The organism is Streptomyces sp. NPDC001480 (assembly GCF_042894725.1).
Taxonomy (GTDB): Bacteria; Actinomycetota; Actinomycetes; order Streptomycetales; family Streptomycetaceae; genus Streptomyces.
This window is the reverse complement of the sequence record NZ_JBIAVX010000024.1, coordinates 56422-104274: the sequence shown is the minus strand read 5'-3', so window position 1 is coordinate 104274 and position 47853 is coordinate 56422. Positions and strand designations below refer to the sequence as shown.

The 47853-nt window shown below is 70.8% G+C and carries 41 protein-coding genes and 1 pseudogene (1 of these 42 only partly in view); 23 read left to right on the top strand and 19 right to left on the bottom strand.

The features are described from left to right. Positions 1–144: 144 nt before the first annotated feature. Positions 145–2253: an ABC transporter family substrate-binding protein gene (locus ACFY01_RS40635; protein WP_390740815.1), complete on the bottom strand. Its 2109-nt coding sequence runs from the start codon at positions 2251–2253 to the stop codon at positions 145–147. A 290-nt stretch (positions 2254–2543) separates the two neighbouring features. On the opposite strand from ACFY01_RS40635, the gene ACFY01_RS40630 reads away from it, so the two are divergent. From ACFY01_RS40630 to ACFY01_RS40615, 4 genes are read left to right on the top strand one after another with little or no spacing between them, the layout of a single operon-like run. Next, the gene (locus ACFY01_RS40630; protein ID WP_390740814.1) at positions 2544–2834 is read left to right on the top strand and encodes a hypothetical protein; all 291 of its coding nucleotides are present in this window, start codon (positions 2544–2546) and stop codon (positions 2832–2834) included. Between the two features lie 20 nt (positions 2835–2854). Continuing rightward, positions 2855–3676 carry a hypothetical protein gene (locus tag ACFY01_RS40625; protein ID WP_390740813.1) on the top strand — a complete coding sequence of 274 codons (822 nt, stop codon included), beginning with the start codon at positions 2855–2857 and terminating at the stop codon, positions 3674–3676. Positions 3677–3692: 16 nt separating this feature from the next. Beyond that, the gene (locus ACFY01_RS40620; RefSeq protein WP_390740812.1) at positions 3693–5630 is read left to right on the top strand and encodes a fumarate reductase/succinate dehydrogenase flavoprotein subunit; all 1938 of its coding nucleotides are present in this window, start codon (positions 3693–3695) and stop codon (positions 5628–5630) included. After that, a complete protein-coding gene (locus ACFY01_RS40615; protein ID WP_390740811.1) occupies positions 5627–6397 on the top strand; it encodes a succinate dehydrogenase/fumarate reductase iron-sulfur subunit in 771 nt (256 codons plus the stop codon). Before ACFY01_RS40620 ends, ACFY01_RS40615 begins: the two co-directional genes overlap by 4 nt. On the opposite strand, the gene ACFY01_RS40610 is transcribed toward ACFY01_RS40615, so the two are convergent. The 3 genes from ACFY01_RS40610 to ACFY01_RS40600 all read right to left on the bottom strand — a co-directional run bounded on the left by ACFY01_RS40610 (position 6378) and on the right by ACFY01_RS40600 (position 8934). Further along, on the bottom strand, positions 6378–6692 hold the full coding sequence (locus ACFY01_RS40610) for a hypothetical protein (protein WP_390740810.1): 315 nt from the start codon (positions 6690–6692) through the stop codon (positions 6378–6380). The two genes, ACFY01_RS40615 and ACFY01_RS40610, sit on opposite strands and share 20 nt — an antisense overlap. A gap of 21 nt (positions 6693–6713) precedes the next feature. Further along, on the bottom strand, positions 6714–7646 hold the full coding sequence (locus tag ACFY01_RS40605) for a class I SAM-dependent methyltransferase (RefSeq protein WP_390740809.1): 933 nt from the start codon (positions 7644–7646) through the stop codon (positions 6714–6716). 121 nt (positions 7647–7767) lie between these two features. Further along, positions 7768–8934 carry a hypothetical protein gene (locus tag ACFY01_RS40600; RefSeq protein ID WP_390740808.1) on the bottom strand — a complete coding sequence of 389 codons (1167 nt, stop codon included), beginning with the start codon at positions 8932–8934 and terminating at the stop codon, positions 7768–7770. An 80-nt stretch (positions 8935–9014) separates the two neighbouring features. On the opposite strand from ACFY01_RS40600, the gene ACFY01_RS40595 reads away from it, so the two are divergent. Continuing rightward, a complete protein-coding gene (locus tag ACFY01_RS40595) occupies positions 9015–10517 on the top strand; it encodes a hypothetical protein (RefSeq protein ID WP_390740807.1) in 1503 nt (500 codons plus the stop codon). A 278-nt stretch (positions 10518–10795) separates the two neighbouring features. Here ACFY01_RS40595 and ACFY01_RS40590 read toward each other — a convergent pair whose 3' ends face one another. From ACFY01_RS40590 to ACFY01_RS40565, 6 genes are all read right to left on the bottom strand, one after another. After that, positions 10796–13411, bottom strand: a complete 2616-nt coding sequence (locus ACFY01_RS40590; RefSeq protein WP_390740806.1) for a SpoIIE family protein phosphatase — start codon at positions 13409–13411, stop codon at positions 10796–10798. Positions 13412–13673: 262 nt separating this feature from the next. Beyond that, on the bottom strand, positions 13674–14081 hold the full coding sequence (locus ACFY01_RS40585; RefSeq protein ID WP_390740805.1) for an ATP-binding protein: 408 nt from the start codon (positions 14079–14081) through the stop codon (positions 13674–13676). 109 nt (positions 14082–14190) lie between these two features. Continuing rightward, on the bottom strand, positions 14191–14598 hold the full coding sequence (locus ACFY01_RS40580; RefSeq protein ID WP_390740804.1) for a (deoxy)nucleoside triphosphate pyrophosphohydrolase: 408 nt from the start codon (positions 14596–14598) through the stop codon (positions 14191–14193). A gap of 29 nt (positions 14599–14627) precedes the next feature. Continuing rightward, positions 14628–14825, bottom strand: coding sequence for an SPOR domain-containing protein (locus tag ACFY01_RS40575; protein ID WP_390740803.1), 198 nt, complete (start codon positions 14823–14825; stop codon positions 14628–14630). 330 nt (positions 14826–15155) lie between these two features. Then, positions 15156–15908 (bottom strand): GntR family transcriptional regulator, encoded by a 753-nt coding sequence (locus tag ACFY01_RS40570; RefSeq protein ID WP_390740802.1) that lies wholly within the window; start codon positions 15906–15908, stop codon positions 15156–15158. Positions 15909–16066: 158 nt separating this feature from the next. Next, on the bottom strand, positions 16067–17248 hold the full coding sequence (locus tag ACFY01_RS40565) for a DUF4190 domain-containing protein (protein ID WP_390740801.1): 1182 nt from the start codon (positions 17246–17248) through the stop codon (positions 16067–16069). An 89-nt stretch (positions 17249–17337) separates the two neighbouring features. Here ACFY01_RS40565 and ACFY01_RS40560 point away from each other — a divergent pair, with 89 nt between their 5' ends. From ACFY01_RS40560 to ACFY01_RS40515, 10 genes are all read left to right on the top strand, one after another. Beyond that, the gene (locus ACFY01_RS40560; protein ID WP_390740800.1) at positions 17338–18543 is read left to right on the top strand and encodes a serpin family protein; all 1206 of its coding nucleotides are present in this window, start codon (positions 17338–17340) and stop codon (positions 18541–18543) included. 130 nt (positions 18544–18673) lie between these two features. After that, positions 18674–21277, top strand: a complete 2604-nt coding sequence (locus ACFY01_RS40555) for a glycosyl hydrolase family 65 protein (RefSeq protein WP_390740799.1) — start codon at positions 18674–18676, stop codon at positions 21275–21277. A gap of 36 nt (positions 21278–21313) precedes the next feature. Next, positions 21314–23044, top strand: a complete 1731-nt coding sequence (locus ACFY01_RS40550) for a trypsin-like peptidase domain-containing protein (RefSeq protein WP_390740798.1) — start codon at positions 21314–21316, stop codon at positions 23042–23044. 20 nt (positions 23045–23064) lie between these two features. Further along, positions 23065–25221, top strand: a complete 2157-nt coding sequence (locus ACFY01_RS40545) for a tetratricopeptide repeat protein (RefSeq protein ID WP_390740797.1) — start codon at positions 23065–23067, stop codon at positions 25219–25221. An 84-nt stretch (positions 25222–25305) separates the two neighbouring features. After that, positions 25306–26742, top strand: a complete 1437-nt coding sequence (locus tag ACFY01_RS40540) for a VWA domain-containing protein (RefSeq protein ID WP_390740796.1) — start codon at positions 25306–25308, stop codon at positions 26740–26742. Continuing rightward, positions 26739–27587 carry a hypothetical protein gene (locus ACFY01_RS40535; protein ID WP_390740795.1) on the top strand — a complete coding sequence of 283 codons (849 nt, stop codon included), beginning with the start codon at positions 26739–26741 and terminating at the stop codon, positions 27585–27587. The genes ACFY01_RS40540 and ACFY01_RS40535 overlap by 4 nt, the downstream gene beginning before the upstream one ends. Then, a complete protein-coding gene (locus tag ACFY01_RS40530; protein ID WP_390740794.1) occupies positions 27584–28816 on the top strand; it encodes an extracellular solute-binding protein in 1233 nt (410 codons plus the stop codon). The genes ACFY01_RS40535 and ACFY01_RS40530 overlap by 4 nt, the downstream gene beginning before the upstream one ends. 28 nt (positions 28817–28844) lie before the next feature. Further along, the gene (locus tag ACFY01_RS40525; RefSeq protein WP_390740793.1) at positions 28845–29174 is read left to right on the top strand and encodes a CU044_2847 family protein; all 330 of its coding nucleotides are present in this window, start codon (positions 28845–28847) and stop codon (positions 29172–29174) included. A gap of 352 nt (positions 29175–29526) precedes the next feature. Next, on the top strand, positions 29527–30012 hold the full coding sequence (locus tag ACFY01_RS40520; protein ID WP_390740792.1) for a hypothetical protein: 486 nt from the start codon (positions 29527–29529) through the stop codon (positions 30010–30012). 362 nt (positions 30013–30374) lie between these two features. Then, on the top strand, positions 30375–32627 hold the full coding sequence (locus tag ACFY01_RS40515) for a hypothetical protein (RefSeq protein ID WP_390740791.1): 2253 nt from the start codon (positions 30375–30377) through the stop codon (positions 32625–32627). Positions 32628–32716: 89 nt separating this feature from the next. Here ACFY01_RS40515 and ACFY01_RS40510 read toward each other — a convergent pair whose 3' ends face one another. The 3 genes and pseudogenes from ACFY01_RS40510 to ACFY01_RS40500 form a co-directional block, all read right to left on the bottom strand. Next, positions 32717–33253: an NUDIX domain-containing protein gene (locus tag ACFY01_RS40510; protein WP_390740790.1), complete on the bottom strand. Its 537-nt coding sequence runs from the start codon at positions 33251–33253 to the stop codon at positions 32717–32719. Between the two features lies 1 nt (position 33254). After that, a pseudogene (locus ACFY01_RS40505) lies at positions 33255–33668 on the bottom strand (tetratricopeptide repeat protein); the annotation flags it as partial. 339 nt (positions 33669–34007) lie between these two features. Continuing rightward, positions 34008–35594 (bottom strand): endonuclease NucS domain-containing protein, encoded by a 1587-nt coding sequence (locus tag ACFY01_RS40500; protein WP_390740821.1) that lies wholly within the window; start codon positions 35592–35594, stop codon positions 34008–34010. A 756-nt stretch (positions 35595–36350) separates the two neighbouring features. Here ACFY01_RS40500 and ACFY01_RS40495 point away from each other — a divergent pair. Together ACFY01_RS40495 and ACFY01_RS40490 are read left to right on the top strand one after the other, a co-directional pair. After that, positions 36351–36620 (top strand): type II toxin-antitoxin system Phd/YefM family antitoxin, encoded by a 270-nt coding sequence (locus ACFY01_RS40495; protein ID WP_100828042.1) that lies wholly within the window; start codon positions 36351–36353, stop codon positions 36618–36620. Continuing rightward, positions 36613–36876, top strand: coding sequence for a type II toxin-antitoxin system RelE/ParE family toxin (locus tag ACFY01_RS40490; RefSeq protein ID WP_390740789.1), 264 nt, complete (start codon positions 36613–36615; stop codon positions 36874–36876). Before ACFY01_RS40495 ends, ACFY01_RS40490 begins: the two co-directional genes overlap by 8 nt. A gap of 134 nt (positions 36877–37010) precedes the next feature. On the opposite strand, the gene ychF is transcribed toward ACFY01_RS40490, so the two are convergent. Continuing rightward, positions 37011–38099, bottom strand: a complete 1089-nt coding sequence (gene ychF / locus ACFY01_RS40485) for a redox-regulated ATPase YchF (RefSeq protein WP_390740788.1) — start codon at positions 38097–38099, stop codon at positions 37011–37013. A 190-nt stretch (positions 38100–38289) separates the two neighbouring features. On the opposite strand from ychF, the gene ACFY01_RS40480 reads away from it, so the two are divergent. Continuing rightward, the gene (locus ACFY01_RS40480; protein ID WP_390740787.1) at positions 38290–38904 is read left to right on the top strand and encodes a DUF6542 domain-containing protein; all 615 of its coding nucleotides are present in this window, start codon (positions 38290–38292) and stop codon (positions 38902–38904) included. 9 nt (positions 38905–38913) lie between these two features. On the opposite strand, the gene ppgK is transcribed toward ACFY01_RS40480, so the two are convergent. Both ppgK and ACFY01_RS40470 read right to left on the bottom strand, forming a co-directional pair. Further along, the gene (gene ppgK / locus ACFY01_RS40475; protein WP_390740786.1) at positions 38914–39684 is read right to left on the bottom strand and encodes a polyphosphate--glucose phosphotransferase; all 771 of its coding nucleotides are present in this window, start codon (positions 39682–39684) and stop codon (positions 38914–38916) included. Between the two features lie 51 nt (positions 39685–39735). Beyond that, positions 39736–40752, bottom strand: coding sequence for a 4-hydroxy-3-methylbut-2-enyl diphosphate reductase (locus tag ACFY01_RS40470; RefSeq protein WP_390740785.1), 1017 nt, complete (start codon positions 40750–40752; stop codon positions 39736–39738). Positions 40753–40824: 72 nt separating this feature from the next. Here ACFY01_RS40470 and xseA point away from each other — a divergent pair, with 72 nt between their 5' ends. The 3 genes from xseA (at position 40825) to ACFY01_RS40455 (ending at position 42990) form a co-directional block, all read left to right on the top strand. Beyond that, positions 40825–42045, top strand: coding sequence for an exodeoxyribonuclease VII large subunit (gene xseA, locus ACFY01_RS40465; protein ID WP_390740784.1), 1221 nt, complete (start codon positions 40825–40827; stop codon positions 42043–42045). Continuing rightward, positions 42042–42266 carry an exodeoxyribonuclease VII small subunit gene (locus ACFY01_RS40460; RefSeq protein WP_390740783.1) on the top strand — a complete coding sequence of 75 codons (225 nt, stop codon included), beginning with the start codon at positions 42042–42044 and terminating at the stop codon, positions 42264–42266. Before xseA ends, ACFY01_RS40460 begins: the two co-directional genes overlap by 4 nt. 133 nt (positions 42267–42399) lie before the next feature. Further along, positions 42400–42990, top strand: a complete 591-nt coding sequence (locus ACFY01_RS40455; RefSeq protein ID WP_390740782.1) for a malonic semialdehyde reductase — start codon at positions 42400–42402, stop codon at positions 42988–42990. A 76-nt stretch (positions 42991–43066) separates the two neighbouring features. Here ACFY01_RS40455 and ACFY01_RS40450 read toward each other — a convergent pair whose 3' ends face one another. Next, positions 43067–43591 carry a DUF4245 domain-containing protein gene (locus ACFY01_RS40450; RefSeq protein ID WP_390740781.1) on the bottom strand — a complete coding sequence of 175 codons (525 nt, stop codon included), beginning with the start codon at positions 43589–43591 and terminating at the stop codon, positions 43067–43069. A 127-nt stretch (positions 43592–43718) separates the two neighbouring features. On the opposite strand from ACFY01_RS40450, the gene glpX reads away from it, so the two are divergent. After that, on the top strand, positions 43719–44753 hold the full coding sequence (gene glpX / locus ACFY01_RS40445; protein ID WP_390740780.1) for a class II fructose-bisphosphatase: 1035 nt from the start codon (positions 43719–43721) through the stop codon (positions 44751–44753). Between the two features lie 70 nt (positions 44754–44823). On the opposite strand, the gene ACFY01_RS40440 is transcribed toward glpX, so the two are convergent. Both ACFY01_RS40440 and ACFY01_RS40435 read right to left on the bottom strand, forming a co-directional pair. Beyond that, positions 44824–45195, bottom strand: a complete 372-nt coding sequence (locus ACFY01_RS40440; RefSeq protein ID WP_390740779.1) for a WhiB family transcriptional regulator — start codon at positions 45193–45195, stop codon at positions 44824–44826. 174 nt (positions 45196–45369) lie between these two features. Further along, complete coding sequence (locus ACFY01_RS40435) at positions 45370–46089, bottom strand: DUF1707 domain-containing protein (protein ID WP_390740778.1); 720 nt, start codon at positions 46087–46089, stop codon at positions 45370–45372. Between the two features lie 167 nt (positions 46090–46256). Between ACFY01_RS40435 and ACFY01_RS40430 the strand changes: the two genes are divergently transcribed. Beyond that, on the top strand, positions 46257–47853 hold the 5' portion of the coding sequence (locus tag ACFY01_RS40430) for a fumarate hydratase (RefSeq protein ID WP_390740777.1). It continues 95 nt past the right edge of the window; 1597 of the gene's 1692 nt are visible here — the first part of the coding sequence; it begins with the start codon at positions 46257–46259; the stop codon falls past the right edge of the window.

Here is a 47853-nt window from a genome sequence, read left to right as displayed (position 1 = left end):
TCACCGGCTACGGCAGCAAGGCCCCCGGAGAACCCGCCAGCCACCGCCGTCCCCCAGTCATCGTCACCCTGAACCACAGGTGGCACGACCACTAATGCAACGGCATTGCCCTTAAGGCACTGGGGGAGGCACGACTGCCCGCAGCTAGGGCGTTGGCGATGCCTTGGGGCCGGAGGCCTTCGCGCCCTTCTTCAAAAAGCCCATGTCCTCGTAGACCGGGGTCTGGAAGCCGAAGGCGCCCGTGTTCGCCAGGGTGGCGCGGGTGCCGACGAGCTGGGGGCGCTGGTAGAGCGGGATCGAGCCGGCGGCGGCCCAGATGTGCGCGTCCGCCTTGCGGATCAGGTCCCGGGACTCGTCCTCGTCCAGCGTGGTGGCGGCCTGGTCGAAGAGCTGGTCGATCTGGTCGGTGCCGACGCGGGTGTAGTTCTGCTCGACGTTCAGGGAGCCGTCGGCGGCCGGGACCGGCTTGGCGTAGATCGGGCGGGCGTCGGTGGCGGGGAAGGCGGAGGACGGCCAGGAGTACAGGGCGAGGTCGTACTGGCCGGCGGCGATGTGGTCCTTGAAGTAGCTGTCGTCCGGGACCTTGGTGATGTCGGTGCGGATGCCGACCTTCTGGAGCATGTTCGTGATCCGGTCGGCGACCGCGCGCAGGGCCTCGGAGCCGGGGCCGGAGGGGAGTACGAAGCGCAGGACGAGCGCCTTGCCGTCCTTGGCGAGCGCCCCGGTCGCGGCGCCCCCGGGGGCGGCGGTGCCGCGGGGGGCGTACGCGCCGGGGGCACCGCCCTGCTTGCCGGTGTGCTGCCGGCCGTCCTTCGCGAGGTGCTTGCCGCCCTCGTCGGTCTTCGTGTGGTCCTGGTGGTCCCTGGCGTCCTTGTTGTCCTCGCCGACGATGTACGCGCCGTCGTCGCCGCCCTCCGACTCGTCCCCCTTCTCCTTCTCGGGGCCGGCCGCCTTCTCGGGCTTCTTCTGCTCCTTTACCGGACCGCCGAGCACCCACCCGGCGTCCGCGAGCAGCGCCTGCGCCTCGGCGGTGTCCTGGCCGCCCAGGGCGCCGCTGTTGTCGGCGTAGTCGGGCTGCCCGGACAGCGCGAGGTGGCTGCCGACCGGGACGGCGGGCAGGCCGAGCGGGGTGAGGACGACCTTGGCGAGCTCCGTGCGGTCCAGGGCGTGGGCGACGGCGCGGCGGACCCGCTCGTCGGCGAGGGGGCCCTCGGAGCCGTTGAGGGCGAGCTGGGTGTAGGCGGGCTCGAGGGACTTGCGGACCTGGAAGCCGCGCAGCTGCTGCTGCCGGCGCAGATAGGTGGTGAGGGACTCGCGGAGCTTCTTGGCGGCGGTGCGCCCGGCCCCCTGGAGGGGTGTGCCGGCGCCCTTCTCGCGGGTGGCGAGGTTGATGCGCTGGGCCTCGCCGGTGTCGACCTCGGCGAGGTCCACCGTGCCGTCGGCGAGCGCGGCGGCCCGCTTGTCGCGGGGCACGGCGTGCAGCACGATCTCGGACAGCTTGGCGGTGTGGCCCCACCAGCGGGGGTTGCGGGAGAGGACGACGTCCTTCTGCGCGGTGTCGACCTTCTTGACCTTGAAGGGGCCGGCGGTGATGTCGAGCTTGCGGCGGGCGCCGTCGTTGAAGGCGTCGGGGGTGCCCATGACGTCCTTCGGGTACAGCGGGGAGAACAGCGACTTCCAGTCGGCGTAGGGGCGGCTGAAGGTGACCCGGACCTCCAGGTCGTTGGCGCCGCGTTCGACCTTGGCGATGCGGTCGTAGCCGGCGTTGCGGGCGGTCCAGTAGGCGGTGTCCTTGCCGGACAGGGCGCGCCACTGGGCGGCGAAGTCGGCGGCGCCGATCTCCCGGCCGTCGCTCCACACGGCCTGCTGGTTCAGCCGGTACAGGACGACCTGGCGGGGCTCGGTCTCGATGACCTTGGCCTCCTCCAGGTAGTCGGGGTTGCGCACCGGGCGGCCGGTGGCGTCGAGGCGGAACATCGACGGCAGGACGGCCTGGGCGACCCGGGTGGTGGCGTCGTCGGCGTCGGCCTGGAAGGTGTTCAGCGTCTCCGGTACGTCGTCCACGGCCCAGCGGAGGGTGCCGCCGTCGGCGATCCGGGCCCGGGTGGCGGAGGCGATGTCCTGCGCGGCCAGCGGGGCGCTCGTGTCGTCGTCGGATCCGCAGCCGCCGAGAAGGGGCATCGCGAGTGCGCCGGCGGTGAGGAAGGCGACCGAGCGCATGACCGCGCGCAGTCCGACGCCGTCGTGGGACATCTCTGCTACCTCCGGGGAAGCCGCGGGCGTTATGATCACTTTTGGCGGTATATGGAGCTGATCAGATCTATCTCATCCACTGAAGGGGAAAGGATCCGGCAACAGAGCGCGACACGGCGGCAACGGACGGCAAACCCACCCGTGCGGCGCAACACACCACGAGATGCACCCGTACGCCCCCGGCCAATCGATGCACATCTCTTCACAGGGGCAGGTGTGGCGCGCAACACTCGCAGGCGCATGAACGTTGCCGCCCAGGGCCCGAGGGCCCGTGGAAGTGAGGGCAAGTCATGTCCGTGCACGATGAATTGACATCAGTCCAGCACTGCCTCGACGACCTCTACCGGTCGCTGGGACGGCTGGAGAAGCAGCTCGGCAGCGGCGGTCTGGAGATGCGCCGGGTCCGGACGGACGCCGGCCACCTGCGCGAGAGCGTGGCGCTGCTGCGGGACGCGGCCGCCGCCCCGGCCGCCGGCAAGCGGCCCGACCTCGTCACCATCTCCGACGCCCCCTACGACATGAGCCTGTGGACGGACTCGGACGACGAGGGACTCGGCGCCCGCGACCGGCACGCCCCCTGACACCCGACCGGAGTCCTGCCTTGGCCACTGGTACGGAACCCAGACCCGACAGCGGCGGTGTACGCAACCGTACGCGCGCCGCGATCGCCGCACCGCACCTGCGGACCGACCGCTGGTGGCTGGCGCCTGCCGTCACCGCGGCCGGTCTGTTCGCGTTCGTCGTCTACTCGACCTGGCGGGCCTTCGCGAACGCGGACTACTACGCGGCGCCGTACGTCTCGCCCTTCTACTCGCCCTGTCTGGCGGAGAACTGCCGGACGATGCACGGGGGCCCGAACGCCGACCTCTTCGGCAGCTGGTGGGCGATCTCCCCCGCGATCATCATCCTGATCTTCCCGCTCGGCTTCCGGCTGACCTGCTACTACTACCGCAAGGCGTACTACCGCAGCTTCTGGGCGTCCCCGCCGGCCTGCGCGGTGGCCGAGCCGCACCGGACGTACACCGGCGAGACCCGCTTCCCGCTGATCCTCCAGAACGTCCACCGGTACTTCTTCTACGCCGCGCTGCTGGTCGCCGGGGTGCTCACCTACGACACCGTGCTGTCCTTCCGCGACGAGCACTACCGCTGGGGCCACATGGGCCTCGGCACCCTGGTGTTCCTGGCCAACATCGTGCTGATCTGGGCGTACACGATCTCCTGCCACTCCTGCCGGCACATCGTCGGCGGCAAGCTCAAGCACTTCTCCAAACACCCCGTGCGCTACCGGATGTGGCAGTTCGCGGGGCGGCTCAACGCCCGCCACATGCAGCTGGCCTGGGCGTCCCTGGTGAGCGTGGCGCTCGCCGACTTCTACGTGTACCTGGTCGCGTCCGGCGTCTTCGACGATCCGCGCTTCTTCTAGTGAGTGGGGCTTTGTGATGTCCGTGGTCGACCGTCAGGAGTGGGACGTCGTCGTGGTCGGCGCGGGCGGCGCCGGGCTGCGGGCCGCCATCGAGGCGCGTGAGCGGGGGGCCCGTACGGCGGTGATCTGCAAGTCGCTGTTCGGCAAGGCGCACACGGTGATGGCCGAGGGCGGCATCGCGGCGGCCATGGCCAACGTCAACGAGCACGACAACTGGCAGGTCCACTTCCGGGACACCATGCGCGGCGGCAAGTTCCTCAACCAGTGGCGGATGGCCGAGCTGCACGCCCAGGAGGCGCCGGACCGGGTGTGGGAGCTGGAGACCTGGGGCGCGCTGTTCGACCGGACCAAGGACGGCCGGATCTCGCAGCGCAACTTCGGCGGCCACGAGTACCCGCGTCTCGCGCACGTCGGCGACCGTACGGGCCTGGAGCTGATCCGTACGCTCCAGCAGAAGATCGTCGCACTCCAGCAGGAGGACCACCGCGAGACCGGGGACCACGAGTCCCGGCTGAGGGTGTTCCAGGAGTGCACGGTCACCCGGGTCCTGAAGCAGGACGACCGGGTGTCCGGGGTCTTCGGCTACGAGCGGGAGTCCGGGCGTTTCTTCGTCCTGGAGGCACCCGCCGTGGTGATCGCCACCGGCGGCATCGGCAAGTCCTTCAAGGTGACGTCGAACTCGTGGGAGTACACCGGCGACGGGCACGCCCTGGCGCTGCTCGCCGGGGCGCCGCTGCTGAACATGGAGTTCGTGCAGTTCCACCCGACGGGCATGGTCTGGCCGCCGTCGGTGAAGGGCATTCTGGTCACCGAGTCCGTGCGGGGCGACGGCGGGGTGCTCAGGAACTCCGAGGGCAAGCGGTTCATGTTCGACTACGTCCCGGACGTCTTCAAGGAGAAGTACGCCGAGTCCGAGGACGAGGGCGACCGCTGGTACGAGGACCCGGACAACAACCGGCGCCCCCCGGAGCTGCTCCCCCGCGACGAGGTCGCCCGGGCGATCAACTCCGAGGTGAAGGCGGGCCGAGGCTCCCCGCACGGCGGGGTGTTCCTGGACGTGTCGACGCGGATGCCGGCGGAGGTCATCAAGCGCCGGCTGCCGTCCATGTACCACCAGTTCAAGGAGCTGGCCGACGTCGACATCACGGCCGAGGCGATGGAGGTCGGGCCGACCTGCCACTACGTGATGGGCGGCATCGCGGTCGACTCCGAAACGGCGGCGGCGCGCGGGGTGCCGGGGCTGTTCGCGGCCGGTGAGGTCGCGGGCGGCATGCACGGCTCCAACCGGCTCGGCGGCAACTCGCTCTCCGACCTGCTCGTGTTCGGACGCCGGGCCGGCTGGCACGCGGCCGAGTACGCGGCGGGTCTCGCGACGGCCCGGCCGCAGGTGGACGACCCCCAGGTCGACGCGGCGGCGGCGGAGGCGCTGCGGCCGTTCTCCGCCGAGGCGGAGGGCGGGGAACCGGCCGGGCCGCCGGAGAACCCGTACGCCCTCCACCAGGAACTCCAGCAGACCATGAACGACCTGGTCGGCATCATCCGCCGCGAGGGCGAGATGGAGCAGGCGCTGAAGAAGCTCGGGGAGCTGCGGGTACGGGCGCGGCGGGCCGGGGTCGAGGGACACCGGCAGTTCAACCCCGGCTGGCACCTCGCCCTGGACCTTCGGAACATGCTGCTGGTCAGCGAGTGCGTGGCCCGGGCGGCCCTGGAGCGCACCGAGTCGCGCGGCGGGCACACTCGTGAGGACCATCCGTCGATGGACCGCGCCTGGCGGCGGCTCAACCTGTTGTGCCGGCTCACCGATCCCACGGGTGGACTGGCGGCGACGGACCCGGTCCGCGGCCAGATCACGCTCTCCCAGGAGACCACCGATCCCATCCGTCCCGACCTGCTCGCCCTCTTCGAGAAGGAGGAGCTGGTCAAGTACCTCGCCGAAGAGGAGCTGTACGAGTGAGCAGCTACGAGGCCCGCTTCAAGGTGTGGCGGGGTGACGCCGGGGGCGGCGGCCTGGAGGACTTCGAGGTCGAGGTCAACGACGGCGAGGTGGTGCTCGACATCATCCACCGCCTCCAGGCCACCCAGGCGCCGGACCTGGCGGTGCGCTGGAACTGCAAGGCGGGCAAGTGCGGTTCGTGCTCCGCGGAGATCAACGGGCGGCCCCGGCTGATGTGCATGACGCGCATGTCGGTGTTCGACCGCGAGGAGACGATCACCGTGACCCCGCTGCGGGCCTTCCCGGTGATCAGGGACCTCGTCACGGACGTCGGCTTCAACTACCAGAAGGCCAGGGAGGTCCCCGCCTTCGTGCCGCCGGCCGGTCTCGCCCCCGGCGAGTACCGCATGATGCAGGAGGACGTGGACCGGTCGCAGGAGTTCCGCAAGTGCATCGAGTGCTTCCTGTGCCAGGACACCTGCCATGTCGTCCGCGACCACGAGGAGAACAAGACGGCGTTCGCCGGTCCGCGCTTCCTGATGCGGGTGGCCGAGCTGGACATGCATCCCCTGGACGCGGCGGCCGAGACCGGCCTGGACCGCAAGAGCACGGCCCAGGACGAGCACGGACTCGGCTACTGCAACATCACCAAGTGCTGCACGGAGGTCTGCCCCGAGGGCATCAGGATCACGGACAACGCGCTGATCCCGCTGAAGGAACGCGCCGTCGACCGCAAGTACGACCCGCTGGTGTGGCTGGGGTCGAAGATCAGGAGGCGGACCTCTTAGCGCCGCGGCCGGGACGCTGGGCCAGGATCTGGAGCCCGAGCCCGGCCATGAACATGAGCCAGCCGATGACCGGCAGCGGGCTCAGCCCCGCCTCGGCGAGGGGCCCGAGGAACATGAACAGGGCCATGCCGACGGCGCCGAGCAGCGCCCCGTGTCCCCACAGCCGCGGGCGCAGGACCCGCCGCCGGGCCCCGGGCATCATCCAGCCCGTCGCGACGGCCGCGCCCCCGGCCGCCGTCAGCAGCAGCACGGCCAGGACGGCCGCCACCACCAGGTACATGTGCATGACGGTCATGGTCCCACGGGGGTCGCGGCCTCAGGCCTCCGCCCGCAGATAACCCGAGTGCGCCACCCGGCCGAGGAGCCGCAGCCTGGTGTCCGTGGTCATGTGCTTCTCGAAGGCCTCCTGGACGCCCGGCCACTTGGGGTGCCCGAAGTCGTCCAGGACGACGATGCCGCCGGGCGCGACGATCTCCTCGGCCCACTCCAGGTCCGCCGCGACACCGGCGGCGGAGTGGTCGCCGTCGACGATGATCACGCCGTAGGAGCGGTCGGAGAGCAGGGCGCGCACCCCGGCGTCCTCGGAGAAGCCCTGCTGGATCCGGGTGGCGGCACCGGCCGCGCCCGCCAGTGCCAGGTTGGTGCGCACCGCGGCTCCTCGCACGGGGGTGCCCGACGCGTCGTCCGCCATGGTGGTGCCGGGCTGCAACTGCGTTCCGGCGAGCGGGTCGACGATCGTCAGCCGCGGGTCACGGCCGGCCCGTTCCATCATCCGGATCAGGGCCGCGCCGAACATACCGTACAGGGTGCCGATCTCCAGGATGTCGTCGTTCGGTGGCTCGAGCAGCGGTACGGCGGACAGCTTGCCGACGATGTTCATGGTGCCACCGGCGATCCGGCCGACCCCCAGCGCCTCCATCGCGACGAGCAGCCGAAACGCCTGGGCGACGTTCCGTTCGGCGCCGTCCCTGTCCCCGGTGACCTGGGTGAGCTGCTCGATCGCGCGGTCGAGGTGCGCGGTGGACGGCAGCCGTGACACGCCGCGCCCGGTCGCGTCGAAGAGCAGTTCCAGGGGCCGCCGGCGGTCGCGCAGCGTCTTGATCTCCTTCCGCAGGTCGTCCGGGGAGATGTCCTCGACGGCTCTGCGTACCTGGCGCTCGATGCGCTGGTCGATGAGGTCGGCCACCGGTCGCAGGGCGCGGCGGACGGCCTTACTGGTCAGTGCCTTGCCGGTCAGTGCGGATCGCATCAGTTGAACCTTCACAGGGACGGGAGATGTGGACGCTAGGCGGCCCGCAGCGCCCGCACAACCAACGGACGCGCCCGTCGAGGAGAAGCACACATGACGACCCTGCGAAGAAACCCCGACCTCAGCCGACCCAGCCTTCCCGGTACGCCGCCCAGTCCTCCTCCGACGCCGCGAAGTCCACGTACAGGGCGACCCCGAACCGGGCACGGTCCGCGTCGGTGCGGGACAGGCCCAGGCGGACGCCCCGCACGGCGGCCGGTACGGTCTCGGCCCAGCCCCAGTGGCCGAAGCGGTTCTCGTAGTAGAAGGGCAGCCCCATGAGGAGGTCGGTGCTGGGCGGGGTGACCTCCAGGGCCAGGGAGGTCTGCTGGGCGACGTAACCGCCGTACAGGCTCTGCGCCGGCTGCATGGTGTCGTACGACATCACGGCGATCTGGTCGACGCGGCGGGCCACCTGGCCGAAGTACGCCTGGGACCACCACTTGGGGTGGTTGGTGAGCGTGCCCCACAGGGAGTGGAAGGCGGGCAGCGGGTCGATCTGGTGGGCGGCGACGGAGAGCAGGGCGTGGTGCTCGCCGGTGACGCGGCGCAGGTCGTCGAGGAGGCCGAGGTAGTCGCGGTCGCCGGAGTGCAGCGGTTCCAGGTCGAAGTGGGCGCCCTGGAATCCGGCGGCGAGGATCTCGCGGGTGGAGCGGACGACGGCGGCGCGGGTCGCCGCGCGCTCCAGCCGCAGGCCGTCCGGGGACTCGCCGGCCAGTACGTCGCCCAGCCAGGCCTGCACGCGGACCCCGGGCAGTTCCCGGTGGACGGCGGCTATCAGCCAACCCGCCCTTGGGTAGTCCGATGTGGGGAGGGTGCCGTCGTGTTCCAGGGGGCCGGAATGGACGTACAGGTCGCGGATACCGGTGCCTCGCAGGCGGCGGGCGAGGGTTTTGACGTCCCGGTCCTTCTTTCTGCCGTCCACCCAGGCGTGGCCCAGCCAGATGGCGTCCTTGCCGCGGGTGTACGTGCCGTCGGCGGGGTCGCCGGTGTAGTTGGCGCGGAGGGCGATCTCGGCGGTGAGGAGGGGGAGGAGGAGCAGGAGGGTCAGGGTGAGGGCGGTTCGCTTGAGCCGGCGGCGCCGCCGTGTTCTGACCGCGGTTACGGCCTCGGCTTCGCCTTCGGCCTTTTCGTTCCCACTCGCACCACGCGTGCTGCTTTCGTCGTCGGGTGCGGGTGGCCCCGGTGGGGGGTGCGCGCCGTCGGCGGGCGCGGGTCGCGTCCGTTCCTTTTCCGGTTCCTCGTCCATCCCCGTCCTCCCCGTAGTCCCGTTCCGCCGGCCGCCCGTCCCGGTCGCGGCGCCCGTTGCCTCCCCATACGCTCCGAAATGTGACACCAATCTTGATCCGGGGCCGGTCGCGGCACGCCACGTCGCGCACAGCCGTGCGGGTGGCGCACGCCGTGCTGGGCGGTGCGGCCGGGGTCGTGTGGCTGGTGTCGCCGGGGATGACGATCAGCGCCCAAGATCCGGTTCCCGTGGCCCGCGCCGGGCCGGTCGCGGGTGCCGCCGTGGCGGAGCGGGACGAGACGTCCCCCGCCGACCTCGTGCTGCCGCTCGTGGTGGTGGGCGCGGTGGGGGTGCTGGCCGGGTACGGGTACGTGCGGCGCACCCGGCGGGCCCGGAGCCGTACGACGCCCGGGGTGGTGTCCGTCCGGCCGCCGGCGCCCACGGTGGCCGACTTCGAGCGGCAGGCACGGGCCGCGCTGGTCGTCGCGGACGACAGCGTCCGCACCAGCCGTGAGGAACTCGGTTTCGCCGAGGCCCTGTTCGGGGCGGAGGCGGTGGAGCCGTTCGCGCGGGCGGTGCGGGCGGCGGAGACGGAGCTGGCGGCCGCGTTCGCGATACACCGGCGGTACGAGCGGGGCGTGCCGGAGGACGAGGTGGCCCGGCGGCAGGCGCTGGTGGGGGTGGTGGGGCGGTGCGCGGAGGCCGGGCGGCGGCTGGACGCCGAGGCGCCCGCGTTCGACGGGCTGCGGGCGCTGGAGCGGGGGGTGGACGCGGCCCTGGAGGTCGCGGAGGGGCGGTTCCGGGAACTGGCGGGGCGGACGGGCGGGGTGGCCGCGACGCTGGACGAGCTGGGCGAGCGGTTCACCGCGTCGGCGGTGGAGCCGGTCACCGGGTACGTCGAACAGGCCAAGGACCGGCTGGTGTTCGCCACCGGTCACCTCAACGCGTGCCGTCAGGCGGCCGACAGGGACGACCTGGAGCGTGCGGCGCGACATCTCCGGGCCGCCGAGGGGGCCATCGCCCAGGCCGGGGTCCTGATCACCGGGGTGGAGCGGCTCGCGGCCGGGGTGCGGGAGGCTGCGGGGCTGGTGCCGGCGGCGCTGACCGGTGCGGAGGCGGAGATCGCGGCGGCGCGGCGGGCCGAGGCGACCGAGGTGCCCGCCGGGGAACTCCGGGCGCGGATCGCCCGGGCCGACGGTGTGATGGCAACCGTACGGGAGCAGCTGACCGGGGGGCCGTACGACCCCCTGGGCGCCCTTCGGCACATCGCCCGGGCCGTCGAGCCGCTGGGGGTCGGCCGGGCCGGGGCGGTCACGGCGGGGGCGCTGCTGGTCGCCCGCGGTGCCGTCGACGCCGCGGAGGACTTCGTCGGCACGCATCGGGAGGCCGTGAGTGCCGAGCCCCGCACGCTGCTGGCCGAGGCCACCCGGCTCCTGTCCGTCGGTGTCCCCGGTTACGCCCAGGCCGACCGGCTCGCCCGCGACGCCCGCGACCTGGCCGAACGCGACGTCCGCGCCCACGGAACCCCGTACCCCGACACCGGCCCCCCTGCCAGCTTCGGAGGCCCGGAGACCCGAGGCCGCCGGACCCTGCCGGGGGCTTGAGCGGGGTGTCGAGGCCGAGGTTCGCGCCGGCGGCCCCACTGGGGGCTCCGCCCCAGACCCCCGGCCTATGCCCACCCACCACCCGTGCGGGTCAGCTGGGAGGCGCGGGTCCCGTTTATCAGCCCGTCCGGCGCTTGAGGACGAGGCCGTTCAGGCCGAAGCGGGGGTCTGGGGGCGGCAGCCCCCAACGGGGTCGAAGGGGCGGAGCCCCTGGGGACGGGAAGGGTAGGGGCGGCGGGGGCGAAGAACCCCCGGCCCCAGCGCACGGCGCCGACCGCTCAGAACAGGCTCAGCAAGGCCTCCGCCGGGTCCGTCAGGCCGGTTCCGCCGTCGGGTAGGGGAAGTTCGAACCAGACCGTCTTGCCCCGGGGGGTCCGGCGGGAGCCCCACGCGGCGCTGAGGAGGCCGACGAGCTGCAGGCCGCGACCGCCCTCGTCGGTGTCGCGAGCGCGGCGGCGGCGGGGCTGGACCAGGCCGGAGTCCCAGACCTCGCAGACCAGGGTGCGGTCCAGCAGCATACGGAGGCGTATTTCGCCCTCGCCGTAGCGCAGCGCGTTGGTCACCAGCTCGCTGACCAGCAGCTCCGTGGTGTCGACCAGGGGTTCGAGATCCCAGCTGAGCAGCTGCCCGCGCGCGTACTCGCGGGCGCGGCCGACGCTGCGCGGCTCGCGGGGCAGTGTCCAGTCGCCGACGGACTCGGCCGGCAGTCCCTGGACGCGGGCCATCAGCAGCGCGATGTCGTCCTCGCCGTGGTGGGTGTCGAGGGTGTTGAGGACGTGGTCGCAGACGTCCTCCAGCGGCTGGGTGGGGTCGGTCAGCGCGCCCACGAAGGCCTGGAGGCCCTCGTCCAGGGGGTGGTCGCGGGATTCGACCAGTCCGTCCGTGTAGAGCGCCAGCAGCGCGCCCTCGGGGAGTTCGACCTCCACCTCCTCGAAGGGTTCGCCGCCCACGCCCAGCGGCATGCCCGGCGGCACGTCCAGCATCAGCGCGGTCTCACCGGGTTCCACCAGCACCGGCGGCAGGTGGCCCGCGTTGGCGAAGGTGCACCGCCTGGTCACCGAGTCGTAGACGGCGTACACGCAGGTCGCGAGGTAGACCTCGGACAGGTCGGCGTCCCGGGGCTGGCGGGCCGTGCGGGTGGCCTGCTGGACGCCTCCCCCAGAGCCGAAAGCCTGGGCGGGGCCCCCGGGCGTGCCAAGGCCGCGGGCGATCTCGTCCAACGCGGCGAGCACCTCGGCGGGTTCGAGATCGAGCAGGGCGAGGGTGCGGACCGCGGTGCGCAGTTCGCCCATCGCGACCGCCGCGCGCAGGCCCCGGCCCATCACGTCCCCGACCACCAGCGCGGTGCGGTGGCCGGGCAGTTCTATGACGTCGAACCAGTCGCCGCCGACCTCGGTCGCCGCGTTGCCGGGCAGGTAGCGGCAGGCGATGTCGAGGCCGGAGGCCTCCGGGTCGCCGGGCGGGAGCAGGGACCGTTGCAGTATCAACGCCCGTTCGTGCTCACGGCGGTAGAGGCGGGCGTTGTCGATACAGACCGCCGCGCGCGCCGCCAGCTCCCAGGCCAGGTCCCGGTCGCGGTCACCGAAGGGCTCGCTGCCCTTGGTACGGGCGAACTGGGCGAGTCCGACGACCGTGTCGTGGGCGACCATCGGGACGGCCAGCGTGGACTGGACGAGCCCGCCGTCCTCGGCGGGGACGAACTGCGGGCGGGCGGTGCGCAGGGCGTCCGCGCAGGCCGAGTTGAAGGCGTAGTGGTGGACCGCGCCGACCGCGACGGGCGCCCCGCCGCCGGCGAAGGGCGCGTCCGAGACGGCGCTGGCGAAGGCCACGCGGCGCAGTTCGGCGCTGCCGTCGGCGAGTCCGGGCGGGGTCTCGTCGCCGGTCAGCAGGCCCTGGTAGAGGTCGACCGTGGCGAGGTCGCAGAAGCCGGGCACGACGACGTCGAGGAGTTCGCGGGCGGTGGTCTCGAGGTCGAGGGAGTTCCCTATGCGGGCGCCCGCCTCGTTGAGGAGGGCGAGATTGCGCCGTGCGGCGGCGGCCTCGCGGGCGGCGGCGCGGCGGGCGGTGATGTCGGTGCCGAGCCAGGCGACGCCGATCGGCCGGCCGCTTCCGCTGTGCACGCGGTAGAGGTTGATGGACCAGTGCCGGCGCTCCTCCGAGCCCGGTACGAAGCCGGTGACGTGCATGTCCGTGATGGAGTTGCCCGTCTCCAGGACCCGGCGCAGGGTGGCGGCGACCCGCTCGGCCTCGCCGCGTTGCAGGTAGTCGTGGACGCCGAGGCCCCGGTGGTCGTCGGGGGTGCCGCCGAAGGTGGCGGCGAACTGCTGGTTGGCGCGGCGGACCCGCAGGTCGGTGTCGATCAGCAGGAATCCGAACGGAGATTGACCGAATATCGCCTGCGAGGCGGCGAGATCGGTCTCGATGCTGCGCAGGGTGCGCACGTCGACGACGATGCAGACGGCGGCCTTGTCACCCTCCGCGGTGCGGGTGGGCATGACGTAGACCTCGGCGAGGCCCTCCGTGCCGCACTCTCCGTCCGCCGTGTCGGGCATCCGGAAGGGGACCACTCCGGTCCACTCCCGCCCGTCGAGGATCTCGGCCATCTTCCGCTGACCGCGGTCGTACAGATCGCGGTCGATGAAGGCCTCGACGGGGTCCATGCCGATGGCGCGTTCGGCCGGGATGCCGAAGAGCTGCTCGGCGCGCAGGCTCCACTGGTCGACGAGCCCCTTGGAGCTGATGGAGAAGGACGCCACCTTGATGTAGTCGTAGATGGAGCCGGGCGGACTGCTCTGCCACATGGCGTCCACGGGCGGCCGCTCCTCCGCGGCCTCCGTCCTCGCGCCGTCCGACGGGTCCTCGGACTCCGTGGCCTTCGCTGGTATCTCGCTCACGCGAACCGTCCCCTCCAGCTCACCGCGTCCGGCACCGGTCACCGGGGGCGGCTGCCCGCAGTATCCAGCACTACGGCGCCGCACAACACGGTGTTCACGATCACAGCACGTTCCCGGTGGTTTTCGGTCCGGGGCGTGACAACACTTCCAGTCTTCTAACCAGGCGACACGTCGTCGAACCACACATCGCGGCAACGGTCCGTGCCAGGAACCGGTCGATGGACAGCGCGGCCGGGTGTACAAGTGCGGCGGTCTGCCGTGCTCAGCCCGGAACCGTCAGCTCGAACCAGACCGTTTTGCCGGTGCCTCCGGGCCTGGTGCCCCAGCGGCGCGAGGAACCGGCGACCAGTTGGAGACCGCGGCCGCCCTCCTCGTCGGGGCGCGGGGCGCGCTCGTGCGGCGGGTCCGGGAGGGGGTCGGAGACCTCGACCAGCAGGGTGTCGCCGAGCTCGGCGGGGCGTACCAGGCGTACGCCGATGGGTCCGGTGGCGTGCCTCAGGGCGTTGGTCACCAGCTCACTGACCAGCAGGGCCGCGAGGTCGGCGAGGCTGTCGAGGCGCCAGCCGCACAGTTGGTCGCGGACCGCTCCGCGGGCGGAGCGCACGGCGCCCGGTTCCGCGGGAAAGGTCCACTCGGTGCAGTCGCCATCGGTGTCGATCACGCCGATCACTTCCCAGGCCAGCGAACCCGCCCATGCCCGGTTTCATGGGGTTAATGGGCACATACCCGATATCCAGTGCCGAATATCGCACGGGAGAGCGCGCAGTGGCACGAACGGCCTACTGGGCCGAGGGCAGGCGCGCGGCCACTTCCCGCACCGCGGGGACGTCCTGGTCCAGCCAGGGCACGTCCCAGAGCCGGTCCGGCGCGAGCCAGCGCAGTTCGTCGTGGTCCTGGAGGGGCTCGGGGCCGGGGGAACCGGCGCGCGGGCGGGCGGTCCACACCTGGAGGACGTACGGGGGCCTCAGGGGCCACTCCCCCGGCACGCGCTCGACGACCTCGGCCTCGACGCCGAGTTCCTCACGCAACTCCCGCACCAGGGCGCTCTCGGGCGACTCGCCGGGTTCCACCTTGCCGCCGGGCAGCTCCCAGCGCCCCGCCAGCTCGGGCGGTGCGCTGCGGCGCGCGGCGAGCAGCCGGCCGTCGTCGAGCAGGGCGGCTCCGACCACCACGATCCGTTCGGTCATGCGCCGGAGCCTACGGGAGCGGGCGGCGGTCAGGCGCGTGCGCCGTTGCCGTTCTGGCCTATGCGTTCGACCCAGTAGATCTGCTTGTGGCCGCGGTCGTCGAGGCTGTCGGCGATCTTCTGGGCCTCGGCGCGGGTCGCGTACCGGCCCACGCGGTAGCGATTGCCGTTGTCGTCCTGCCGTATGACGAGCCACGGCAGCGAGACCGTGCCGTTGGCGTCGTTCATCGCACCCCACCTCTTCTTCCGGCCCTCGCCCGCCCGTCTCCCGTCCCCGGCTCCCGCCGTGCCCCGCCCGCTGAGGAAACCGCAGTCCGCATATGCCCGAGCCTACGCCCAACCTTCACGCAGCGAATACGGCTTTTCACCAAGAGGTACGCAACCGGCCAGAACGCGGGGGGCGCACGAATACGAGTGCGCCGCCCGTGCGCATCGATGCATCGGGTTGACGGGTCGCCGGGCACACCGGGGATCACCTGGGAAAACGGCCGGATTCCAACGGCCCGCGCGCGGGCGGGAGTCGGCCGGACCGACGGATCAACTGGCCCGGGGTGTGCGCTACTTCACTGGGAGGTGGTACGCGACCCGGTAGCGATCGGCGGGGATGACGACGTCGGCGGTCTCCACGGGGCGGCCGGAGGCGTAGTAGGTGCGCTGGACGACCATGACGACATGGCCGGGAACACCGCCCAGGGTGAGCAACTCCTCGGCGAGGCCGGGGCGGGCGCCGACCTCCTCGGTGACGTTGTCCACGATGACGTCGATGGCGCGCATCCGCTCGACGACGCCCATACCGCCGAGAGGGCCCTCCTCCGGCAGCATGACGGGGGTGCGGCCGGTGACCGCGAGGGGCTCCCAGGAGGTGGAGAGCATCATCGGCTCACCGGCGTCCCTGAAGACGTACTTGGTGCACATCACCCGGTCACCGGGGCGGACGCCGAGCCGCTCGGCGATGGCGCGGCTCGCCTGGGCCTGCTCGCTGCGGGACTCCCAGGTGCCGCGTGCGGCGGCGTCGGCCTGCTCCTGCCGGAACGGCGTGGCGCCGGCGGGCGGGCGGAAGCCGGAGCGGGCGATGCGCCGGGGCACGGGCCTCTCGCGCACGTACGTCCCCGAGCCGGAGCGGCCCTCGACCAGGCCCTCGGCCATCAGCACCTTGCGCGCCTCCAGGGCGACCGTGTCGGAGACTCCGTACTCCTCGCGGATCCTGGCCTGGGAGGGGAGGCGGGCGTGGGGCGGCAGCGAACCGTCGGCGATCTTCTTGCGGAGATCACCCGCGACGCGCAGATACGCCGGCTGCTCACCGAAAGTCACAGGCCGCTCCCATCAGGTTGTACAGACAGCAACAGCCTGGCAACCGTGGGTTGTGCCACGCAAGCAAAGGCCAGAGAATCACTCGATGTGATGACATCTGCCCGGGGCAGGGTTTTCGCAGCCGATTCGCTGGCGATTTCTCCCCGCTACAGCCTCCGTCACACCTCCAGGCCGGTGTCGTCCTCGGACGGCGGGGTCGTGGTCAGCCCCAGAGCCTTGCGCGCCGTCACCGTCCGGTCCGGGTCGATGAGCTTGAAGCCCTTGTCGTAGTGCGCGTAGAAACCGTCGGCGTCGGCGGCCCTCGCGGCCTTCGCCCACTCCACCCGCGCCTTGTCGAGGTCGCCCGCCAGCCCGGTGACCGGCTTCTCGGCGGCCGCGGGCCAGTCGTGCCCGCGCAGCATCCCGGCCTGCTTCTCCAGGGCCGCCGCCACGCGCCGCGCCCACGCCTTGTGACCCGGCAGGTCGTCCTCGACGTACTCCGCGTCCGGCGCGGTGTCCATGGCCGCGTTGAGGACGTGCGCCGCCTTCAGATAGGCGACCTGGTCGGCGTCGAGCACGGTCTCGTCGTTGCGCAGCGAGCCGGTCAGGCCGGCGCCCTCGTGGGTGTTGCCGAACACGCAGGTGACCTCGCGGTCGCCGAGCGCCCAGCTGTCACGGGTGGGCGTGAGGTAGTAGACGTCGACGTCGCCCGGAACGGCCCAGCCGTCCATGGCGTAACCGTCCTGGAGGCCGTAACAGCGTTCGTCCGCCCGGTCGGTGACGGAGGTGTCGCCGGGATACGAACCGCCGCCCCCGAGCCGGAAGGAGGCGAACACCTCGCCGTCGTGCTCCCCGTCGCAGGGCACCTTGTCGACGTCGTACGTCACGCCCTCCAGCGAGCCGCCGGGCGCGTTGAAGCACTCGCCCCTCTTCAGCGAGATGCTCGCGCCGTCCCGCGCGCCGTCCCTGAAACCCTTCCAGAACTCGGCCGCGCCGCCCGTCACCAGAGCCAGGGTCCACAGCGCGAGCCCGAGCCCGGACAGCACGCAGCCGGCGATCGCCATGCCCTTGCCGCGCTCCCCCCGCTTCCTGATCTGCGCCAGCGCCACCAGCCCGAGCACCAGGCCCACACCCGGCAGGAAGCAGAGGATGCCGAGCACCAGGGCGGCGATGGCGAGCCCGTTCACCGCCGCCGGGCGGTTGTACGGGCTGTAGCCCTGCGTCCAGGGCTGGTATGGCGGCCCTCCGTAGGGGCCCTGGGGCTGCTGTCCGTAAGGACCCTGCGGATACGGGGAGTACGGCGACGGCGGCGGATATCGGCCGTCCGGCTGCTGGGAGCCGGGAGGCGGAGGTATGGACACGGGTACCGTGCTCCTGGGGTCGGGGCGGCGGCAGCGCTGAACTGACGTACGACTGCGCGCATCGTAAGCGCGCCGCTGATGGGGGTGGAATGCAGGTCGCGAGTGCGACGGTCCAGGGGGTGAACCGGCTCACCAGCCGGTGGGCGGGGGCCACGGAGGGCGGCACGGCGTTCTCGGCGGCCGGTGTCTGGCCGCTGCTGGCCTTCCTGGCCGGCGGAGCCGCGGGCCCGGCACGGGCCGAGCTGGCGGAGGCCCTCGGGCTGCCCGCCGAGCAGGCGCCGGGAGCGGCACGGGAGTTGCTGGGCACCATGGGCGCCATGCCCGGGCTGAACTGCGCCCTGGGGCTGTGGACCGACCGGACGCTCCGGCTGCGCGAGGAATGGCGGGCGGGGCTGCCGGCGGACTCGCACGGCGTGCTGAGCGGCGACCGCCCGACCGACCAGGAGGCCCTGGACGCCTGGGCGGCCAAACGGACCGGCGGGCTCGTGGAGCGCATGCCGGTCACGCTGACCGACGACGCCAGGATGGTCCTCGCCACCGCCCTGGCACTGCGCACCGACTGGCCGCGCCCCTTCGACGAGCACCCGCTGCGCCCGGACGCCGGACCCTGGCGGGGCCGAACGCTGGTCGGGCTGCACCGCAGGAGCGTCCGGCCGGACCGGATCGGGGTGGCGAACACCCCGCACGGCTTCGTGACCGCCCTGAAGTTACCCGGGGACAACGGCTTCGACGTCCATCTGGTCCTCGGCGAGGAGCGGATGACACCGGGACAGGTACTGACCGCGGGCGTGGGCGCCGTGGAAGGCGCGCTGCCGCTGACCGGGGGCGGACAACTGCCGTACGGGCACGTGGGTCCGGGGCTGCGCATCGAGCGGCAGCCCGCCCTCTCCCCGGAGCCGGTGACGCTCGACGTGACGACGACCGCGTTCGACGTGCGGGCCGACCACGATCTGCTCGTCCTGCACCGCCTGTTCGGACTCACGACCGCGCAGGACACCCGGCAGGGCCACTTCCCGGGCATCAGCGCCGAGCCGCTCGCCATCGGGGCGGCCCGGCAGTCGACGGTCGCCGAGTTCGGCGCCCTGGGCTTCCGGGCGGCCTCGGTGACGGCGGTGATGGCAGCGCCGGGGAGCGCCCCTCCCCAGTACCGCTACGAGACCACCGTCGTCCGCGCCGTCCTCGACCGCCCCTTCGGCTTCCTCGCGGTGCACCGGGAGACACGGCTCGTCCTGGTGGCGGGCTGGGTCACGGATCCGCGGCCGTATCAGACGATGGCCTTCCCCGGCGGATTCTGACGTCGGCGGGCGGGGTTGCGCGGGGCCAGGTGTCCGGGGCCCGTGACACTGGCGCCCTGTTCGCACCCTTACGTGGTAATTCCCCACGTATTCCACCCCTCCGCCCTTTCCCGCCCGGCATCGTCACCCCGTGAAGACCCCCCACCTGATCGCCCCGCTCCTGGCCTCCGCGCTGCTCCTGCCCCTCCCTGCGGCACACTCCGCGTCCCGCTCCCCCGGCGACGGATGCACGGCGCCGGGGTGGGCCCCGACCGCGACCCGGATCGACGCGAAGGATCCCCACCCGTACGTCGGCAACGGATACCTCGCCACCCGGGTCCCGCCCACGGGCGCCGGATACTCGGCCACCGGGGAGAAGACCGGCTGGCCGCTGTACACGCCGCGCTACGACGGCGCCTTCGTCTCCGGGCTCTACGCCCGCGGGCCCGGGAACACCGCCGGCCGCGACGCGCTCGCCGCGCTCCCCGGCTGGACCGGGCTCGACGTGACGGCCGGCGACGAGACCTACAGCGCCCGCAGCCGGGTCAGCCGGTACCGGCAGACGCTGTCCCTGCGCTGTGGCCGCCTTCGTACCAGCCTCACCTGGACCGGCTCGGACGGCCGCCGCACGGACCTCACGTACGACGTCCTCACCTCCCGGGACGACCCGCACACCGGAGCCGTACGGCTGCGCGTCACCCCGCACTGGGACGGCCGGCTCACCCTCACCGACCGCATCGACGGCCGGGCTGCCCGCCGGGTCGCGGGGACCGGCGCGGGTCCCGTCGACGCGCGCACGATCGGCACGGCGTTCCGCACCGACGGCACCGGGATCGACGGCGCGGTCGCGTCCACCTTCAAGGCGCCGGGCGGGCGCCCGCGGCAGTACGCCGGTGCCAGGGGTGAGCCGAGTGCCCGCCAGGCCGTCACCCTTCCGGTCCGCTCCGGACGCACCTACACCGCCGTCAAGTACGTCGGCGTCGACACCGCCCTCACCTCCCGCGACCCCCGCGCCGCCGCCCGCGCCGCCGCGCACCGGGCCGCCGGGCGCGGCTGGGCGGCGCTGCTCCGCGCGCACCAGGACGCCTGGCGTGCGCTGTGGGACGCCGACATCGAGGTCCCCGGCCACCCCGATGTGCAGCTCTGGGTGCGCTCGGCGCAGTACGGTCTGCTGTCGTCGCTGCGTGCGGGCGCCCGGGACAGCATCGCCCCGGCTGGGCTGACCGGCGACGACTACGCGGGCATGGTGTTCTGGGACGCGGAGACGTGGATGTTCCCGTCGCTGCTGGTCACCCGCCCCGAACTGGCCCGCCCTGTGCTGGATTACCGGTACCGCACCCGCGCGGCCGCCGCCGACAACGCCGCGAGGACCGGGGTGAAGGGGCTGTTCTATCCGTGGACGAGCGCGAGCCACGGCCGGCTGTGGAGCGAGTGCCAGAGCTGGCAGCCGCCGCACTGCGTCACCCAGAACCACCTCCAGGGCGACATCGCGCTGGCCGCCTGGCAGTACTACCTGGCCACCGGCGACCGGGAATGGCTGCGCCGGCGGGGACGGCCACTGCTCGACGGGCTCGCCCGGTACTGGGCCTCACGGGTCACCGCGAACACCGACGGTTCCTACTCCGTCAGAGAGGTGGCCGGTCCCGACGAGTACAGCAACGGGGTCACCGACGGCGTCTACACCAACGCCGTCGCCGCGACCGCGCTGCGCGCGGCGGCCGACGCGGCCCGCGTGCTGGGCGACCCCGCCCCGGCCGACTGGCGGCGCGTCGCGGGACGGCTACGCATCCCGTACGACCCACGGCGCAAGGTCTTCCTCCAGTACGACGGCTACGACGGCTCCCCGATCAAGCAGGCCGACACCGTGCTGCTCGTGTACCCGCTGGAGTGGCCCATGCCGGACGGCGCCGCGGCCGCCACGCTCGACCACTACACCACGCGCACCGACCCCGACGGTCCGGCCATGACCGACTCGGTGCACGCGATCGACGCGGCCGCGATCGGCGAGCCGGGCTGTGGCGCGTACACCTTCCTGCGGCGCGCCTACCAGCCCTTCGCGCGGGGGCCGTTCGCGATCTTCTCGGAGTCGCGCGGCGAGAAGGCGGGCGCGGCCGATCCCCTCGCGGGCTCCCCCGCCCAGGACTTCCTCACCGGCAAGGGCGGATTCCTCCAGGTCTTCACACACGGCCTGACCGGTCTGCGGCTGCGCGCCGACGCCCTGCACCTCGACCCGACGCTCCCGCCCCAGTTCACGGACGGTGTGCGCCTGTCGGGACTGCGGTGGCGCGGGCGGACGTACGACATCGGGATCGGGCCGCGGACCACCACGGTCCGGCTGCGCTCGGGTGACCCGATCCCCCTGGAAACCCCCGAGGGCCGCTTCACGCTCTCCGGCACGGTCATCCTCAAGACCCGCCGCCCCGACCTCGACCCCACCCCCGACGTGGCCCGCTGCCGGCCGGCGACGGCGACCTCGGCCGAGCCGGGGCTGTACCCGGAGGCGGCCGTGGACGGCAGCCCGGCCACCGTCTGGTCCCCCGCCGCCGAGCGCGCCGCCCTCACCGTCGACCTGGGACGCGAGGTGGGCGTCCGCACGGTTCGGCCGACCTGGCGGAAGCGGCCGGCGTCGTCGGCCGTCGAGGTCTCGGCCGACGGCCGCGGCTGGCACCGGGCGGACGGGAGCACGGTCCGGTACGTGCGGGTCGGCGTGCGCGGTGCGGCGGTGGCGCTGGCCGAACTGGACGTACGGACGTGACGCCCGGGACCGGTCTCCTCGCGACAACTCGGGTCCATGTGGCTCTCGTTGCCATACCTTGGTCATATGGCGCTGCATCACCACAGTGACCGTCCGTGGCGTGTGCGAGTGGACGACGAGGAAGGCACGCCCTGTGGCGCCGGAGTGCTGCTCGACGACCGGCACGTGCTCACCTGCGCGCACGTGGTCCGGTACGCCGGGGCGGCACCCGGGGGCACCACGTCCCGCGTGCGGATCAGCAGTGTGGCCTGCCGCCCCGAGTGGACCCGCACCGCGCACGTGGCCCCGGGCACGTGGGTGCACGAACACGGCACGCAGCGCGGCGACGTGGCACTGCTCGAACTCGACGAACCGACCGGCTGCGGCACCCGGACGAGACTGTGGAAGGCGCCCATCTCCGGCGGCACGGTCCAGGTGTACGGCTTTCCCCGGCAGGCGCCGTTCGGCATGGGGGCCGACGCGCGGCTGGCCGGCTCCGGCCACCGGCAGGGCGAGTGGGGCCTGCTGAAGCGGGTGCGCCAGGGCGACCCGTGGATCGAGCCGGGGTACTCGGGCGCCGGGGCGGTGGCGGTGGGCGGCGAGTTCGCCGACCATGTCATCGGCATCGTGGTGGCCGACTACGTCAACGGTGACGAGAAGGCGGCCTGGATGCTGCCGACCGAGACGATCCTGAGGTACCTGCCCGGGATCGAGGAGTTCACCGGCGGTGACCGCAATGACGAACTGGGGCCCTCGCGCGGTGAGTTGCCCGGGGACGTGCTGGGCGACCCGCTGCGGCTCGCGCTGACCCAGGAGCTCACCCGGCTGCTCGACAGCGGCTGGTCCGGCACCGCCGTCGTCGGCACCGGCGGTACGACCGCCGTGGGCGACTCCTGGCTCGTCCGTCTGGTGCGGACGGCCGACCCGGCGGCCCGGGCCGACGTCACGGACGCCGAGCTCACCGGCGCCCCCGGGGGCACGGTCCTCGGGCTCGGCACCATCGACGCGGCCTACGACGCGCGCGGCAAGTCGGTCGGTGACCTCAGCGGCTATCTCACGGGCCGGTTCGGGCTCCCCGGCGGAGACGCCCAGGAGGTGCGGCGGCAACTGCTGCGCCGCAGGCCTCCCGCATGCCTGGTGGTGGGCGGCGTCGACCGGGCCCAGGACCCGGAAGGCCTCGTCCGGGAGCTGCTGGGGCAGCTGGCCGCCCGCGCCCGGTCGCGCGGGGTCCGCCTCGTCCTCGGCTTCGAGGGCATGCCACCGGCCGACCTGGCCTACGACGTCTCCCTCGACCCCGAACCGCTCCGCGGGGACGCCGCCCGGGGCGTGAGCGCCGCCGAGGTCCAGACGGCCGTCGGACGACTCGCCGCGCAGGAGGACGCCGCGTCCGCGCTGCAACAGGAGTGGGGCGTACGGTTCTTCGCCGCGCCCCGGCTGCCGCCGCTGGCCGCGCCCCGGTTACGGGTCCGGCTGGCCGTGGCCCGGGCGACGGAACCCAACCCCGAACTCTCCGCGATCCGCGACCAGGCCGACGACGCCCGCGCCGCCCTGACCGGGTTCGAGCACGGCCTGCGCCGGCTGATCACGGCCCACGAGGACCTCACCACCTCCCTGGAACTGCACCGCGTCCGGGCGGCGCGGTACTTCGGCGAGGAGGACCGGCGGCTCGCCGAGCTGCACGCCCCCGCCGCCCGCGCCCTGCAGACCGAGCCGATCGACCTCAGGGCCGCCCGCGAGCTGGTCAGGCGCTACATCGACGAGGTCAACCGGCGGTTCGAGGAGGGGTGACGGGTGAGGAGGGGGGACAGATGGGGATGAGCCGTCAGCTGTGCAACCGCCCCGACTGCGGGCGGGGCACGATCGACGAACAGGGCTTCTGCGACGAGTGCGACCGGCAGCCGCTGCCGCAGGACGGCGCGGCGCCGGCGGACCGCGCCCCGGAACCGGAAACGCCGGCGCGGGACGGTGCGGGTGTCGGCGTGGCGCAGGTACGCCCGGACCCCTGGTACGGCCTCGGCCTGGTCGACCCCGTCCAGGCCCCGGAAGCCCCAAAGGCCCCGGACGCACCGCCGGCTTCGTCAGGTCCGGTCCCCGAGGCGCACCGCTTCTGCCCCAACCCCTCCTGCGGGCAGCCGGTCGGCCGCGACCACGACGGCGAGCCGGGCCGGACCGCCGGTTTCTGCCCGCACTGCGGCACCCGTTTCGACTTCGCGCAGCCGGGCGGCTTCACCATCGCCGGCCGCTACGACGTCGAACGCACCCTCGGCTCGGGGGCGTATGGCGCCGCCTACCTCGTGCGCGACCGCAACCTCGCGACCCACGTCGTCCTCAAGGCCCTGCACAGGTCGGTGGCCGAGACCGCCCTGCACGAACGGGACGTCCTGGTCGAGCTCCGGCACGACAGCATCGTCCGCATCCTGGGCTACGAGGAGGAAGGGCCGCACCTGGTCCTCGAATACGTGCCCGGCGAACCGCTCTCGGCCCGGGCCGGCGACCGTCTCGAAACCCTCCTCGCGCACGGTGTCCGCGTCCTCCAGGCGCTCGACTACCTGCACGCCCGGGGCCTGCTGCACTGCGACGTGAAGCCCCTGAACATCATCCGCTTCCGGGAGGAGAGCCCGGCGGGCGCGCTCGACCGGGTACGGCTCATCGACTTCGGCGCGGTGCGCAGCCAGACGAAGGACACCGGGCCGGTCGTGGCGTTCACGAGGGCGTACGCGCCGCCGGAGACCGACCCGGAACATCTGCGCCCCGGCCCCGGCTTCGACCTCTACGGACTCGGCATGACCCTGCGCGAGGTCTGCCGCTCCCACTGGACGGACCGCTCCGCTCCGGGCGTCGACTCGCTCCATCTGCTGCTGGGCCGTGCCACGCACCCCCAGCCGTGGCGGCGGTTCGGGTCGGCGCGGCAGTTCGCGGAGCAGCTCAGCGGTGTCATACGGCAGGTCGTGGCGGCCCCTCCGACGCGCCGTCAGGTGGCCCGCCCCTCGGCCCTGTTCGGCTCGGCGCCGGAGCCGCTGCACGGCGGGCTGGGCACGGCCCGGCCCCTCGCCCACTGGGTCGAGGCACAGCCGGACCAGGAAGCCCTGCTGAACATGCCCGCGCCGTTCTCCTCACCGGACCCCGGCGACATCGCCGCCGCCCTTCCGGCCCCCCTGTCCGATCCCGACGACCCGGGCGCCACCGGCTCGGCCGGCGGCGCGCTGGCCGAGAGCCGGCTCGCCCTTCGCAGAAAGGACCCCGTGGCCGCGGCAGGACGGCTCGCGGCGGCGGGCCTGCCCGACTGGCACTGGCTGGCCGACTGGTACTGCGGCCTGATCGCCCTGGCCGACGGGTGCCCGAAGCGGGCCGCCGGCGTGCTCGCCCAGGTCCGCAGGGCACTTCCCGGTGAGCTGATACCGCACCTCGCCCTCGGCCTGTGCGCCGAACTCCGCGGCGAACGCGCGGCCGCACGGTCGCACTACGGCACGGTCTTCGACACCACCCCCGCGCTCGGAGCGGCCGGCTTCGGCCTGGCCCGTGTGCTGCTGCTGGCCGGCGAGCGGGCGAAGGCGGTGGAGGTAGCCGAACAGCTGGCCGAGGAGTTCCGCTACGAGCGCGAGGCGCGCGTGGCGGCGGTACGCCTGCGGGTCATGGTCCTCTCCGGTCCGGGCCTCCAGGCGCCGACCGAGGACGACGTGGCCCAGGCCAGGGCGGCCCTCCCGGGCCTCGGCGTGAACGAGGCGGCGGCCGCCGCGCTGCGCGCCGAGATCCAGTACGCGGAGTTCCTGCGCACCCATGACCGGCTGAAGCTGTCCGAGGCGATCCGCGACCTCGGCCCGCACGCGCCCACCGAGCGCGAGTACGTCGCACTGGTGGACCTGGCGAACCGGCTGCGCCCGGCCCTGAGCTGGAGATGGCCGGGAAGACGTGGCAGATCGGGTCATTCCCGTTCCGGAGCGGCATCCGCGAGGCTAAGCTCGTAACACGTTCCGTCGAGAACGCGAGCACGCTGGGTAGCGACATGCGCGGCGACAGATCGGGTGGTGCCGGTGGGGGACAGGTCACCCTTGGGGCTCAGCTTCGCCCTGGAAGTGGACTCACCCTCGGACCTGCCCTTCGACGAGGGACGCGCGGACGCCCTGATCACCGTCACGGCGCACTCCGCCGACGGTGCGGCCCCGCAGGCCCCGAGCGCCGGGATCCTCATCATGGACCGCTCCCTGTCCATGTCCGGACGCAAACTGGACGAGGCGAAACGCGCGATGTGCGCGGCCATCGACGCCCTGCGGGACGGCACCCACCTGGGGATCATCGCGGGCAACCACAAGGCCGAGGTGATCTTCCCGGCGACGGGTGGCCTGGCCCGCGTCGACGCCCGGGCCCGGGAGGACGCCAAGCTCCGGGTCCTCGGCCAGCTCGCGGAGGGCGGCACGGCGATCGGCCAGTGGCTGGATCGTGCCCGCCGGCTCTTCGCGTCGGTGGACTCCCCCGGCACGGTGCGCCACGCGGTGCTCTACACGGACGGCAAGGACGAACACGAAACGCCCGAACAGCTCGAGGACATCCTGACGTCGTGCGTCGACCGGTTCGTCTGCCACGCGAGGGGCCTGGGCGACGAATGGCGCTTCACCGAACTCCTCCGCATCCCCGAGGCCCTGCACGGCACCGCCGAGGCCGTCGTCACCATCTCCGACCTCGCCGAGGACTTCACCCGCCTGATGCGCGAGGCGCAGCGGATCGTGGTACCCCGGGTGTATCTGGGCCTGCGTCTCAACAGCCGCTTCCAGCTGGCGTTCGTACGCCAGACCCGCCCGGTCGAGGCCGAGCTGACCGCACGTCAACAGCGGGACGGCGAGACACACGTCCCGCTGGGCTCCTGGCCTCCGGAGACCCGCCAGTACCAGGTCTCCCTCCGCTTCGACCCCGACAGTCTGACCGTCGACGAGCTCCTGCGCGCCGCCCGTGTCACCCTGCACGCCGAGTTCCCCGACGGTACCCGCCGGCCCTGCTCCGAGACCGGGGCCATGGCCGTACGCCGCCGCTCGACGCCCGGCTTCGGCATCGCCCGCTCCCCCGACCTCACCCGCGTCGAGAACGAACGCGAGCTCGGCATGGCCATGCGCGCCTGCGCGGACGCCCATCTGCGCGGTGACCTCGACCGCGCGGACCGCGAACTGCGGCTCGCGATCGGCCTCGCGGAATCCCTCCGGGACACCACGCGACTGCGGCTGCTGCGGGCGGTTGCGGTCGACGGCCCCGACGGCCGGCCGCGGGTGCGGCGGGACGTCTCCCGGGGAGAGATGCTGGGAATCGGCGTCGACTCCACCAAGACCGTCCGCCGGCCGGTCGAGCCGCACGAACTCCCGCCCACCGCCTCCGGTCTGCCACGCGCGTGCCCACGGTGCGGTACGACGTCGACGTCGCCCACGGCCAGGTTCTGCGGGAACTGCGGGCACCGGTTCGGGGACGCGCGTGCGACCGGTGGACCGGTGGACGCGTTGTGACCGGCGTGCGGCCGCGCACGCCCCATCCGATCGTGGTGCTGCGGTGGCTGAGGACGGGCGTGCTGGGCATGGTGGCGGTGACGGCGCTGCTGTACCTGGTGGTGGCGAACAGGGCGGGAGAGCAGATGGCCACCGCTGACCGCACGAATACGGCCATCCGGCACATAAGAGACGCGTATGAACAGGCCGGGGAGGCCGACACCGCACTCAAGGCCGTCTCCCGGACGGGGGCGATCGACCTGACCGGCAGCAGCGACGACTTCGCCAACGCCACCGCCCGCGTGAGCTCCCACCTCACCTCGGCGACGGAGGGGAACGCGGCCGGTGCGCAGGGGCTGAGTCACATCCAATTCGTCCAGGGCCAGTTGGCCACGTGCGTGCGGATGGCCAACACGGCGTTCCTCGACGGGAAACCGAGCCTGGAGAGAGCTCGCGACGCACTGGACGACGCGCCGGAGTACGACGGCAAGGAGCCGGTCCCCTTCACGGGCGGTCTCAAGCAGTCGCTCAGGGATCTCAAGGATCTGGAGGTCGAAGCACGCGATCACCAGCGCCGCTCGGGCTGGCGCGACCCCGGTCTCCTCCTGCCCCTGTTCATCGGACCGCTGGCGGTCATGCTGCTGCTGGTCGGTGCGAGCGGCTACATCGTCGCCCACCACTTCCGGCAGTACCCCAGCCCGGCCCTCGCCGTGGCCCCGCTGGCCACCGCGTCGATCAGCGTCACCATGTGCACGCCCAGCCCGCCCGCCGTGGCGATCGCGCTTCCCGTGCTCGCCGCCGCCGGTGTGCTCGCGTATCTGGCCTACCGTCCCCGACTCGCCGAGTACAGGTTTCCCCGCCCATGAGAAGACTCACGGCACCACTCCTGCGCTGCACCCTGCTCCTCGGGCTGCTCCTGACCTCCGTCTCGTGCGGCGAACCGGAGAAGGGCAAGGTGACGATCATGGTTCCCTGGTCCGGTACCGAGTTCAAGGCGTTCTACGCGGTCGTCAAGGCCTTCGAGCGCGACCACCCCCGCATCGACGTGGAACCGCAGGTCACCCGCGCCCTCACCCAGCAGCTCGACGCCGCGGTGGCCGCGGACGCTCAGCCCGACCTGGCCGTGCTGCCCAGTGTGGGGGCGATCGCCAAGTACCGGAAGGACAAGGCACTCCTGAAACTCGACGTCGACACGGACGCGTACGTACAGCCCTTCCGCGAACTCGGCATGGACGGCGGGGACGTCTACGCGGTCCCCGTCAAGGCCGACGTCAAGAGCCTCATCTGGTACGACGCCAGGACCACCGCACGGCCTCCCGAGAGCTGGACCGCTCGCAGGTCCGGCTCCTACCGCTGGTGCCTGGGACTGGAGTCCGGTCCGACCTCCGGCTGGCCGGGCGCCGACTGGATAGCGGACATCCTGCTCTCCGACGCGGGCGCCGCCACCTACACCGCCTGGGCCTCGGGTGACAGGGAATGGGACAAGGGCCCTGTCAAGGCCGCGTGGACCGCGTGGGCGGACCTCGTGGCGCACACCCTCAAGAAGGCGGCCACGCTCAACTTCCGCGAAGCCGCCAACAGCAAGGCCATGAAAGGGTGTTCCCTGAGCCACGGCGCCCTGTCCGCGATGCCTTTCCAGTCGTCCCACGTGAGGAACGGCCAGTACACGTACGTCCCCTCCTCTCGTGACGCCCTGGAGGTCTCGGCGGACTTCATCGGGAGGTTCACCCGGAACAGGAGCGCCGACGAGTTCATCAGGTACCTGGCGAGTACGGAGGCCCAGCGGACCTGGGTGAACGAACCCGGCTTCGCGCTCTCCGCCGACGAGAAGGTGACGGAGTACGACAACACCACCCAGGGCCGGATAGCCGGAATACTCCGCTCCTCCCGCTACACGCTCTGCTTCAGCGCCGCCGACGCGATGGATCCCGACGTGTCCGCCGCCTTCTACCGGGCGGTCATGGACTACGCGAACGGCAGAAAGCCGGCCCCACTGCTGGCAGCGCTCGACAAGGTCCAGAAGGAACTCGGGTATTCATCCCCGCAGTCCCCGCAACCGCCCGAACCGCTCTGCAGCAAGCCGACCCCTCGCTGACCCCTCGCCAATCCCTCCAGGAGACTTCATGGCGGACGCCATCCAGTTCACCCTCGCCGACGGCAGCGTCGTCCTGGTAGCCCCACCCGCCCGCACCGGAACCGGAGCCGTGGGCCTGGGAACCCGTCTGGAGAGCGCGGGAGAAAGCCTCCGCGAGGCACTGGCACCGATCACCGCCGCCGCCTCCGAGGTGATCGGCCAGTTCCGCAACGTCGCCCAACGGCCCGACGAGGTGGAGATCACCTTCGGTGTCGTCCTGGACGCCAAGCTCGGCGCGGTCCTGACGAGCGCCAGCACCAGCGCCCACCTCGACGTCACACTCCGCTGGAGCGGCACGGAGCCCACACCACCGGACTGATCCGGCGGCATCCGCCGAGTCGGGGGCGCGCGGCCGAGATGAGCACGGCCTCACACGTTGAAGCGGAAGATCTGAAGCTCAATCCTGACCTGCGGCGGAGCACCCTCCGTGGCTCTGACCTGGGATTTCCTCGTTAGCATACGCTGGCTCCCGACGGCCGCTTAGGGGTTCCTGCGGACTAGCTGCGGACTGGCCGGGGGTGCCGAGGCAGCGAAATTCATGGCACACCGGGCGGGACTTGCAAGGAGACTGCGCAGGTGAGCGACTCCTGCCTCTGCCCGTGCGATAGGCGCTCTGGGCGGTGTCGGGAATCGCCTGACAGTTGAGGGGCAGATCCGGTAGGTCTATGCGAGTGGACGACTCCGCAGAGACCCCCGAAGTCAACGACCAGACTCCTGCTGGGCCTAGCGAGGCCGCACGCAAGGGCGGCATGAAGAAGCGCGTTGCCGACGCAATGAATGCGGGGAAGCGTTTCCTCAAGGACGAGAGGGTCGCCATCGCTGCGATCGCCGTTGCGACGGCAGTCTTGGAAGAGGTTCTCGCCCGAAGGCCGGGCTTGGGCAAAAGTATCGAGGACTCCGACCTACTGCCTGACGCTGTAGCCGAGGACTCCGCGAAGCTCCCCGAGCCCTCCGTGGCCGAGGGTTCGAAACGCAGAGGCCCCGAGCGGCATCAGGTGAAGGGGACGCTTGTGGACCTCGGCGATCGTCAAGCCAGTCCGACAGCGCAGGAGAACTACCGCCGCGACGAAGGGGGCGATCTGCCTCCTGGAAAGACCTACCGGCAGCCGCACTCCCGTGGCGGCCCCAAGCCCGACGACTTCGACCTGAGCGTTTGATCGAGCGCCGCCGCGCCCTGCTCGCAAAACATTCCAGCGCAGTTCTGACGGAGCCCTGCAGAGCTCTCACGACCCCGATGACCTGTGACTATTCACCGGGGAAAGGTAGGTCGATGAGACTGCGCAGGTGAGCTGCCGCTACCCCTGCCCGTGCTGCGGATATCTCGCCCTAGACGAGGTGAACTTGAGGCCCGCACCCTGCACCCTCGCCGCCCCTGTCGCAGCTGCGCACCTCCGCCTCTCTCGCCATTCCGCCGGCTAATATGCCGTTGTTCCAGCGTTGTACCGATCGGCACTTGACGGAGCCTCACAGCTGGTAGCACCCTTCTGGTACACCGCAGGAACAACAGACGGGGGGCGTTGTGAAGCACTACACCGCCAGCAAGAGTCGCAATCAGGGGCGGGAGTCGTGGTCGGTCATCTTCCGGCACCCTGCTCGCCTTGACCTCGCGACCGGCAAGACTGGCCGCCGCGTGCGTCGAGGGCTTGGCACTAGCGACGAGATGGAAGCCACTCTGCTCGTCGAGCAGTTGAACACCATTCTCAGCACTCCGGCGTTGTGGGAGGTGGCCGCCCGACCGAACGCGCTGGGCCGCTTCGACAGTCGCGTCGTCGACATCTTCTATGAGGGCCTTGAGGCATCCAAGGTCGACTTCGCCCAGTTGCGTCAGGATCTGTTGCCGCTGCCGAGCGAGGGTGACGGTTACCGAACGGTCCTGCTGCTCGGAACCACGGGCGCTGGAAAGACCACCGTCGTCCGTCAGATCCTTGGCACCGAGCCAATGACCGAACGCTTCCCCTCGACGTCAACGGCGAAGACAACCGTCGCCGACACCGAGCTGATCACGACTGAGGAGGGGTTGTACCGCGCTGTCGTCACCTTCGTTCCTCGAGACGAGGTCATCGACTATCTGACGGAAAACGTGTCTGCGGCGGCCCTTGCCGCCTTTCGCAAGCGGTCCGACGACGAGATTCGTCGTCGGCTGCTGGACCACGTCAACCAGCGCTTCCGCTTCAGCTACGTCCTCGGTCGGGAACTGGCCAAAGACGATGACCTTGATCTGGCCGATGACGACGAGGAGGAGTTCGACGATATCGACCCCGCGGAGTACGGCGCCGTCGACCTGACGGCTACGCACACTGTCGTCACCGCAGCGGTCAAAGCGGTGAAGACGGTCGTCGCCCGGCACACGAGCACCATCGCTGAGGCATTCAAGGAGATCGAGGAGGAGGATGAGCGCGTCGTGGAGGAGCTCATCGAGGAGAGCCTCGACAGTGACCTGCGTCAGTCCGATGAGTTCCACGCGATCGTGGACTCCTTGATCGACGAGATCGAGAAGCGCTTCTCGACGCTGGAGGTCGGCAAGCTGCGGCGCAACCGTCAGGGCTGGCCGACCACATGGTCGTGGGAGTCTGGCGACCGTGCAACATTCGTCAAGATGGTGACCCGCTTCTCCAGCAACTTCGCCCCGCTGTTCGGACGCCTGCTCACGCCACTGGTCAACGGCATCCGCGTCAGCGGTCCATTCCAGCCAGGCTGGGCATCGGAGCCGGTCCGTTTGGTGTTGGTTGACGGCGAGGGATTGGGGCACACCCCGAAGTCTGTCGCAGCACTCTCGACCCACGTCGCAACCCAGCTGCAGAACGTCGACGCCGTCGTGTTGGTGGACAACGCTGCCCAGCCGATGCAGGCGGCGCCGGTCGCGGCGCTCAAGGGAATCGCGGTTTCCGGCAACGCCGGGAAACTGCACATCGTTTTCACCCACTTCGACCAGGTCAAGGGCGACAACCTGCCCACGTTCAGTGACCGCGAGCAGCATGTCCTCGCGTCCGTCGAGAACGTCCTGAAGTCGATCGGTGACGAGCTTGGTCCTGCCGCCGAGCGGGTCCTGCGTCGACGCATTGAGCTGGCTCGCTACTTTGTCGGCGGGATTCAGGACCAACTCGATGCCAAGAAGCGGGCTGGCTCACGCACGATCGAGCAGCTCAACGCGTTGCTGACGTTGCTCGCTTATCCCGAGCGCGCCACGCAGGCCGGCCCGAGCCGCCCCGTCTTCAATCGCATGAACCTTTCCTTGGCAGTCACGGAGGCCGCCAAGGCCTTCCACACCCGATGGCGCGGGCGCCTCGGTCTTGACTCCAACCCCGAGGCCCCGAAGGAGCACTGGACCCGGGTCAAGGCGCTCACCCGGCGTCTAGCCGAGGGGTGGAACGACGAGTACGACGACCTCAAGCCAGTCGCCGACCTTCGCTATCACCTGCAGATGCAGGTGTATCTGATGCTGCAGCGTCCCGAGCGCTGGTCCAGCGGTGAGCCCGGCGAGGACGAGAAGCAAGCGATCCTGGACGCGTTGTCGAACGCGGTCACCAGCCGCCTCGTCGAACTGACCCAGCGACGGCTCCGGGACGAGGTACGGCGCGGCTGGCAGGACGCATACCTGCAGAAAGGCCCCGGCTCGACGTTTGTGCGGGCGCGACTCATCGCCACCGAGGTCTACGACCGCGGAGCCCCGATCCCGACCGTGACCGCCTCGCCCGACCAGAATCGGTTCCTGCGCGACGTGGCCGAGGCCGTCGACGAGGTCGTCCGAGAGTTCGATGGTGATCTCGAATGACCACCTTTCCAAACCTCCGGTTCCTGCTCTCCGTCAACTCCGAGAACGCCTAGAGCGACCTACTCGCGACCCTGATGGACGCCGACCACTCACGCGGCCGACCAACCGTCCAGGGAGACCTCCGAGCCGTTGCTCAGATAGTGGTGGAGGGCACTCGCGGTAGTTTCGACGAAGGCTTCAGGGATGGCCTCAGCATCCACCCAGCGGACCTGGGAGTGCTTGCAGGGTTCGCAGTTTTCGGGTTCGCCGGTCCATTCGTGGGTGGCGAAGACGACGGTGAGGAAGCCATTGGGGGCTTCGACGCCCCAGGCGCCGTGGATGATGTGGGCGACCTTGAGGGACTCGGGCTTCACCGTGAGGCCCGTCTCCTCGTAGAGCTCGCGGACCGCAGTCTCCGTGATGGGTTCGCCCGGCTCGCTCTTGCCAACGGGGAGGTCCCACAGGCCCTGGGCGAACTTGGCGTTCTCGCTGCGCTGGAGAAGGACGACGCGGTTGGCGGCCTTGTCGTGGACGATGACGGCCGCGACCAGCAGGGTCATCGATTCGAGCGCCGGCTTGAGGGCTTGGGAGCGGTCGTCGGTCTGCTGGGCCACGGTGTTCCCTTCGTCAGGCGGGTTGTTGGGCATGTTAGGCGAGGGCCTCGCGGGCGCGGCGGGCGAGATCGGCGGCACCGGGAACGCGGCGGCGCTGGTAGACCGCAAGGGTGGATCGGATCGAGGTGATCGCCTTGCGGGTGCGGTCGGAGGTCATGCCCTCCATGAGGACCAGGGCCTGGGTCCAGGCGGCGACCGCTTCGTCGGCGCGGGCCTGGGCGGCGAGGCTGTCGCCGAGGTCGGCGTGGGTGAGGGCGTGGACGCGCTTGTACTTCGCGGGGTCCCAGCGGGTGAGGGCGTCGCGGTGCTGTCGTTCGGTGCCGATGTGGTCGGGGAGGTCGGTCAGGGTGCGGGCGGTGTGGCTGGCCACGGTGCCGGCGGCGGGGCCGCTGACGCGGGAGTAGCTGGGCTGGGGGCCGTCGTCCCGTAGGAGGGCGTCCTCGGGTGCCGTTCCGGGCGGCACCCACGTGGGTCTCGCAGCTGCCCGGAGCCCGGGCCGCGTGACGACTGATGCCCTCACTGCCACGAGCAGCGAGGGCATCAGGGTGCGCTGTGGGCCCTGTCTGCACCTGGGCGCCGTTCAGTTCTGCACGGAATGGCAGTGTGATGGGGATTCTCAAGGCGCCGCTGGTGTCGGAGGCCGCTGGAACAGCGAGTGCATCAGGGGAACCGAAGGCATGGCCGCGTGCGGCGCAGCGGTGGCGGCGGCTTCGGCGTTCCACAGCTGGGAGTTGCGCCACGGATTCTAGTGATCCGAGGTGCCCCGCTGGCTGATCGCCGAGGAACCTCAGGGCCCGAAATGAAATCCGGACCGATACGTCGAAATCATTGCGTCGATCTGATCCTTGTACTTCTCCAGGAATGTATCGAGCGAGTAGGCTCCATTCCAGCCAGCGTCGCGCAACTGCGACCCCTCGCAGGGGATCGACAGTGTGCAAAGGTCCGCGTCTTGTACGAAGTGGAGTCGGACTTCGTGCGCCTCGGAGATATTTAATGGATTTCCTCCAATCTGCTCGATTAGTACGTAACGAAGCCCGAGCAGGTCAAGAAGATCAAGATCGGTAACCCAGGCCGCATCCATGAGGCGGTGAGTCTTCCAGTGCATGGCGTCGCGATAAACCAACCTCACCCGGTCAGCCACATCGATGTAAGGAATGCCGTCCCAGTAGAGCGAGCCATGGATCGTGCGATGGACGCCGTCCTGGGTAAGTGCCGTTCCAAAGGTCATCGGAACAAGGTTTGAGATCTTGTCAGGCCACCCATGCACCAGAGATCGGATCAGGTCGCAGGGGTTGTACACGTGGAGCATGACGTCGCGCTCCACGCCATCAGCCGAGACGTCGTCCAGCCACCGTCCCACGAGCCTCTCCCAATCGGGGTTTCCCGCAAAGCACATCCTGCTCTCCTCCCGGAAAGCCGGCCATCTTCCACGATCCGTGGTACGCGCTGAACCTGTGTAGAGGACTTCACCGATCCCCTCTTCGTCTCCGTTCAGCTCGCGGAGGAGATCTCGCTCGTCCAGTGAAGTGCGCTTCGCGAATTTACCGGCCGCCCGATAGCCCTCAATCTCCCAGTGTGGGTTCTCCGACAGATGCCGGAGCACGCCCGGGCGGGCCGCATCATAGCCAGCTGCGAAGACATGACTGGTGATGTGACAAAGGACCGAGTACTCCAGGGGATACCCCCCGGTTTCCTCGTACGAATCCGTCTCATTTCCTTCGAGCCATGCTGGAGCCTCGTCAGGGTCCATACGCCCGATTGCGAAATAGAGGCCGTACGGTGCGACCACAAGATCTCTCTGCGAGATGCGCCGGAAGTCCGCCGCGAGGAGATCACTCGCGCCCGCCTCGGCGGCTCTGGCCAGAATTTCGTGCCAGCCTTGCGCTCGCTCCTCCAGGGAGTTGTAGAAGTAGATGAAGTGATGTGGGGTCACCCGTGGCGGTACCGCCGCTTCGAGGAACTCCACCCGGTCCGCACGCACAGGAACCCCGTTATCGTCCAATGTGAGTTGGTACCCGCGGAGATCGTGGGACCAGTCTCGTGCCATGTTGCTCACCGGGACGCACAGTTCGCGCCAAGTGGTGGAGACGATCATCGCGCGGATGCGGTCCTTGCGGAGCCCCATCTCCTGCTGCAACAGCTCGGCGTACTTCGTGACCTCATGAAGGGCTCGAGCCGAAGTCGAGTCGGATCGCTTCAATTCGATCACCACCCACGACCCGTGGCCGTCTCGGGCCAGGATGTCTATACGCCCGCGCGTTCCATGAGCATTGGGCAGCGGATACTCCGTACCAATCAACTGAAGGCTCGGCTCGATGAGAGGCAGGCGATCGGCCAGCATGTCGCGCAGCCGCGCCTCGTACGGAACATCCATGTCGCGCACCTCAAACAAGTCTCAGGGCCAGCACGTCAGTTGAAAGCTGATCAGGGTTTGACAGTAGATGATCGGTCTGACAATCCTGACCCGTTCTCGACCTCGGCCCAACGAAGCCCGGGGTTGCCCAGGCCACAAGGATCTGCCGGAAGGTCCGTCCCCTGGATGAGCTCTCGCGCAGCCCGAGCAGTGGAGATCACGACGATGGGAGCCGCCGGGCGGCTACGGCCGCGGCTGGGCGAACAAGCTGCTCAGTCTCGACCAGGATTCCGCGCTCGGCCAGTCGGGCGAATCCGTGAAGACGGTCTCCGAGCGCCTCGGCCACACCAACGCGACCATGACGCTGAGTATCTACACCCACCTGTGGCCCGACTCCGAGAAGCGGACCGGGCCGCGGTCGACAAGGCGTACGCGGACCAGTCCGCCGACGCCCGGCCACAGGTCGACGAAGCGGCATAACCGCTCCCCCGCGTGCCGAACCCATCCGGCACGCTGCGGACTCTGCACGGACCACAAGGGCCGCCCAACAACTCCGCCGCAGGTCAGACGGCCTTCCGCAAGATCGAATAGACGTCGAAGCGGAACGTCGAGCGCAGAGCTATGACTGCGAAAACGCGGTTCTGGAAGTGGTTATCCAGCACCGATCCAGCACCGTGCGGATTCATCCAGCACATCCAGCACGGGCGTCCACCGCGAGGGCAGGCCGCCCGGCCGCGCGCATTGTGTACACATGGAACACTTGGTACGCTTGGGCACATGACTCAGCCCCTGCCCATAGAGTCCATCCGCGATGTGCGCGCCCATCTGGCGGAGGTCGTGGAGCGCGCGGACCGCGACGACGTGCCCACGGTGATCACGCGCCGGGGCAAGCAAGTCGCCGCCGTCGTCTCCATCGAAGTCCTGCGCAAGTACCAGGAGTGGGAAGAGCGCGAAATCAACCGGATCATCGACGAACGCATGGCCAACCCGGCACCCGGCATCCCGATCGAGGACATCATGAGGGAGACGCTGGCGCGCAGTGAGTGAGTACCGGACCGTCTTCCGGCCCGAAGCGCAGGCCGAACTCCGGAAGATCCCTCGCGACATGGCACTACGCATCCTGGCCAAACTGACCGAGCTGGAGACCGACCCCTTCGGCTTCAACACCACGGCGCTCGTGTCCCAGCCCGAACGCCGCCGGCTACGAGTGGGCGACTATCGCGTCGTCTACACGATCGACAACGGGGAGCTGGTGGTGTGGGTCGTTCACGTGGGACACCGGTCCACCGTTTACGAGACCTGACTGCCCACTGACGCCACGTCAGAATATCCAGCACCCATCCAGCACGGTGACGACGAAGGGGTCGGACTCGACAAAGTCCGACCCCTTCTGGGCTGCACGCTTGACCAATCACGTCACGTGCAGTAGGCAAACGATTACACGTTGAAGCGGAACTCCACCACATCCCCGTCCTGCATCACATATTCCTTGCCCTCCATCCGCGCCTTCCCCTTGGCGCGGGCGTCGGCGACCGAGCCGGCCTCGACCAGGTCGGCGAAGGAGATGACCTCGGCCTTGATGAAGCCCTTCTGGAAGTCGGTGTGGATGACACCGGCGGCCTCGGGGGCGGTGGCGCCCTTCTTGATGGTCCAGGCGCGGGATTCCTTGGGGCCGGCGGTGAGGTAGGTCTGCAGGCCGAGGGTGCGGAAGCCGACGTGGGCGAGGGTGGCGAGGCCGGGCTCGTCCTGGCCGACCGACTGGAGGAGTTCGAGGGCCTCGTCCTCGTCCAGTTCGGCGAGGTCCGCCTCCAGCTTGGCGTTGAGGAAGATCGCCTCGGCGGGGGCGACCAGGGCGCGCTGCTCGTTCTTGAAGTCCTCGTCGACCAGCTCGTCCTCGTCGACGTTGAAGACGTACAGGAACGGCTTGGTGGTGAGCAGGTGCAGGTCGTGCAGGAGCTCGTTGCGTTCGGTGCCCTGGACGATGCCGTGCGCGAAGAGGGTGTCGCCCTTCTCGAGGATCTCCTTGGCCTCCTCGACCGCCTTCACCTTCGGCGCCACGTCCTTCTTGATCCGCGACTCCTTCTGGAGGCGCGGCAGGACCTTCTCGATCGTCTGGAGGTCGGCGAGGATCAGCTCGGTGTTGATCGTCTCGATGTCGTCCTTGGGCGAGACCTTGCCGTCGACGTGGACGACGTTCTCGTCCTTGAAGGCCCGGATGACCTGGCAGATCGCGTCGGACTCACGGATGTTCGCCAGGAACTTGTTGCCCAGTCCCTCGCCCTCGCTGGCGCCGCGCACGATGCCGGCGATGTCGACGAAGTCGACGGTGGCCGGGAGGATCCGCTCGGACTTGAAGATCGAGGCCAGCTCGGCCAGCCGCGGGTCGGGGACGCCGACCACGCCGACGTTCGGCTCGATCGTGGCGAACGGGTAGTTGGCCGCCAGCACGTCGTTCTTGGTCAGGGCGTTGAACAGGGTCGACTTGCCGACATTCGGCAGACCGACGATTCCGATCGTGAGCGACACGTTGCGACTTCCCGAAGGTGAGAGGGCCAGAGGCTGCCAGGGGTGAGGGGCCAGGGGACTGGACCGGCCGATCCACCAGTCTACGGCGTCCCGGCACCCGCCCGGTGGTCGCGTCGAACGCCTGCACAAGCTGGGCCCACCGGCGTGTCAGATGGGCTATTCGGCACATAAAACGACCTAGGTTGGTCCAGTGGAGCAACACAGGACGCCACCCGAGCGACACGGACCGCGACACGGCTCACCGCCGACGCCCTTCCCACCGCGGGCCAGGAGCCGGCCGGGGGAGGAACGACGACCCGCCCCGGGGGCGGCACGGCCGGCGCCGGCACCACGGCAGACGCCGGGGACACGGCAGGCGCCGGGGACACGGCAGGCGCCGGGGACACGGCAGGCGCCGGTGCCGGCGGCCGGGTTACGGCGGCTGCCGAACCCCCGGCTGACCGGGCTCGGCGGGGGGCTGTTCGGCGGTGCCGCCATGCTCCTGCTGGGCTGCCTCGACCAGCTGCTGTTCGGGGCGTCCCTGACGCTGTACGGGGTGCTGTTCCTGCCGGTGTGCGTGCTGACCGCGCTGTGGGTGCGCGGGGGCGACCTGCTGACCGCGCCGGTGGTCGCGCCGATCGCCTTCGCGGTGGGGCTGGTCCCCGTGGCCGACAGCGCCGGGGGGATGGGGGGCCGGCTCATGGGGCTGGTGACCGCGCTGGCCACCCAGGCGGGCTGGTTGTACGGGGGGACGGTCGTCGCCGGGGCGATCGTGCTCGTACGGCGGGTCCGGCTGGTGCGCGGCCGGACCCTCAGGCACCGGTAGGGCCGGGGCTCACACCGGCAGCGGCCCGGCCTCCTGCCCGTCCTTCGCCGCCCGCATCGCCGCCCCCACGATCCCCGCGTTGTTCTGGAGCTGCGCGGGCACGATCTCGGCCCTGACGCCCTCGATGAGGTGCAGGAACTTGTCCGCCTTGCGGCTGACGCCGCCGCCGACGATGAACAGCTCCGGGGAGAAGAGCATCTCGACGTGGGCGAGGTACTTCTGCACCCGGTGCGCCCACTTCTCCCAGGACAGCCCCTCGTCGTCCCTGGCCTTGCTGGAGGCCCGCTTCTCCGCGTCGTGACCGTGCAGCTCGAGATGGCCGAGCTCGGTGTTGGGGACGAGGGTGCCGTCGACGAAGACGGCGCTGCCGATGCCGGTGCCGAAGGTGAGCAGGACGACCGTGCCCCGGCGGCCCCGGCCCGCGCCGAACTCCATCTCGGCGACGCCCGCCGCGTCCGCGTCGTTGACCACTGTCACCGGCAGGCCGCCGAGGCGCCCGCTGAACAGGGCGCGCGCGTCCGTGTCGATCCAGCTCTTGTCGACGTTCGCCGCCGTACGCACCGTCGCCCCGCCCGTGACGACGCCCGGGAAGGTGAGCCCGACCGGGCCCGTCCAGCCGAAGTGCTCGACGACCTGCTTGACGCCGTCGGCCACCCCGTCCGGTGTCGCCGGATGGGGGGTGAGCACCTTGCAGCGCTCCTGGGCCAGTTCGCCCCTCTCGAGGTCCACGGGAGCGCCCTTGATTCCGGATCCGCCGATGTCCACGCCGAAGATCTGCATGGCCCCACGCTACGACGTGGGGCCGGCGGTCACGTCACGGACGTACGCCGCTCACGCCTGCGGGGTGCCGGAACCACCCCGCTCCGCGACCAGGGCGGCCGCCTCGTCGCGCAGGTCGCGGCGCAGCTCCTTCGGCAGGGAGAAGGTGATGGACTCCTCGGCCGCCTTGACGATCTCCACGTCCCCGTAGCCGCGCTCGGCGAGCCACTCCAGGACCTGCTCGACCAGGACCTCCGGTACGGAGGCGCCGGAGGTGACGCCGACCGTGGTCACGCCCTCCAGCCAGGCCTCGTCGATCTCGGCGGCGAAGTCCACGAGGCGGGCGTCGCGGGCGCCGGCGAGCTTGGCGACCTCGACGAGCCGCTTGGAGTTGGAGGAGTTGCGGGAGCCGACCACGATCACGAGTTCGGCCTCGGCGCCCATCTGCTTCACGGCGAGCTGGCGGTTCTGCGTGGCGTAGCAGATGTCGTCGCTCGGCGGGGAGATGAGCTGCGGGAACTTCTCCTTCAGGGCGTCGACCGTCTCCATCGTCTCGTCGACGGAGAGCGTGGTCTGGGACAGCCAGACGACCTTGGACGGGTCGCGGACCTCGACCTTGGCGACGTCCTCGGGGCCGTCGACCAGCTGGATGTGGTCGGGGGCCTCGCCGGAGGTGCCGATGACCTCCTCGTGGCCCTCGTGTCCGATGAGGAGGATGTCGAAGTCGTCGTTCGCGAACCGGACGGCTTCCTTGTGGACCTTGGTGACCAGGGGGCAGGTGGCGTCGATGGTGGCGAGGTGCCCGCGCGCGGCCTCCTCGTGCACGACGGGGGCGACACCGTGCGCGGAGAACATCACGATGTTGCCCGGGGGCACCTCCTCCGTCCGCTCGACGAAGACGGCGCCCTTCTTCTCCAGGGTCTGCACGACGTACTTGTTGTGGACGATCTCGTGCCGGACATAGATCGGGGCCCCGTACTGCTCCAGGGCCTTCTCGACGGCGATCACGGCGCGGTCCACACCCGCGCAGTAGCCACGGGGGGCGGCGAGCAGGACACGGCGGCCAGGCGAAGCAGTCATGCCCTCCATCGTAAGGCCGCGTCCGGGGCCGTAGATCGCGAGCGTCCCGCGTTGTCGGTACCGGCCGTTACGCTCGACCGCATGGCTGTGAACACGTCCGCGGACGCCCCGCTGCCCGTCGGCGAGATCTCGCGGCTCATCGGGGGCTGGATCGACCGGCTCGGCGCGGTGTGGGTCGAGGGGCAGATCACCCAGTTGTCACGGCGGCCGGGCGCCGGGGTGGTGTTCCTGACGCTGCGCGACCCGTCGTACGACATCTCCATCAGCGTCACCTGCTACCGGCAGGTGTTCGACGCCGTCGCCGATGTCGTCGGCGAGGGCGCCCGGGTCGTGGTGCACGCGAAGCCGGAGTGGTACGCGCCGCGCGGGCAGCTGTCGCTGCGGGCCGCCGAGATAAAGCCCGTGGGGGTCGGGGAGCTGCTGGCCCGGCTGGAGCGGCTGAAGAAGACCCTGGCGGGCGAGGGGCTGTTCGCGCCCGAGCGGAAGAAGCCGCTGCCGTTCCTGCCGCAGCTGATCGGGCTGGTGTGCGGGCGTGCCTCCGCGGCGGAGCGGGACGTGCTGGAGAACGCCCGGCACCGCTGGCCCGCGGTCCGCTTCGAGGTGCGCAACGTGGCCGTGCAGGGCGTGCACGCCGTGCCGCAGGTCGTGCAGGCGGTGAAGGAGCTCGACGAGCTCGACGCCGTCGATGTGATCATCGTGGCGCGCGGTGGCGGCAGCGTGGAGGATCTGCTGCCCTTCTCCGACGAGCAGCTGGTCCGGGCCGTGGCCGCCTGCCGTACGCCGGTGGTGTCGGCGATCGGGCACGAGCCGGACAACCCGCTGCTGGACCATGTGGCGGACCTGCGGGCCTCGACCCCGACCGACGCCGCCAAGAAGGTCGTGCCGGACGTCGGCGAGGAGCTCGACCGGGTGCGGCAGCTGCGGGACCGGGCGCGGCGGTGCGTGACGGCGCTGGTGGAGCGCGAGGAGCGGGGGCTGGCCCATGCGCTGGCACGGCCCTGCATGGAGGACCCGCACCGGATGGTCGACGAGCGTGCCGACCATGTGGCGTCCCTCGTCGACCGGGGCCGCCGTACCCTCGGCCATCTCCTCGACCGCGCCGACTCGGAGCTGACGCACACGCACGCGCGCGTGGTGGCCCTCTCCCCGGCCGCGACCCTGAAGCGCGGGTACGCGGTGCTCCAGAAGGCCGACGGGCACGCGGTGCGGGATCCGGGCGAGGTGGCGGCGGGCGAGGCGTTGCGGGCGCGGGTCGCCGAGGGCGAGTTCTCCGTACGAGTGGACACAGGGATGGATGGATGACCGGCAAGGTGGATGAGTCGCTCGGTTACGAGCAGGCGCGGGACGAGCTGATCGAGGTCGTGCGGCGGCTGGAGGCGGGCGGTACGACGCTGGAGGAGTCCCTGGCGCTCTGGGAGCGGGGCGAGGAGCTGGCCAAGGTCTGCCGGCGGTGGCTGGAGGGGGCGCGGGCGCGGCTGGACGCGGCGCTGGCCGAGGAGGACAAGGCCGAAGCGGAGGAGTAGGCACGGTGGAGCGCTGTGAAGCGGATCACGACGCTCCGACATTTGTTGAAGGTTGAACTTCTCTGGCGTACTGTCGTGCCGTCAGCCGGTCCGGCGCCCCCGGATCCGGACGTCGTCTTCAGAGAGTTCAGCCATGCCCCTCGTTCTTGACCCTGCCGCCCAGGACCTCCTCTTCCGCGAGGCCCGTACCGCGAACGCCTTCACCGACGAGCCGGTGACCGACGAGCAGGTGCAGGCGATCTACGACCTGGTCAAGTACGGCCCGACCGCCTTCAACCAGACCCCGCTGCGCGTCGTCCTGGTCCGCTCCGCCGAGGCCCGCGAGCGCCTGGCCCCGCACCTGTCCGAGGGCAACCGGGCCAAGACGGCCGCCGCCCCGCTGGTCGCGATCCTCGCCGCGGACAACGAGTTCCACGAGGAGCTGCCGGCCCTGTTCCCGGCCTTCCCGCAGGCGAAGGACGCCTTCTTCAGCGAGCGTCCGGTGCGTGAGCGCTCCGCCGCGCTGAACGCCGCCCTCCAGGCCGCGTACTTCATCGTGGGCGTCCGCGCCGCCGGTCTGGCCGCCGGCCCGATGACCGGCTTCGACCCCGAGGGCGTCCGCAAGGAGTTCCTCGACGACGACCACACCCCGCTGATGATCGTCAACATCGGCAAGCCGGGCGAGAACGCCTCCTACCCGCGCTCGCCGCGACTGGCGTACGACGAGGTCGTCACCACCGTCTGAGCGACTCCCCCATGTGGCTGAGGCCCCCGGCGGCGCCGGGGGCCTCAGCCATGTCATGCCCGTTCGGGTACGTGGCTCACGCCATCTTCAGCGACTCGGCCATCTTCGTCAGCTGCGCGAACGACGCGGTGCCTGCCACCACCGTCGTGGAGCCGGGGGTGTCCTCGAGGACGAGGGCGTCGTAGCGGCCGCCGGTGTAGCGGGTCCACGTGCGGTCGCCGATCCGCTCGGTGACCTTGGTCGCCTTCGCTCCCTGGCTGGCGGAGTCGATGAAGTCCGCGCGCTTCTCAGTGGACTGCTCGACCGCCACGTACTGACCGTCGGGATTCTGGTAACCGAGGTGCCAGCGGTCGAAGTGGTCGCCCTGGAAGCGGACGGAGGTCGCCTTCCAGGAGTCGGGCAGGCCCTCGGGAGCGGCCACCGGGTAGTCCGCGGCGCGGCGCGCCGTGAGCAGTTCGACCCGGTAGTCGACCCGCTGGAGGTCGGGAGCGTGGTCGTCGTGCGGGACGAAGAGGTAGATGACCCCTGCCGCGACTCCGATGACGGCCAGGGAGAGGATCATGTCCCGGACCGTATTCTGCTTGCCGTTCTTACCTGCCACGCCCCCTATCGTCGCAGGTGCCCGGCGCGCTCATCCGTGGGGTCCCCTGCTCATTTTGTCTGCCTAACGATAGAGTCGTGGATATCACCCTCATCCGGCCGTCGTCGTATCAGAAAGGTGCGCTCCGATGACCGAACATCATCACTTGCCCTCGGAACTGGATGTCCCCTCCGAGGCCCCCGACCGCAACCTCGCCCTCGAGCTCGTCCGGGTGACCGAAGCCGCGGCGATGGCCGCGGGCCGCTGGGTCGGGCGCGGTGACAAGAACGGCGCCGACGGTGCCGCGGTGCGTGCGATGCGGACCCTCGTCTCCACCGTGTCGATGAACGGCGTGGTCGTCATCGGCGAGGGCGAGAAGGACGAAGCGCCCATGCTCTTCAACGGAGAGCAGGTCGGAGACGGCACCGGGCCCGAGGTCGACATCGCCGTCGACCCGATCGACGGCACCACGCTGACCGCCAAGGGCATGCCCAACGCGATCGCGGTGCTGGCCGCCGCCGAGCGCGGCGCCATGTTCGACCCGTCCGCCGTGTTCTACATGGACAAGCTGGTCACCGGCCCGGAGGCGGCCGATTTCGTCGACATCAACGCGCCGGTGTCCGTGAACATCAAGCGGATCGCCAAGGCCAAGAAGGCCACACCGGAGGACGTCACCGTCGTCATCCTCGACCGGCCCCGGCACGCGGGCCTGATCAAGGAGGTCCGGGAGGCGGGCGCGCGCATCAAGCTCATCTCCGACGGCGATGTCGCCGGCTCCGTCTACGCGCTGCGCGAGGGCACGGGCGTCGACCTGCTGCTCGGTGTCGGCGGCACACCGGAAGGCATCATCTCGGCCTGCGCCGTGAAGTGCCTGGGCGGCACCATCCAGGGCAAGCTGTGGCCCAAGGACGACGAGGAGCGGCAGCGGGCCATCGACGCCGGGCACGACCTGGACCGGGTGCTCACCACGGACGACCTGGTGACCGGGGACAACGTCTTCTTCGTGGCGACCGGTATCACCGACGGTGAACTGCTGCGGGGCGTGCGCTACCGGTCGGAGACCGCGCTGACCGAGTCGATCGTCATGCGCTCCAGGTCCGGCACGGTCCGGCGGATCGACTCCGAGCACCGGCTGAGCAAGCTGCGGGCGTACAGCGCGGTTGACTTCGACCGGGCGAAGTAGCCCCTGGGCGAGCAGTGAACGGTGTCGGAGGGCGTCCCCTGGTGCGGAAGGGGGCGCCCTCTGTCAGCGCTCAGCCCGCTATGCGGCTCGCCGCTCGGGCGGCCTTCTTCAGTTCCATGTCGCGGCGGCGGCGCCGGGCGAGGACCACGCGGCGTTCGGCGGCGGTCAGGCCGCCCCAGACGCCGTACGGCTCGGGCTGGAGCAGCGCGTGCTCGCGGCATTCGACCATCACGGGGCAGCGTGCGCAGACCCGCTTGGCCGCCTCCTCGCGGGACAGCCTTGCGGCGGTGGGTTCCTTGGAGGGGGCGAAGAACAGGCCTGCCTCGTCGCGCCGGCACACCGCCTCGGTGTGCCAGGGTGCGTCTTGGTCCCTGTCCCGCACTGGCACCCGCTGGGCTGGAACAGCAGCTACCTGCAGGGACGAATGCGGCGGTTGCAGCACGGTCTACTCCTGACGACGGCTTCGCGAGCGAGAGACGATGCAGCAAGCCCTACCCGCTGTGCGCGCGCCTATGCACTGCGTTCCGAGCCGCGGGAGTGCGGCGGCTTGTTCACGACCCTGTGCGCCGGCTGTCGAAGGACCGAATCGTTCCGGTTCCCGCCCCCTTCACAACCGTCAACGGTCCAGGTGTTTGCGCAAACCCTTGTCGACCTTGCGCTGCACGCGGTCGAGGATGTCAGCGACGAGCTTGCCGCGCTTCGGCCGCGCCTCCACATTGCCCAGCACCGCCCATCCGTCCACGTAGACGACGGGGGCGTCGGACTCGACCGAGTCCAGCGTGTCCACCTCGAAGTTGCCGAGCACTCCGCCGCCGGTGCCGCGCAGCGACACGTTCTCCGGTACGCGGATCTCGACGTTGCCGAAGACCGACACCGCCTTGATCACGACCTGCTGGTACTCGAAGATCGCCTCGCTGAGGTCGATCTCGACGCTGCCGAAAATGGCGTACGCGTGCAGTCGGCGCCCGGCACGCCACCGGCCCCGGCGCATGGCACTGCTGAACACCGCGACAACGTTGGCGTCGGCCTCCACCGGTATCGCACCGGCGGCCGGGCGGGGCGGCACCGGCGAGTAGCCCGGGGACACCGGGCGCTCATGGGCCGCCGGCAGGTCCCGTATGAAGACCTCCAGCTCGCCCACCGTCTTGGCGTTCAGCACCCCCTCCACGCGCTCAGCGTGCTCGTCCGCGGTCAGGCGGCCCTCGGCGAGGGCCTCGCGCAGGATGTCGGCGATGCGGTCACGGTCGGCGTCCGAGGCGCGGAGTTCGGTGACGCGCGGTGCCACGCCCTGCTGTCGAGCCGGCTGGTCCTGCTGATCCTGCTTCTGAAGGTCCACGGGCAGCAGCGTACCGAAACGCGATAGATCGCGACTAGGGGTGTGGATAACCTCGGTGTGGCGAACTGAGCCTTACCTCACAGGTTCCCTGTCTCAGGCAGGTTCTACGCTGGTGAGCGCCCGCCAACGTCGGCGGGCGCCGTCCGTAGAGTGAGGAATGGGCTGAGATGCCTGAGTTCGCGTACACCGATCTGCTCCCCCAGGGAGAGGACACCACCCCCTACCGGCTGGTGACCTCCGAGGGTGTCTCCACCTTCGAGGCCGACGGACGGACGTTCCTCAAGGTGGAGCCGGAGGCGCTGCGCAAGCTGGCCGAGGAGGCCATCCACGACATCCAGCACTACCTGCGCCCGGCCCACCTCGCGCAGCTGCGCCGCATCATCGACGACCCCGAGGCGTCGGGCAACGACAAGTTCGTCGCGCTCGACCTGCTGAAAAACGCGAACATCGCGGCGGCGGGCGTGCTGCCCATGTGCCAGGACACCGGCACGGCGATCGTCATGGGCAAGCGCGGGCAGAACGTGCTGACCGAGGGCCGCGACGAGGAGGCGCTCTCCCGCGGCATCTACGACGCCTACAAGAACCTGAACCTGCGCTACTCGCAGATGGCTCCCCTCACCATGTGGGAGGAGAAGAACACCGGCTCCAACCTGCCCGCGCAGATCGAGCTGTACGCCACGGACGGCGGCGCGTACAAGTTCCTGTTCATGGCGAAGGGCGGCGGCTCCGCCAACAAGTCCTTCCTGTACCAGGAGACGAAGGCCGTCCTGAACGAGGCCTCCATGATGAAGTTCCTGGAGGAGAAGATCCGTTCGCTGGGTACGGCCGCCTGCCCGCCGTACCACCTGGCCATCGTGGTCGGCGGCACGTCGGCCGAGTACGCGCTGAAGACCGCCAAGTACGCCTCCGCGCACTACCTGGACGAGATCCCGGCCGAGGGCTCCGAGCTCGGGCACGGCTTCCGGGACAAGGAGCTGGAGCAGAAGGTCTTCGAGCTGACGCAGAAGCTCGGCATCGGCGCGCAGTTCGGCGGCAAGTACTTCTGCCACGACGTGCGCGTGGTGCGGCTGCCGCGGCACGGCGCGTCCTGCCCGGTCGCCATCGCGGTGTCGTGCTCCGCGGACCGGCAGGCCGTCGCGAAGATCACGGCGGAGGGCGTGTTCCTGGAGCAGCTGGAGACGGACCCGGCGCGGTTCCTGCCGGAGACGACGGACGAGCAGCTCACTGAATCCGACAGCGGCTCCGCCGCGGGCTCCGCGGACGTGGTCAGGATCGACCTCAACCAGCCGATGGACGACATCCTCGCCGAGCTGACCAAGTACCCGGTCAAGACCCGGCTCTCGCTCACCGGTCCGCTGGTCGTGGCCCGTGACATCGCGCACGCCAAGATCAAGGAGCGGCTGGACGCGGGTGAGGAGATGCCGCAGTACCTGAAGGACCACCCGGTGTACTACGCGGGGCCGGCGAAGACCCCGGAGGGGTACGCGTCCGGGTCCTTCGGGCCGACCACGGCCGGGCGCATGGACTCCTACGTCGAGCAGTTCCAGGCGGCGGGGGGCTCCAAGGTGATGCTGGCGAAGGGGAACCGGAGCAAGCAGGTCACCGACGCGTGTGCCGCGCACGGCGGCTTCTACCTGGGGTCCATCGGCGGGCCCGCCGCCCGTCTCGCGCAGGACTGCATCAAGAAGGTCGAGGTCGTCGAGTACGAGGAGCTCGGCATGGAGGCCGTGTGGAAGATCGAGGTCGAGGACTTCCCGGCGTTCA

Excerpts from the sequence above, each read along its gene's own strand:
- ACFY01_RS40630 (WP_390740814.1), top strand. The coding sequence starts at position 2,544 with ATGTCCGTGCACGATGAATTGACATCAGTCCAGCACTGCCTCGACGAC.
- ACFY01_RS40455 (WP_390740782.1), top strand. The coding sequence starts at position 42,400 with ATGCCCCTCGTTCTTGACCCTGCCGCCCAGGACCTCCTCTTCCGCGAG.
- ACFY01_RS40560 (WP_390740800.1), top strand. The coding sequence starts at position 17,338 with ATGCAGGTCGCGAGTGCGACGGTCCAGGGGGTGAACCGGCTCACCAGC.
- ACFY01_RS40620 (WP_390740812.1), top strand. The coding sequence starts at position 3,693 with ATGTCCGTGGTCGACCGTCAGGAGTGGGACGTCGTCGTGGTCGGCGCG.
- ACFY01_RS40605 (WP_390740809.1), bottom strand. The coding sequence starts at position 7,646 with ATGCGATCCGCACTGACCGGCAAGGCACTGACCAGTAAGGCCGTCCGC.
- xseA (WP_390740784.1), top strand. The coding sequence starts at position 40,825 with ATGGCTGTGAACACGTCCGCGGACGCCCCGCTGCCCGTCGGCGAGATC.
- ACFY01_RS40470 (WP_390740785.1), bottom strand. The coding sequence starts at position 40,752 with ATGGAGGGCATGACTGCTTCGCCTGGCCGCCGTGTCCTGCTCGCCGCC.
- ACFY01_RS40610 (WP_390740810.1), bottom strand. The coding sequence starts at position 6,692 with ATGACCGTCATGCACATGTACCTGGTGGTGGCGGCCGTCCTGGCCGTG.
- ACFY01_RS40545 (WP_390740797.1), top strand. The coding sequence starts at position 23,065 with ATGGGGATGAGCCGTCAGCTGTGCAACCGCCCCGACTGCGGGCGGGGC.
- ACFY01_RS40500 (WP_390740821.1), bottom strand. The coding sequence starts at position 35,594 with ATGGATGTTCCGTACGAGGCGCGGCTGCGCGACATGCTGGCCGATCGC.
- ACFY01_RS40580 (WP_390740804.1), bottom strand. The coding sequence starts at position 14,598 with ATGACCGAACGGATCGTGGTGGTCGGAGCCGCCCTGCTCGACGACGGC.
- ACFY01_RS40510 (WP_390740790.1), bottom strand. The coding sequence starts at position 33,253 with ATGCCCAACAACCCGCCTGACGAAGGGAACACCGTGGCCCAGCAGACC.
- ACFY01_RS40460 (WP_390740783.1), top strand. The coding sequence starts at position 42,042 with ATGACCGGCAAGGTGGATGAGTCGCTCGGTTACGAGCAGGCGCGGGAC.
- ppgK (WP_390740786.1), bottom strand. The coding sequence starts at position 39,684 with ATGCAGATCTTCGGCGTGGACATCGGCGGATCCGGAATCAAGGGCGCT.
- ACFY01_RS40530 (WP_390740794.1), top strand. The coding sequence starts at position 27,584 with ATGAGAAGACTCACGGCACCACTCCTGCGCTGCACCCTGCTCCTCGGG.
- ACFY01_RS40525 (WP_390740793.1), top strand. The coding sequence starts at position 28,845 with ATGGCGGACGCCATCCAGTTCACCCTCGCCGACGGCAGCGTCGTCCTG.
- ACFY01_RS40635 (WP_390740815.1), bottom strand. The coding sequence starts at position 2,253 with ATGTCCCACGACGGCGTCGGACTGCGCGCGGTCATGCGCTCGGTCGCC.
- ACFY01_RS40575 (WP_390740803.1), bottom strand. The coding sequence starts at position 14,825 with ATGAACGACGCCAACGGCACGGTCTCGCTGCCGTGGCTCGTCATACGG.
- ACFY01_RS40495 (WP_100828042.1), top strand. The coding sequence starts at position 36,351 with ATGACTCAGCCCCTGCCCATAGAGTCCATCCGCGATGTGCGCGCCCAT.
- ACFY01_RS40600 (WP_390740808.1), bottom strand. The coding sequence starts at position 8,934 with ATGGACGAGGAACCGGAAAAGGAACGGACGCGACCCGCGCCCGCCGAC.
- ACFY01_RS40550 (WP_390740798.1), top strand. The coding sequence starts at position 21,314 with ATGTGGCTCTCGTTGCCATACCTTGGTCATATGGCGCTGCATCACCAC.
- glpX (WP_390740780.1), top strand. The coding sequence starts at position 43,719 with ATGACCGAACATCATCACTTGCCCTCGGAACTGGATGTCCCCTCCGAG.